Source organism: Bartonella massiliensis (assembly GCF_902150025.1).
Classification (GTDB): domain Bacteria; phylum Pseudomonadota; class Alphaproteobacteria; order Rhizobiales; family Rhizobiaceae; genus Bartonella; species Bartonella massiliensis.
The window spans coordinates 1-57,671 of the sequence record NZ_CABFVS010000011.1 but is presented as its reverse complement, the minus strand read 5'-3'; the positions used below and the strand labels follow the sequence as shown (position 1 = coordinate 57,671).

Here is a 57,671-nt window from a genome sequence, read left to right as displayed (position 1 = left end):
CGCAAGAATCATAGAACCATCATTATAATTGGCATTATCAAGATCAAAGATTAAATCAGCCTCTAAATCATTAGAGATACGACCTGAAGCAGAAATTCTCCCTCCTTCAGACGAAGAAGCTAAAGCTTTCTCTATAAAGATCTGATCGCCATTTAATTTGCCTTCAAGCGTTATATTATTCAATCCTACATTGGTTTTTGAATCAAAAAAGCTCCCATCACCGATAGAAATATTTCCAATAAATTGTGGCTTTGATAACGTACCATTAAGAACTGTATCAACTCTTGCTGTACCCGTTATATGGGCACCCCGCTTCGCTAATAAGAGATTAACAAAATCAAGAGGTATTATCCCTTTAGCGTTTAAATTTGCCTCTGAACCGTTAAGAGAAACAGGCCCATAGATGGAAAGATCTAATCCTTTATCTCCTGTCGCTATCATATTTTCAATATGAAATGTCGACTTTTTATAAGAACCACGCGTATTTATATTAATTGACATCGGTCCTTTATGCGTCATAGCGGTTAAACTTTGGCTAGAAAGCTCAAAATGAGCAGAAGGATCCTTCATTGTTCCACTAATATCAACTTTACCTATCACCGTTCCATCAAGTGCTTGTCCTGCAATAAAGCTATTCGCCAAACGTGCCGATAAACTTTGTAAATTAATATGAAGATCAAGTTTGTCTTTCTCTAGAGATACAAGCCCCTGAGCTTGGGCTTGTATGCCTTCTCCTGTGAAATTTGCATTCACAGTAAGGTTTTTATCTAAAGTTTTCCCCGTAGCAGAAAGCGAAAAAGGCATAATTTGTTTATCTTGAAGAGAAACAGTTGTCAGTCCTTCACCTTTTATATCGTAGGTTATATCTGGTTTTTTAAAATGACCACGAATCATAACCTGTCCTGTTACACTCCCTGCTGCTCCAAGATCAGATTTCCACAGATTGGCTAAAGTCGCAGGAAGAGCATCTACGCTAAGGTGCAAATTAAGGCTATCGTGAATATTCCCTGCAAGAGTAACTTTACCGCCATTTATTGCAATTCCTAATTCATTGATTGTCATTCCATCTTCATCAAAAACAATGCTTGACGGTTTTGGCAATGTTGCATGAAAATGGTGTTGTTTTAAATCTATGGCTTCAATTTGCACTTCTCGTTTTATGCCTTTTGGAAGTTCTACACCCATTACACGACCAGAAAGTTGAGCATTAAGAGCATCATGCAACATCGCTTTAACAGAAAAAACCGTTTGGCCATTATCTCTATTGGCATGCGCATTTAAACGATTAACCATTATCAAAGGCGTTTGGATATGCTCTGCATTCATAACACCTTCAAACTGTGTCGTACCAAAAGGATCGAATATGTCGGCATCTATTGCCAGTTTTTTTATTTTATTCTTAGCAAAATCCAAATGGTTAACATGTGCCTTCACATGGGCTTTTTGTCTGCCATCTTGTTCATCAAAAATAAAATCTCCTTTTACTTTTCCACTACCATCCTGCAAAAACAACGCTGAAAGTACTGAAATATCATCGGCATCAATATGCAGTGCTCCTTTAAAAAAACCACCAAGTTGTTGAGAAAGATCACCCGTTATTTTTGCACTCCCTCCCTTAATATCGATATTTTCAAGTTTTCGAATTTTATGAGAATCTTTAAAAGAAGCAGATATATGCAAAGGTTTTTTAGCAAAAATCCCTTCACCTTTTACAACCCCCGTTAAAGAAGTAACGGGTGCTGTATTATCTACAAATGCCTTTATGTTAAGTGTTGTGTTTTGAAGTTTTTTCCCCACAACTAACGCTTCAGCAATATAAGCACGTGTATTGAGCTTTATATGACTATTGCGCCCTCTTGCTGTGCCTTGAACTGTAAGCGCACCATTTATCTTCGGATCTAATTTGGTTAGATCAGATATTTTAGCAGATAAGTCCATTTTAGCGCTTTCACCCGAAAAATAACCATTAGCCTTTATGTCTGTATATTGGTTTTTCAAATTAAAATGATTCAAAACAAAACCCGTTCTATTTCGAGAAACTCCCCCTGAAAGAGTGATATTTCCTTTGAGTAAACGATCAAAAGGCTGCACACCTATTTTCATATTGTCAGCCATTCCTGATAATCTCAGATCAAAAATACCACTCAATAAACCGATCGTTCCTTTTGCTTTAATATCTGCGCTACCAGAGAGGGGTTGTTTACTAAATACTTCCAAAGGAGCTAATGTTTGCGCTTTTAAACCGAGATCGCCTTTAAAAACAAAATGCTCCATTGTTCCTTTTAACCAAGAAGAAAAACCCTGAGACGTAACACTAAGATCATGAATCAAAATTGGTTTATTTGAAACAATATCCGTATCTAAATGCATATGAACCGCTTGGCTTAAATCTTCTACCAATGCTTCCTTAATCTTTTTAACCCCTTGAAGCGTTCCATTAACCTGAACACCAACGTGCCGAGAAGCCGCATTATCAAGATTTTCACTTACCCCCCCCATATCAAAAACAGCATCGTTAATATAAATATTTTTATTGCTAAAATGATGGACAACAAGCCGCCCATTCCAAGATTGTTGCCCTTCACGACCATAGTCAATGTTCAAAGCAATATTATTGGCAGGTTTTGGCACTTCTGATAGGGGTAAATGAACAGACTCCTTTTCGTTATCAAAAGCCATTTTACCATCGACAAAAAGCCGACGTAAAAATCCATCGGCGGTTATTTCAGCATTGGCGATAATATTCATTGCTTGACTCTGAAGTACCATCTGATCAAGGTGAGTCACCCCCTCTCTTGTCCTTCTTGCCTCTGCTTTTAATGTTATATCAGATGCGAAGAAACGACGATATTGAGAAGATATTAAAGGACTTAATGTTCCCTCTAGTTTCGTAGAAAAACTGTGTCCTTCTGAAGTACTTGCAAGAACAACATGACCATCTAAAATAGAGCGATGATCGGCTTCTAAAGAAAGTCTGACAACCAAATCATCAAAAGTACCATCGCCTTTAATGGCGAGATTTAATGCTGGACGCCTTTCAATGTTAAAAATATTCGCCAAAATACCATTTTCTGGTTCATCAGAAGAAATATCAATTTGAGCTGTGCGATTGTTTTCAGATATCTTGGTAAGAACAGAAAAAGAACCCTGCGCATCTAAACGATGTGCTGTGATATTCACATCAAAATCACCACTCGCCAAAGTGAAATTACCTTCTAAGGACATATCAGTAGAAAAACCCAAAAGATTCTGTTCAAATATCACATGTTGAGCTGTAAACGTATTGATCGAAAGAGCAAGCGGCAATTTTGGTAGCGAAAACTTACTCGTCTCAAGAGAAGAAACAAAAGAAGAATTGCCTTGCGGTTTGCGTAAAAACGTAACCTGTTCTGCCGAAAGCTGGTTAATATCCATGCGCCCTCTCAGCAACGCTAGACGATTCCAATCCATTTTTGCATTGGTAATTTTAAGCCAAACCCCTTTTTTATCACTGATCGTAATCGTATCAATTGATGCTTGAGAAGATAGTGCTCCTTGCATATTGTGTAAGCGAACTTGACGATTAGGTGCTGAAAGCTTGCGTTCAATTAAAGAAACAAACCATGAACGATCATCTGCTGTCTCTTCACTAGAAGAAAGAAGGTCTTCTCCTTGTGCAAACACAAAACCACCGACCAAAAAAAATACAAGTCCAAAGAAGAACGCTAATAAACGTACACTTTTTTTCATTAAAATGCTTGTCCTATACCCACATAAAAACCAATACGAGGATCACCCTGCTCTCTCTTTAAGGGAAAGGCTAAATCAACGCGTAAAGGACCAAGACCTGTCATATAGCGACCTCCTATACCGGCTCCCCATTTAATTTTTTGAGAAAAATCAAAATCCGCTTTTTTCCCTACGAGACCTCCATCAAGAAAACTGACAAATCCTATTTTATCATTGAAAGAAAAACGCAATTCTGCAGATCCCTCAATAAGTGCCCGTCCGCCAACAACTGCATCATTTTCTGTTTTGATACCAATATTACGATAAGCATAACCACGAACAGAGCCCCCACCACCAGCAAAAAAAAGCGTATCCGAAGGGACATGTGCTGTATCATTCCCAAGAATTGTACCAAGCTTTGCCCGCGCTGCCAAAACAAAATGTTCCCCTTCATCCAATGACCAATAAGAACGACCTTCTGCCGTTACTTTTGCAACAAAGTTGCTAAAACGCATTTCATAAAAAGGTTCAACAATTACCTCACCATACAAACCTTTTGTCGCATTAAACTTATTATTACGACTATCGTAAATCAAACCGCTAGGAAAACCAATTGTTGTAAAATTACGACTTCCAAAATAGATATCACGTGAGTAGCCATTTGAAACTTCTACAGCAGTATGTCCCGATAGATTACTATTGAAAATATGCGTAATACCTACCTTTCCTTTAATGGCCTTTGTTGTATAATTTTCCAGAACATCTTGCTGTATTTTTAATTCTGATCTGAGATCTGTATCAGGCGTGAGTACACCGGACTTTATAAACGTGCCTCCGAAAAGGTAATCAAAATTTTTAAAATTGTATGATTGTTTTTTGTTGTTACCAACACCGTTTATTTTTGTCTCAATTTTAAGAACCTCTGCATGACCAAAAAGATTATTATGCATCCAATAAGCTTCAAAACCAGCACCATCTAATGTTGAGTAACCACCCCCTACACCAAAACGACGCGGTTTACGTTCTTGTACAATAAGCATAAGCGGTAAACTGCCATCTGGATTAATGGTATCAGCCTCACGTATATTGATAGCACGAAAAACACCAAGGCGTGCAAGACGTTCATTTGCCTTAGCTAACGCATCGGAATCGTATTTCTGGCCTGGTTTTAATCCGGTCATCCATGCGATATAAGCTGAATCGACACGTGGTTTCTTACTGATATTACGGATAGTTAAAGGACCATAATAAGCCTTTTGTCCAGGGTCAACAACAATTCGTCCTTCAACATGTAACGCAGCATGGTCAGCCACGACCTCACTCTTCACAATTTTCGCTTTAGCATAACCTTGTTGACGCCATCTTTCTACAGCCCATTTTTCTGTTTTCAAAATGGCTTCAGATTTGGCAATAGCCCCAACTTTATAGCCCAATTCTTCAATTGTGGGCATTTTATGCACTTTACGTTTTTCAAGAGGTGCTACTTTATCAATATTTGCAATACTAAAAACATATTGTGGACCGGCATTAACCGTAATAACGATATTGGAATGTGCTGGAAGTTGCGTTATCGGACTCAAATCAGCAGCTTCTAAACCATTAATTTTGATACTAATAACACCACCATAGCGTCCATCAGCATAAAGAGCAGAAAGAATAGCCCGATAATCTGAACGTGCTTTGGCTAATAAACCAGAAGAACTAGCAGATGCTTTCCCTTTATCTGCAACAAGAGAAGAGACAGATTTAACTATTTTTATACCTTCTAATGGCGCCCCTGGCGGTGTAACAACATCAACTTTATAAAATCTCTCTGTACTTTTAACAGAATGTGAAGAAGAATTTGTTTTCTTTTGACCAAAAAAAGGGATGCCGAAAAAATCAAATGCGGCAAGTGGCTGCGGAAAAGCAAAAGAAAAACACAAGCCTATAAATACACAGCGCATGGTTCCTGATTTTAACAAAATTCTCGTCTGGTATACCATAAATCAGATACCTTTAATACACTCTGCATCTACTACACTTTAAATAATATAAAATAAGAAAGGTAAATATAACTACTTCGCATATCTTATACGTTTTATCACATCAAATAAATCTGCAATACATAACGTCACCCTCCCCTTCATATTTTCACAAAATTCCTCTCTGTTGTGTCATATAAACAACCTTATTTGTTTTTCTTAACATATTCACTTAGCTTATTATAAATGTTTTATTGTGCTCCATATTATCATGGTTAAATTTGTACAAATAACTTGCCATGAGAACGCTACAAAAAACTGCGTATGTATATAGATCTCTCTACTAAAAAAACCATAGAGATGCTTCTTGATTTTTATGCATAGATATGATTGTCTCTCTCAAGTCTAAAGGGGGATAAATGATCGCACGTATTACAACTGTTGCTTTTCGTGGTCTAGAGGCAGTCCCTGTCGATGTACAGGTTATGATTGCGTCCGGTAAAATGGGAATGGCTATTGTTGGATTAGCCGATAAAGCAGTTGCAGAAAGCCGTGAACGTGTACAAGCAGCTCTTCATGCGTGTGGGCTTTCTATGCCGACCAAACGAATTACGATTAATCTTGCACCAGCTGATTTGCCTAAAGAGGGATCACATTATGATTTGCCAATTGCTGTAGGCTTAATGGTTGCTATGGGTATCCTCCCTCCCGAAGTAGCGCAAGACTATGTCATTTTAGGCGAATTGTCACTGGATGGTTCACTGACTAGCGTCAATGGCGTTTTACCAGCGGCTATGACAGCTGTATCACTCGATAAAGGACTGATTTGTCCCTTTCAATGTGGACCTGAAGCAGCATGGGCAAATGCAGAAATAAATATTCTTGCCCCAGAAACTCTTCTCACGATAGTCAATCATTTTAAAGGAACCCAAATTCAAAAACGTCCACAACCACGTCAATATGCTATCGAAACTGAACTTCCAGATCTTTGCGAAATCAAAGGACAGAAAACTGCCAAGCGCGCCTTAGAAGTTTGTGCTGCTGGACGCCATAACCTTTTGTTTGTGGGGCCTCCTGGTGCTGGAAAATCTATGTTGGCGCAACGCTTACCTTCTATTTTACCCCCTCTTGATAGTCGTGAGCTTTTAGATGTCTCTCTGATTGCTTCTATTACAGGAGAAACAGTTCATCATACCATTTCACTTCATTGCCCCTTTCGTTCCCCCCATCATTCTGCTTCCATGGCTGCAATGATTGGTGGAGGGCTTAAAGGACGACCGGGAGAAGTTTCTCTTGCCCATAATGGCGTCTTATTTCTTGATGAATTGCCTGAATTTTCTCCACAAGTTCTTGATTCTCTTCGTCAACCTTTAGAGAGTGGAGAATCGGTTATCGCTAGAGCTAATCATCATATAAGCTATCCTGCTCGCTTCCAACTCATTGCCGCAATGAATCCTTGCCGATGTGGTATGGCAGGTGAAAAAGGCCATGTGTGTGCTAAAGGAATACGCTGTCAAATCGACTATCAATCCCGTATTTCTGGTCCGCTGCTCGATCGAATTGATTTACGGATTGATGTTCCTGCTTTGACAGCAATGGACCTTATGCAACCAGAGCAATCAGAAAAAAGCTGTGATGTTGCAAAACGCGTCGCACAGTGCCGTACCATTCAAGCCAAACGTTTTGCAACATTAGGGCTTGATCAGATTCGAACTAATGGCGATTGCCCTGCCAAAATTATAGAACAAATTGCTATTCCTGATAAAAATGCCGCCATACTTTTACGAGATGTGAGTGAAAAAATGCACCTTTCTGCACGCGCTTATCATCGCATTCTCAAAGTTGCGCGTACAATTGCTGATCTTGATGGATCCGATAACCTTTTACGCCATCATCTCGCAGAAGCCATCTCCTATCGACTTGGTACGGAAAGATTAACGGCTCTTAATTAAAAAACTGTTCATTAGTAAAAACTTATTGGAAAATAACGTAAATAAAGTTCTGTCAGTTTACCATCTTCTTCTAAAGATTTTAGTGCATAATTAAGGATATCAATCAATTTGTCGTTCTTTTTTGCAACAGCAAGCTGCATTCCCTGCCCCAATAACTGTGGTGCCATATATACTCCCCCAACAAAATGGCAGCAATCAACAAATTTTTGATTTTTGAACCATAACGATAAAGCAAATCCATCATCAAAAATAAGGTCAATTTTATGTTCCTGTAAGGCTTTATAGAGCTCTTCCCTCTCTTTAAATCCTTGCCATTTTGCTTTAGGAAAATAATCATGAAAGAGCTTTTCATGAACACTTTTTGATAAAATACCACTGGTTAAATGGACCAATTGATCACTTATTGGCTCATCGAAATTTAAAAGTCGCGAAGCAACAAATCGCGCCGGAAAACGTAAATATGACTTTGTAAAAATAAGATCTTGCTGGGTTTTACTTGTTTCTTTTAAACCCGCAATAATGACTTCTGCACCACCATTTTTAACATGCTCTACGAGTTCTTTCCAAGGAACCACTTCTACTTCACAAACTTTCTCTAATTTTAATTTTGTGCAAATAGCCCGCAATAAATCAACATTATAGCCTGCAAGATGCCCCGTTTTATCAAGAAAATTAAAAGGTGGAAAATCAAAAGTTGTGACAAAACGCAAGCGAGTGATATCCGTTGTATCAGGTTGTAGCAAATGTTCATGGGAATCAAAAAAAGAAGGCAACCTTCCAGCTATTTCAGCTCCTAAGTCAGAGGAAAATAGAAATCCCCCTGTGATAAATAAAATGCGAATAAAAATAGTGTATAACTTATTGAATAAAAAGCCCCAAAAACGCCATTGAAGCTGTTTTACATGTATAAGCTTTCTTATTTTCAAAATCTCTCCCCCCTTGTTTCAAAACTCAAATACAACTCCGCTTAGTTATTATCTAGCGCACTTCACCAGAATATCTGCCGATTAATCAATAAAATTTTTATTATTTTCTAAAGCTGTTAAAAATTTTAACAATTTTCATATATTTTTTCGAAATACGTTTTAAGATGTTTTAATTTTTAGTCTCAAATTTTCTCAAATAAGTCTATAAAAAGAAATGAACCTTATAGCATTCACAAGGTATTTGACATTATACTCTTCAAATGTTGTCGCAAAATAAATCTGCAAACATTGCGAGATACTTCTTTAAAAAGTGCGTGAATAAGCAATTTTGATTTTTTTAATATTTAATATAAGAAATAAGCTTTACATACCTTTAAGAGCACACCCCATTTTATCAAAATATCTCGTACACTTTAAAGTATTAATATACTGATTTTAATGATCTTTTATTATTTGTGTGTTAAATAAAAGAACAAAATACTGTAAGATTCCCCCATTTCAAATCTATTATTGAATAGCATCAAAAACATTTCCCTGCCTATCACAACCGGAGAGAGATAAATATTATTGAAGTAAAGAGTAAAAATATCTCTCAAATGCCAAGAATCTTCTCAGCATTTAAAAGCTGGAAAATAAAATGATAATGCTGACTTGCACCTTAAGCCAAGATAGAAACAATGAATTTTATAGCATTCAAACATCATCGTAAAACGAGTCTTTGAACATTGAGAGAGGCTTCTTTTAAAAAAATGCGTAAATAAGCAACACAATGGCGTCTTTGTGAATGAATGACTGTAGCCTCCATTACAGGAATGAGAAAAACAAAAATGTAAGAAATGCATCATCAGCCCCATTCTTAAAAAACATGACCATCAATGCTTTTAAAAGCTGTAAAGTTGAATAAAAGGATGACAATAAAAACGGCTTTTAAAATTTACCTTTTTGCCTACCTTTTTCCTTAAATGAAGCTGTTTTCCCCATTTTAAATTAAAGAGGATATAAACCAATATACACAATATTCTCGTCTCAATCTAACATACAACAAACTTGAGCGGCTTAGAAAACGCGTCATCTTTGTTTTAAATATATAACTTCATTAGAATTGAAGATTGATTGATAGGTAAACAAAGTAAAAGCTTTGTTCGTGTAATACAAAGATACACAACTCGTTTTGAAATATTACGTATGTGCAAAAATGAGCGATAATATCACTCTTGGCACAATTTTAGAATTTATATTTAAAACTTAATTGACCTCGTCCCAAAATCTTAAAGGAAAAGAATTTGTACCAACGTTGGCTTATAAACAGTTCGGTTATCTCGATAAATTACGCTTTTAATTTCTTTAGTCTTTCCATTCATGCGATTTACTTAACACAAGGCTTTCAAGCCCTACCCTGAATATTCACCACGCACTGTAAAAATACTTAAATATATCAAAGAAGTGCTTACTTATCTTATATCACCACCCTCAATGACGATGTTTTACTGTAGAATAGTGCAATATCATTGCATCATTTGCTCCATTATATATCGACAGATATTGAATCTAGAGTTGATATACGGTAAATGTTTAATGTGGTTATTCCATAAATAACTGATCAGAAAATTGAACTTTAAAAAAGCAGATAGAATATTGTAAATTGAACACAGAAATGGACTAACTTTATGAGTGATGAAATAACCTCACCGGAACAAAATAATGACTATGGTGCCGCCTCTATTAAAGTTCTCAAAGGTCTTGATGCTGTACGCAAACGTCCTGGTATGTACATCGGTGATACTGATGATGGATCAGGTTTACACCATATGGTCTATGAGGTTGTCGACAATGCTATCGATGAAGCTTTAGCGGGTCATGCTACTCTTGTAAATGTTACACTCCATGCTGATGGTTCTTGTTCTGTTCGTGATAATGGACGTGGAATTCCGACAGATATTCATCCAACAGAAGGTATTTCTGCTGCTGAAGTTATTATGACACAGCTTCATGCCGGTGGAAAGTTTGATCAAAACTCTTATAAAGTTTCAGGTGGATTGCACGGTGTTGGTGTCTCTGTTGTGAATGCACTCTCCGTTTGGCTTAAATTGAAAATAAAGCGAAATGGTAAAATGCATGAGATATCATTTACCCATGGAGTGGCTGATGCTCCCTTAAAAATTGTTGGCAATTGTGATCAAGAGAGTGGAACAGAAATCAGATTTTTACCAAGTTCTGAAACCTTTACGATGGTTGAGTTTGATTTTGAAACTTTAGAGCGCCGTTTGCGAGAATTGGCCTTTCTCAATTCTGGGGTTCATATTCTTCTTGTTGACGAGCGTCATGCTGATATTCAATCCGTTGAATTACATTATGAAGGTGGGTTAATAGAATTTGTCAAATATATTGATCAATCAAAAAAACCGCTGCTTGATGCTCCTATCTACATTGCAAGTGAAAAAGATGGTATGGGCGTTGATGTTGCTCTATGGTGGAATGATTCCTACCATGAAAAAGTTTTATGTTTTACAAATAATATTCCTCAGCGGGATGGTGGAACACATTTGATTGGTTTTCGAAGTGCTCTTACGCGTCAAATTAATGGTTATGCTGAATCTTTAGGGATTGCCAAAAAAGAAAAAGTGAATTTAACCGGTGATGATTGCCGTGAAGGATTAACGGCTATTCTTTCTGTCAAAGTTCCGGATCCCAAATTTTCTTCACAAACAAAAGACAAATTGGTTTCTTCTGAAGTGCGCCCTATCGTTGAAAATTTGGTTAATGAAGGTCTTTCAATATGGCTGGAAGAACATCCGAATGAAGCCAAGCTGCTCATCAGTAAAGTGGTAGAAGCTGCAACAGCACGTGAAGCCGCACGCAAAGCACGTGAGCTTACAAGGCGAAAAGGAGCACTTGATATCACCTCTTTGCCTGGAAAACTTGCCGATTGCCAAGAACGTGATCCTGTAAAATCAGAAATCTTTATTGTTGAGGGAGATTCGGCGGGTGGTTCAGCAAAAAGTGGACGCTCACGTCAAAATCAGGCAATTTTACCTCTCCGTGGTAAAATTCTCAATGTTGAACGAGCACGCTTCGACCGCATGCTCTCATCTGATATGATCGGAACACTTATTACAGCTCTTGGAACGTCTATTGGTAAGGATGAATTTTCACCCGATAAATTACGGTATCATAAAATTATTATCATGACAGATGCGGACGTTGATGGAGCCCATATCCGCACTCTGCTGCTTACTTTCTTTTTTAGACAAATGCCTGAGTTGATTGAACGTGGACATCTTTATATTGCTCAACCACCTCTTTATAAAGTATCGCGTGGAAAATCTTCTCAATATATTAAAAATGAGGCAGCTTTTGAAGAATTCTTACTCGATACGGGACTAGAAGAAACAACGCTTGAACTTGCAACGGGAGAAGTTCGTGCAGAAGCTGATTTGTATCAACTCGCTAAAGATGCCCGTATTTTACGTCAGCTTTTAAACGGTCTTCATACCCGTTATGATCGTAATATTGTTGAGCAAGCTGCTATTGTTGGCGCTTTTAACCCTGAGGCCTTTGCAACACAAGAAGAAGCGCAAAAAATAGCAGATGCGGTCGCGCATCGTCTTAATCTGATTGCCGATGATATGGAACAAGGGTGGAGTGGACAATATACAGAAGATGGAAGTTTGTGTTTTGAGCGTGTTTTGCGTGGCGTTAAAGATGTTATCACACTTGATGCAGGACTTATAAACTCAACGGATGCCCGTCAAATTGATCGTATTTCCAAAAATTTTATCGACATATATCATCCCCCTGTTCTGTTACGCCGCAAAGAAAAAACAGAGCAAATTTTTGGCCCTATGAGCCTTTTAGAGAGTATTTTTACAAACGGTAAAAAGGGTATTACTCTTCAACGTTATAAAGGTCTTGGAGAAATGAATGCTGAACAGCTTTGGGAAACAACGCTTGATCCCAATGCACGTTCTCTTTTACAAGTAAAAATTAATGATGCAACCGATGCGGATTCACTCTTTTCTCGTCTCATGGGGGATGAAGTTGAACCCAGACGTATTTTTATTCAAGACAATGCCTTAAGCGTTGCCAATCTTGATATCTAAAGGTGATCTTCTGTTTTTGGCTCTATAACCGTTGCAGTTTTATACGTTGTTTTTTCGTATTTGAACATTCCCTCTCTCTTTCATTTACGATAAAAGAAAAAATAAGGAAGGTCATATACATGGCAACTGAAACAAAACGTGTAGGAATCGAAGGTGGCATGGAGCACTCTTTTGGTTTCACAAGAGTTGATGAAACACAAAAACAATCCATGGTGGATGGTGTGTTTCATTCTGTTGCTGAAAATTATGACAAGATGAATGATATCTTATCCTTAGGGCTGCACCGTGTGTGGAAAAATTCCATGATTGCGTGGCTTTCTCCACCAGCGCTTTCTCATTGGAAAGTTCTTGATGTTGCTGGCGGTACAGGTGATATTGCTTTTCGTATCCTTAATGCTTCATGCCAAAAAGCCCATGCGACAGTGCTTGATATTAATGGCTCAATGCTCAGCGTTGGAAAAAAGCGTGCACAAAAAAATGGTCTTGCCCCTCTGATTGATTTTGTTGAAGCCAATGCAGAACATCTTCCCTTTGAAGATCAAAGCTTTGATGCTTACACGATTGCTTTTGGAATTCGCAATGTTCCTCATATTGATCAAGCCCTTAGAGAAGCTTTTCGTGTTTTAAAGCCCGGTGGACGTTTCTTATGTTTAGAATTTTCAAATGTCGAAATGCCCTTGCTTGATAAAGTTTATGATCTTTGGTCTTTCCATGCTATCCCTAAGCTGGGTCAGTTTATTGCAAATGATGGCGATGCCTATCGTTATTTGGTTGAATCTATTCGTAAATTTCCTAAGCAAGATGATTTTGCCCATATGATCAAGCAGGCGGAATTTTCACGCGTATCGTACCGTAATCTCACCGGTGCAATTGCAGCACTGCATTCAGGTTGGAAAATTTAAAAATGGTGCAAATTTCTCCCTACTTTCAATTGATGCGTGCAGGATGGGTTTTAGCGCGTGAAGGTGTTCTAAGTGCTCTCCCCCATGATGATCTTCGAGGATTTCCTGCATTATGTCATCGCATAGCGGGTGCATTAGCGCGACGTAAAACGAAAAAGAAACAACGATCTGAAAATATTTCGCATGCCATCAATAAACTTGGCCCCTCTTACATAAAACTTGGTCAATTTCTTGCCACAAGACCTGATATTGTCGGACGAGATGTTGCAGAGGATTTGTCCCAACTACAAGATCGCGTCCAAACATTTTCTTGTCCCGCCGCTATTGCTCAAATTGAAAGTTCTCTTGGTCGCTCTATTGATGATTTATTCGTCAATTTTTATCCCCCCATTGCCGCTGCTTCTATCGCTCAAGTTCATCCGGCTGAATATAATGATGCAAGCGGTCATAAGAAAAAATGTGCCGTAAAAGTCATTCGTCCCAATATCAGAGCGCGTTTTTCTAAAGATCTTAGAGGATTCTATCTCATTGCGCATTTACAAGAACGCTATATCCCTGCTTCTCGAAGGTTACGCCCTGTTCGTGTGGTCGATACTTTAGCACAGACAACACGTCTTGAAATGGATCTACGCTTAGAAGCAGCTGCTATATCTGAAATGACTGAAAATATTCAACAGGATATAGGCTTTCGGGTGCCAAAAATTGATTGGGAACGAACAGGACGTAATGTTCTCACCATGGAATGGATTGATGGTATAAGAATATCTGAAACTTCCAAACTCAAAGAAGCAGGATTTGATCTACAGGCACTTGCCATTACGCTTATTCAATCTTTTCTACGCCACACATTACGTGACGGTTTTTTTCATGCCGATATGCATCCTGGTAATTTATTTGTAGACTCGCAAGGATGTATTGTTGCTGTTGATCTAGGCATTACCGGAAGGCTTGGCAAAAAAGAAAAGCATTTCCTTGCTGAAATTCTTTACGGCTTTATTACCCGCGATTACCATCGAGTAGCACGCGCCCACTTTGAAGCAGGCTATGTCCCTTCACACCATAATATTGAAAGCTTTGCACAAGCCAATCGCGCGATTGGTGAGCCAATTCACGGACAATCAGCACAAAGCATTTCCATGGCTAAGTTGCTCACCTTGTTGTTTGAAGTCACTGAATTGTTTGATATGCAAACACGACCCGAACTTCTATTACTGCAAAAAACAATGGTTGTCGTGGAAGGTGTTGCCCGCACATTAGACCCCAATTTTAATATGTGGAAAGCTTCTGAACCCGTTGTCAGAGAATGGATTAATAAAAATTTAGGACCCGTAGGCATTGCAAAAGACTTTAGTGAAGGCGCGCAAGCTCTCCTTTCGCTGGCACGCAAAACACCACAATTGGTACAAAATTTCCAACGTATAGAAGAAGATTTTAATCAAATGAGAAAAACAGGTTTTAATCTTTCTCCTGCGACCCTCAAACAACTGGCGAGCGAACAAAGTCGTCAAAACCGTTATGGTCGTTATAGCCTTTTCATCATTGCACTTTGTTGCGTTTTTTTCACTTTTTACTTTTTTCATCTTTTCTAATCTTCCTAATATGCTAAAAATATCAACAATGAAATCATTGCAATCATTTTATTTCTTGGAGATATCTTATGGCTAGTCTTACCATTCGGAACCTCTCTTCTGAAACCAAAGAAGCTTTGCGTATACGTGCCGCGCAAAATGGCGTTTCTATGGAAGAAGAAGCGCGCCGCCTTCTAAGCAATCCTATCATCCCAACGATACCCTCTTCTCAAGCAAGTGCCGTTGAATTGCAATCATTGCAGTCAAAATCACTCCTTCTTATTATTGGGGGTAGTATTGCTGCCTATAAAGCACTTGATCTCATTCGTCGTTTAAAAGAACGTGGAGCACACTTAAACGTCATCATGACAAAAGCAGCGCAAAAATTTATTACACCTTTAGCCGCTGAAGCTCTCAACGGTGGTAGGGTATATACGGATTTATTTTCACGCGAAGAAGAACATGATATTGGACATATCCGACTAGCCCGTGATGCTGACCTTATTATTTTAGCCCCTGCTACAGCCAATCGCATCGCAAAAATAGCCCATGGTATAGGAGATGATCTCGCCGATTGCGTCCTTTTAGCAGCACGCTGTCCACTCTTAATTGCCCCCGCTATGAATCCAGCCATGTGGGCACATCCAGCCACTGTTCGCAATGTTGCACAATTACGCGCAGATGGCGTTCATATTATTGGACCAGAAAGCGGAAATATGGCTGAACATGACGAGACAGGCTATGGGCGTATGAGTGAACCCTTAAACATTATCGCTGCCATAGAGGCTCTTTTGAATGGGCATGAAAAACCTCTCTCTGGCCGTCATTTCATCATTACCTCTGGGCCTACCCATGAACCAATTGATCCCGTGCGCTATATTGCTAATCGGTCTTCCGGTAAACAAGGTCATGCCATTGCAACCACTCTTGCGCATTTGGGGGCAAAAGTAACCCTTATTTGTGGACCTGTTAATCTTGCAGACCCACAAGAAGTAAAAACCATTCATGTTGAAACAGCACAACAGATGCTACAGGCGGTTCAAGAAGCATTGCCTGCTGATGGCGCTATCTTCGTTGCTGCTGTTTGTGACTGGCGCACTCAAACACAATCTTTACACAAAATTAAAAAGAATGCTCATAAAACACCGCCATCTCTGCCTATGGTTGAAAATCCTGATATTTTAGCAACGATTGGACACGCTCCAAACCGCCCCCTTCTGGTCATTGGTTTTGCTGCTGAAACATGTGACATCATTGCCAATGCGCAAAAAAAATGTAGCGAAAAAGGAGCTGATTTTATTCTTGCTAATGATATTTCTCTTCAACCAGATGGCACAAGTGTCATGGGTTCTGATACAAATCAAATTTATCTCGTAAGTAAAGAAAAAGTCGAACAATGGCCCCCTATGCGTAAACAACACGTAGCGCAAAAATTAGCACACATGATCGTATCATTTTTTGCCTCCCAGACGCCTAATCTTCATGAAGAAAAGAGTCCCCATTTCAAATAATAACCCTTCAAACATCTTATTAAAACGTCTCATAAAATAATAACTGAACTTTTGAATATACGAAAATGCCTATTAATCTCGATTAGATTAGCTAACACATTAATTTATAAGGATAATCTAGCGTTCTTCAGCTTTAATGAGAATCCTAAATATCGTAAGATTCTCTCATTTCAAATCCGTGTATATTGAATCAATCAAAATCATTTGTTTTCATGTTAGCAAGAACAACCGTATGAATACAAACCATTTAAGAAAAAACTAAAAAGCCTATAATGAAACGTCTCAAGAACTATCACAACATTGAGAATAAATATATGAGGACAGCAAGCGTGCTCTTTTGTTAAGTGTAAAGATAATAGTGCCCTATAAGTTTATAGTATTCATGGAAACTTTACCTTTATCCCGTTCACGGGCGCTGTTGCGAAATGGGTATGGCGCGCATTGAGAGATGTTTCTTTTTAAAATCTCATCTTAATTCTAGCCTTCATAAAGAAGAGAAGCTTTTGCACCACTGGCTCTCAAGCTTATAAAAATACAAGCTGGAACGTTCATTTGCCACCCTTCAATTTTACGAAAGCTCTTGTACTGAAGAAAATTTATAAAAACATTTCCTTTCTTAAGTGTTTTTATCCTCACATAAGTTCTATTTGTGTGGTTTTAATTATTTCATGATAAAAGCAACTGGAGAAAATATAACAGCCTTTTTTGGCACTCTTATTATACTTTGTGAAATATAAAATAATATATTATAACATATCAATGTAATCTTCATCATATCTCATAATAACGCTCATAAAAAGCGTACACACAATTCATTGCATTACTATCTATAAAACTTATGAAACAAACAGTACCATTCTCTCAGTAATAAGCCTTTAAGATTAACTGTATAACCCCTCCGATGTATCAGAGCCTCCAAAACTCATGATGTCCTGATGCTATAACAATTCATGAGACGCACTTTTAGTTTTTTATAAGAAAAGCTTTGTATCTGCACACGAGTCACTTCGATAATGTACAAATAAATGATTTTTTGATTGTAACGATGAAAATTTGAGAGAATATTTTTATATTTGGGATTCTTATTCCTGTTGAATGAAGATCAATTCTCTTTATAAATCAATGGTGTAATGATCTAAAAAATTATCCGCTCCAATACATCATTTGTATGAAAAATGCTGTAATGAACTCTTACTTTATTGCACTTATAACTCTTAAAATTCAAAATATTAGGGATCGTGCAAAACAAATAAGGATATCCATAAATAAAATTAAGCAGCTACACTGGATAAAAAATGGCCGTAAAAACGCCTAGTCAATATCTCTTACGACCTTAATTTATGTATATCATGTAAACGCAATAAGCTAAAATCTGTACAAAAATATTTAAAAAAATTCTTCTACAATAGCTGCTTCTTAAATTCTGCTCGTTTTTTTAAAACAAAATTTTTATCTATTTTATCCATTATATAAGAAAAATTTAGCCTTATTTTAATAATATATAAAGGTAAAAATCCTCTATTTTTACAAAGCAATATCAATGTATTTCTTTAATGTTATTAAAAATAGAGCTTGTAATTCAAACGATAAAAATTAAACATTACATTCTTTAAATATCTTTCTTGTTTTTTTTACTTCTTTCCTTAGTTTATTAACCTATGATTTTTACAGCTGCCTATCGTGCTTTACAACGCCTTGTGACCTCGCAATATAGCATTATGATACTAAAAGCATTGGGGGTTACGTTTTTCGTGCTCGCCATTTTATGGTTATGTGTGCACCAACTTTTTGTGTCTTACTTTTGGCCTTGGATTGCTCAGTTTCTTCCTGGGCTCCCGAGCTGGGCTGGGTGGCTGGGATTTAGCATGCTTATCATCTTCAATCTTGGTTTGGCTCTTTTGTTGGCTTTTTTGATTGCTCCCATCACAGCTATGATTGGTAGTTTTTTCATTGACTCTGCTGCTGAAATCATCGAAAGGCAAGATTATCCAAATGAGCCACTTGGACAAGCTATGCCATTTGCACGTTCTCTTGTTCTCTCCTTTAAATTTGTTATTTTAAGCCTTCTTGGTAATGGAATTGCTTTTATTTTATTCTTCATACCAGGTGTTAATTTGATTGCTTTTTATGTTATTAATGGCTATTTGCTTGGGCATGAATATTTCTTGTTTGCGGCTTATCGTTTTCGGACAGAACAAGATGCGCGTGCTTTTTTACATACCCATTACGCAGCAGTTTTTGGTGCTGGATTGTTGATCGCGGTTTTTGTTTCGATTCCCATTCTTAATTTGGCTACACCGCTTTTTGCAGCCGCCTTTATGACACATTTACATAAAATGCTTTCCCAAAAAACCATAGCACGTATCACACAAAAATAATGTTCTTTGAACTTAACAGAACTTTCCCGTCAAAAAGGCATACTATAAATCCTATGTTTTATATCAATCAATATATTGACTGATAATGATCATTTATCAGTTCATAACATGAGTAAAAAACTAAATATCAATAAGGCTTTCTCATTTCACCCCTATTCATATTGAATCAATTAAAATCATTTGTTGAAAGGTCATCAGCGGAACAGTATGTGGATAAAAGCACTTTTAAAAAAGTATAAAATATCACTTATGAATGTTCTCAAATGCAAGAATTATTATCACATTGGAAACTGACAAAGAATACGAGGATATCGGTTTGTACTTTCTATTTCAGTAAAAGTAGGAGAGCCTATAAATTTTATGCCTTTCATAAAAGGAGTGTAGACTCTTTATAGGCACTATCATGAGAAAGTTTTGAGAATACGTGATGTTAAATCTAATAACGCGTGCATACACAATAAAAATGATATTTTTTTTGGGGTGCTTTATTTTATGCGAAACGTACGCGCTTTAAGAAAACCGTTTGAAAAAAATCTTGCTCTGGTGTTCGCGTTTCGCTAACATAATGTTATTATATCCCTTATCTTTAATGGATGTGTATAGCCTTGTTAAGGTTTTATATTATAAGGTTTCTTTGCTTGAGGACTGTTGATATTAGTGATTAATTGGAGAGGCATTTTTATTAAAAGGAAATAAGCCGTTTGTTAACCAACGCAAGAGGTGAGTTTTAATACCAAAGTCAAAAAATAAAAACATGTAAGTTATTAAAAATTATGAGAAATTTTTTATAGGGAATACTCTTCGTGTATGTAATTTTTATGGTATTGGAAATATTAAAAATAAACAAACAATGCAGTTAGAGCTATACGTGCACGGATAAAAATATTAAATAGACTCGTTTGTTCAGCCGGAAAAGCAAATGTAACTGCTTAAGTTTTATATTTTTTCAAATCATGCAAAAGATGTATAATATTTAAAGGAAGGCTATAAAGATGAACTGGATTACAAATTATGTTCGTCCTAAAATTAACTCTATATTGGGACGCCGCGAAATTCCAGAAAATCTATGGATTAAAGATCCTACGAGTGGTGAAATGATCTTTCATAAAGATCTGGAAGCCAATCAATTTGTGGCTCCCAATTCTGGACATCATATGCGCATCAGTGCCAAAAATCGTCTCATGCATTTTTTTGATGATGGTGTCTATACAGCTCTTGAAAATCCAAAAGTTGTCACAGATCCTTTAAAGTTTCGCGATGAAAAACGCTATATTGACCGCTTAAAAGATTATCGTTCTAAACTTGGTGTTGATGACAATATTTTAAGTGCACGCGGTACGATTGAAGGCTTACCCATTATTGCAACTGTTCAAGATTTCGCCTTTATGGGGGGGTCTCTCGGTATGGCTTCAGGAGAAGCGATTATCAAAGCTTTTGATACTGCCATTGCGGAAAAACGTCCTTTGGTTCTTTTTGCTGCTTCTGGTGGTGCACGCATGCAAGAAGGAACACTCTCATTGATGCAAATGCCCCGTACAACCGTAGCGATTGAAATGCTAAAAGAAGCAAAACTTCCCTATATTGTTGTTCTGACCAATCCAACCACCGGTGGTGTTACTGCTTCTTACGCCATGCTCGGCGATATTCACATTGCTGAACCTGGCGCTATGATTGGTTTTGCTGGTCCACGTGTGATTCAACAAACTATACGCGAAACTCTACCAGAAGGGTTTCAAAGTAGTGAATATCTGCTCGAACATGGTATGATTGACATAGTTGTATCGCGCCTAGAAATGAAAACAACCATTGCACGTCTTTTACGTTTAATGATGAAACATCCTACTGTTGTTAACCCTTCTACTCCATCCCCCACAGACTCTCAAACATCGCTTTCGACAACAAAAGCAGCTTAAATTTATGCAAAAAAGTCAAGTGCAAAGGGTGGTGGATGATTTACTAAAGAATTATCCAAAAAAGTTTGATTTTTCTTTAGGCCGTGTTGTTCGGCTTTTAGAACGTCTTGGTAATCCACATTTAAAACTTGGCCCCATTATTCACATTGCTGGAACAAATGGCAAAGGATCTGCCTCAGCAATTTGCCGTGCTCTTTTAGAAAGTGCTGGCTACTGTGTTCATATGTACAGCTCACCTCATCTTGTCAACTGGAACGAACGCTGTCGGTTAGGTCAAAAAGGAGGGGGTCAACTTGTTACAGAAAGCCTATTGGCTGAAACAATCCGTGAAATTATAAAAATAAATCATCAAGAGCCAATTACTATTTTTGAAATTTTTACAGCCGCTGCCTTTATGCTGTTTAGGTTACATCCAGCTGATGTTGTCATTTTAGAAGTTGGGTTGGGAGGACGTTTTGATGCAACCAATGTCATTAACAAACCAGCTGTATCGCTTATTATGCCCATTGATTATGATCATGAAAACTTTCTTGGTGATACAATTTCTCAAATTGCTTTTCAAAAAGGGGGAATTATAAAACCAAATGTTCCCGTGGTTATCGGTAAGCAAAATTATGAGGAAACGCTTTCTACTTTAATATCCCTTGCCGATAAAAATAAGGCACCTTATTCTCTCTTTGATCAAGATTATCAAAGCTATAAAGAACATGGACGTATGGTTTTTCAAAACAATCAAGGCCTCCTAGATCTTTCCCTTCCTAACCTCATTGGAGATCACCAAGTTGCCAATGCTGGTGCTTCTCTTGAAGCAGTCTATCAAGCAGGTTTTCAACTTTCAGAACAAGTCATCAATGAAGCTTTAAAAAATATTTATTGGCCCGCACGGATGCAACATTTAACCCATGGATATTTGGTTGATCAATTATCCCCTAATATCGATTTATGGCTCGATGGTGGTCACAATCCTGCTGCTGGAAAAGTTATTGCGACTGAACTTAGGCAATGGAGAAAAAAAACAAATCGTCCCATTATTATGATTGCTGGCATGCTTAATACTAAAGATGCTGTCGGTTATTTTCGTCCTTTAGCAAACCTTGTCGATAAAGTGTATACGATACCACTTATTAACAATAACGCCAGTATCTGTCCCATAAACTTAGCTGAATCGGCGCAGAAAGCAGGAATCTGTGCATCCTCTCAAACGCACTTACAAGGTGCTTTGCATAAAATTAAAGTGGAATATAAAGAGGCTATTGTCCTGATCGGAGGATCTCTTTATCTTGCAGGCGATATTTTGCGTGACAATAAAACACCACCGTGCTAGAAATTAGCTATTTTTAAAGCTTTGAAAGATAGACTTTTTAATCATGCAATTTGATTGTGCACTTTATCAACATCCTAAACTTATTACTGTTTTCGGCGGATCTGGTTTTGTAGGGCGCCATGTCGTTGAAACTTTGACTAAGCGGGGATATCGCGTTCGTATCGCTGTTCGTTGTCCACAAAAGGCTTATTACATGCTCCAAATAGGAGAAGTAGGACAAACGCAAATGCTGAAAACAGATATCAAGCATCGTGCCTCTGTTGCACGCGCATTACTTGGAGCTGATGCTGCAGTGTTTTTGCCTGGTAGTTTAAAACAAGCAAATCAATCGAATTTTAAAAAAACACAAATTGATGGTACTCACAATGTTGCTGAATTAACAGCAGAAGCTGGTATCCCACTCATTTATATGTCAACACTTGTAGCCAATGAGAACGCTTCATGCCTTTATGCACGTGTTAAGTTTATGGGTGAGCAAATTATTCATAACAAGCATCCTCAAGCAATTGTTATCCGTCCATCCGTTATCTTTGGACCAGAAGATTGTTTTTTTAACACCTTAGCAGATTTTTCACGTTTTTTACCCATTATGCCTCTTTTTGGAGGAGGACAAAGTAAGTTGCAACCCGTCTATGTTGGTGATGTTGCCGAGTTTATTGCGCACGCTTTAGATGGACAGGTTGCTTGGGGAAAAAATTATGATCTTGGTGGTCCGCAAATTATCACCTTCCAAAATGCTCTTGAAACGATACTCAAAATTATTCACCGTAAAAAAACAATCCTATCCATGCCTCTTTCTGCTGGTCTATTGATTGGAGGAATTTTGGGAACCATCGGTAAATTACCTTTTATACCAACACTTGTAACAGCCAATCAGATACGCTTTTTGCAAATGGATAACATTGTTTCTCAAGAAGCTATTGAAAATGGATATACTTTAGAAGGTGTGGGAATTACGCCTAAAGCAATAGCTGCCTTCTTGCCAAATTATCTCTGGAGATTTCGTCCACATGGTCAATTTTCCAAAAACTTACTCGTTTAAAATAAATTCTCTCAAACTGAGTTAATTATTTGATTTGTAATTCAGGGCTTGTTGTTGGCTACTTTAAAATTAGAGTGTTCAATAGATTGATGTTTTTGCGTTTTTAATACTCCATTCAGCATTGAAACACGTATTTCCGCGTATATGACGTCCTTTTGATAAAAATCATTGAAAATAGGAAAAAAACATCTCTTATAAATTATCTTCAGGCAAGAACAGATGTAACATGGGAATCCAGAAGAACTGGATCTGGACTTGTCTATTCATGAAGATGATAGCTTATGGCTTTGCATTAATATTATTTTGCTAAAAAGCTTAATAATGAAATGAAATAAGGTAATGATACCTTTTCTAAACAACCGTATGAGTGAGCAGAATAAGAGTATGCTATCATTGATTATTCCATAAAAAAATCAATATAAAAATTGTGACGCAATGCATCATTTTTATTATAAAAAATATTGCTTTGAAGACTTTTAAAAAACTTTAAAGTTACGTAAAAAGGATAAAATTTTGTTTTCTTTTTATGCCTCTTTTTTTTCAAATTAAATTATGTTTCATTTTAGAAATTATTAAAAATAATACTCATCTTGCCCCACTCTGACATATGAAAAGTTGGGATTGCGTATAGGATGCTTTTAGCCCTCTCAACATTTGTTTTAACCATGCGATGGCATGAGAGTGAGATGTCAATTTACAAGTGACTGCAAAAGTTTTATGAGGAAAAGTGCCAGATTTTTTCCCTTTGCAAAATATGGCAATCACACATTTGAATTTATATTTTTTCATCTTTACAGGTAATCGCATGACTTTTTCTGCGTTATACTCGTAAAAACCAAGTTGAAAATGATTTCATCATAACATCATAGATTTTATTAAATAAATAACCCCATAAAAATGAAAATATCTCTGCTATAGCTCTGGCATGTTTTTTTATAAATACTTTGAAAAGGACATTAGAAACACCTCTCACTTCCCATTAATACATTTTATGCGTATTTGTAGGTGTCCCCTATGTCGTATTCATAAAAATCAAACTGAGGATAATATATCAAAACGCCTTGTCTAGAGGATATCTCTAAGGACATGATAGCGTTATCGTTGTTTTTTTGTGTACCTTGGCTATTAAAAGCATGCAAAGTTATTGAGACAATTCATTATCTCTCTGCAAAGTGATTATCTTTTTTCTTACCTATCATAGTCCTCTTCATGAAAAAAGTATGATCCTTTATATAAGAAAAACAGAATTTAAAGCCTATTTACATAGGTTTTTCATCTCGTTGATACTATGGTCAGCATTTTTCATATTCTGAAATATCAGTGCATATTTGTTGCACAAATTTATAGAAATTCTAAAAGAGCCTTTTCACATCAAAGAAGTCTTCTTCTTGCCTTGCATTTTTTTTTAATTTCTCCTACCGTCTTCAAAAACTGATTTAAAAGGAATGAAGAATGACAGCTCAAGATTTTGTTGTCAAAGATATTGCCCTTGCCGCTTATGGTCGTAAAGAACTTGATATTGCTGAAACTGAAATGCCTGGCTTGATGGCTTGTCGCAAGGAATTTTTCTCCAGTCAACCTTTGCGCGGTGCGCGTATTTCTGGTTCATTGCATATGACAATTCAAACAGCTGTTTTAATTGAAACATTAAAAGCGATTGGCGCCGATATACGGTGGAGCTCTAGCAATATTTTTTCTACGCAAGATCACGCAGCAGCAGCTATTGCCGCAGCTGGTATTCCTGTATTCGCTGTTAAAGGTGAAACATTGGAAGAATATTGGACTTATATAGATGCAATTTTCCAATGGCCTGATGGTAATCCTTCCAATATGATCTTAGATGATGGCGCTGATGCCACAAACTATATTTTAATGGGAAGTCGTGCCGAACAAAATAAAGATATCCTCTCGCATCCCAAAACAGAAGAAGAAGAATTTTTTTTCAAACAAATCCAAAAGCGTATGGATGCAACGCCAGGTTTTTTTACACGACAGTGCGCAGCAATTAAAGGTGTCAGCGAAGAAACTACAACAGGTGTAAACCGTCTTTATCAATTACAAAAACAAGGGCTTCTACCTTTTCCTGCTATTAATGTTAATGATAGTGTCACGAAATCAAAGTTTGATAATAAATATGGATGTAAAGAGTCATTGGTCGATGGCATTCGACGTGGAACAGACGTGATGATTGCTGGAAAAACAGCCATTGTCTGTGGTTATGGCGACGTAGGAAAAGGTTCAGCAGCATCTCTTTCGGGTGCTGGGGCGCGTGTTAAAATAACAGAAATTGATCCTATTTGTGCTCTCCAAGCAGCTATGGATGGCTATGAAGTTGTTAATTTGGATGATGCTGCCTCCAATGCTGATATTATCATCACAACAACAGGTAATAAAGATGTTGTCCGTTTAGACCATATGCGACAAGTCAAGGATATGTGTATTCTTGGAAATATTGGTCATTTTGATAATGAAATCCAAGTTGCAGCTCTTAGAAATTTGCCATGGATCAATATTAAACCTCAAGTTGACATGATCACCTTTCCCGATGGAAAACGCATCATTTTGCTCTCTGAAGGGCGTTTGTTAAACCTCGGTAATGCGACGGGACATCCTTCTTTTGTCATGTCGGCTTCGTTTACCAATCAAGTTTTAGCGCAAGTTGAACTTTTTACCCGTGCAGAACACTATACAAATGAAGTCACTGTTTTGCCTAAACATCTTGATGAAAAAGTTGCACGTCTTCATCTTGATCGGTTAGGAATAAAATTAACTGTTTTATCAGAAGAACAAGCCGCTTATATTGGAGTTACACCGCAAGGACCTTATAAACCAAACCATTACCGTTACTAAAATGCTTCCTTGGGTTTTAAAAAGGGAAAGATGTCGTGCTCAGCTTTGGTGACCATACCCCCAAAGAAAAAGCTCAAAAAATGATTCGAATCTATACATATATATTTTGCCTTTTTTTCTTTTTCTTCCCCACACGCGCTATTGCTCAGCCGTTGCAAGATTATTTACCATTTTCCTTCACTTTGCCAAATGGTCCATGGCTGCTTTTAGCGCTGTGTGGAGGAATTTCTTGTGCTTCATTTCTCGCGTGCATGGCTGTTATTATGCATGCAAAAAGAGCAGCACAGAAACCTTTGAAGATAATTCAAGCAGATTTTTCTGAAAAACTTAAATATTATGAATGGCTTTTGGAGGAAACCAATCAACTCCTTCTTATTTGGGAAAATCCAACAACCTTACCTCGTGTCGTTGGTGGCCTTTCGACATTGCAAAAAATAGGCATTGATCAGCAAAATTTTCAGCGCTTTGAACTCTGGGTTGAAGAAAATTCTCTGCGAGAACTTGATTATGCATTGACTCAACTGCGTTCTCAATGTCACCCTTTTGAACTTTCTATTACCACCACAAATAATGTGCTGCTACACGTTACAGGGGTTGTTGCCGGAACAGTCGCCGTTGCTCGTTTTCAAGATATTTCAAAACAGCAGAGCGAAAATGCTCGTTTACAGAAAGATATTGCCCGTCTTCTCACTGAACTGAGAATGCAGCGTAATCTTCTTGATCTTATTCAAGAGCCCGTATGGATAAAAGATTGTGAAGGAAAAATTTGTTTTATCAATCGCGCCTTTAGAGAAATGACAAACTTTCGTGAAGGCAGTGATGAAGTGGAAGATCTTTTCAATGAAAACACACAACGCAAAACAGATGAAACAGAAACAATCTTTCAAGAACATGTTCATACCGTCATTGATGGAGAACGGCGTCGTTTTCATCTCACACGTCTCACAACAGCTGAAGGGATGGCTGCTTTTGCACGTGATGACAGCGCCTATGAAAATCTTGCTCATGAATTAAAATATGTTCTTCAAAGCCATTGTGAAACCCTTGACCAAATTTCAACAGCTGTAGCCATTTTTGATAAAAATCAAAAATTAAAATTCTGCAATCATGCTTTTAAAATTTTATGGCCCTTGGAGAGTTCCTTTTTAGAAAGTGAACCAAGTCATACGCTGTTTCTTGAGCGTTTACGTGAAAAAGGGCTCATTGCTGAACACCCTGATTGGCGCGCGTGGAAAGAAGAGCTTTTTAAAGCCTATCGACAAACAGAATCAAACCAACAGATTTGGAATCTTCCAGATGGCCGTACGGTGCGTGTTATCTCAACCCCTCATCCACAAGGAGGGGTCACGTGGCTTTACGAAAATCTTACAGAAAAAATTGATCTTGAACGTCGTTATAATACACTCATTAAAATACAAGGTGAAACACTTGATAAGCTTTCTGAAGGTGTCGTTGTTTTTGGTACTGATGGACGTCTTCGTTTATCGAATCCTTCCCTGTCGAAATTGTGGTCTCTGCCTTATAATTTACTGGTAGAAGGGACTCATATTACACAGTTACAAAACCATTGTTCAGCCTTAACCCTGGGACAAGAATGGGATCAATTTACTAAATTCATTACTGGTTTTGCTGAAAAACGTGAAGCATATTCGGGTCGTATCGATCTTAAAAATGATATGATTTTTGACTATACCTTGGTTCCTCTGCCTGATGGACAAACGATGCTCACCTTTGTGAATGTTACAGATACTGTCCATGTTGCACGTGCTCTTCAAGAGAAAAATGAAGCCCTAGAAAGTGCTGATCGTTTGCGGAATGAATTTGTCCAACATGTTTCCTATGAATTGCGTACACCTCTCACCAATATTATTGGATTTTCCGATATTTTACGGGATCAAATTTTTGGCTCTATCAATGAACGTCAACAAGAATACCTTGGGCATATTCATTCAGAATCAGGGACTCTTTTAAATATTGTTAATGATATTCTTGATCTTGCTACCCTTGATGCAGGTATTATGGAGTTAGACATAAAATCGGTGAATATTGCCGATGCGATGATCCAAGCAGTAACCCGTGTAGAAGATCGCCTTAATGGACGCCATATTACGCTTTTACAACAAATTTCTCCTTCCTTAAATTCTATTTCTGCTGATGAAAAACGCTTACATCAAATTTTTGTGAATGTCTTAAGTAATGCACTTAATTTTGCAACAGAGGCAAGCACTATTGAATTTTGTGTTGATGAACAAGACGATAACATTGTCTTTAGTGTGCACAATGAGGGCTCTGACATCCCTGAAGATATCCTTGATCGTATTTTTAAACGTTTTTCTTCCCATTCACACCATGGTGGGCGTGCAGGGGCTGGGCTTGGTCTTTCGTTAGTGAAAAGTTTTGTTGAACTACACGGTGGACATGTTGAAATTCTTACTGGTTCTGGAAAAGGAACAACCGTTAAGTGTTTTTTTCCACTCCTAAAGGAAGAGAGGATTTTTTAATTTTGACCTTCATTATAACAAAAATTTTTCACCCATTTCATGGAACGCTTAATGGATTTTAATTTTTTTCTTGAAAATGAAGAGGCAACAAGGCTTTTTGCACAAAATTTAGCCTTTTCTTTAAAGGGGGGAGATCTTGTAACGCTGCAAGGAGATCTTGGAACTGGAAAATCAACCATTGCACGGACAATCATCCAAACACTTGCAAACGATAACACTATGGATGTTCCAAGCCCGACCTTCACTCTTGTGCAAAGCTATCAACTTCAACAGTTTGAAATTATTCATGCTGATCTTTATCGCCTGTCTATGGCAGAAGAAATTGATGAATTAGGGCTTCATGAAGCACGTGAAGAAAGCATTTTACTTGTTGAATGGCCAGAAAGAAGTTCAGATCTTTTGGAGCTTGCTACTTTTGCACTCACCTTACAATATAAAGCACAGGGACGTCATGTGACGCTGAGATCAGCACCACATTCTATTGAACGTTTGCAACGCTCTTTTGCAATTCATCCATAAAAAATATCGACATGATCATGTGCATTATCATTTTTTAGTTGGTAATGCCTTAACAAACCGATGAAATTTGAAATGATGCACACCATAAAGATGAAACAAAATGCTGACTCTTTTATAAAAGGGGCATAACTTGCAAAGGATATTCGTTAATTGGTAGGAATGAATACGTTTTTCTTAGAGAATGGGTTTTCCATATTTTTTTTGAAGATTTTGAAAAAACTCTTTTGATATGAGAGAAACATAGAAGAGAATTTTAGATCAAAGTGTTAACCTTCTCAGAAGAGTATTAACTCACCTATAATGAATTTTTTGCTTTTTTCTACTTAAAAAATGCAAATTTTAGAAAAGAAATTTATAAAACCTTTGCTTAAAATTTCCTTCTGGGCTTACCAAGAACTCTCCCTAAACCTCCTTATTTCTAGATTGATCTTTGTTTTTATGGGTTGGCTCCCTATCTTGATAGCCTTATCCAAGAAGAAAGTATCATTCACCTAACATTTTGGAACGCATATAAAGAAGGGATTGTCTACATTATTTATATAGGATAGTTTTTTTAAATGATCCATTGAATATTGAATCATGCATAACAATGCGGATTCTTAAAAGCATTAAAATAAATGCTTTAACTTTTTGATTTAATTGAAGTGCTATTGCAATATACTGCAGAAAAAAATGTTTAAAAAGTCAAAAGGAGAGATAAAACTTCCCTCCTTTATTGTTACTGTATGTGGCATTAACTAAGCCCATCTTTTATCCACTCAGAAAGACGTCCTTTAGAGGTAGCACCAACCATATTTGATGAAACATTTCCATTTTTAAACATTAATAATGTAGGGATAGAACGCACGCCATATTGGGTAGCCAGTTCCGGATTTTCGTCAATATTTACTTTGGCAATTTTAACTTGGTTTTGCATTTCCGTTGAAATTTCATCCAAAATTGGAGCAATCATTTTGCAAGGACCACACCATTCTGCCCAAAAATCAACCACAACAGGAATGGAAGAGGTTAAAACTTCACTTTCGAAACTATCCTTATCAACTTTTATACACGTCATTAATTTATCCTTTATCGTTATTTTTTATAGATTGGTATGATAACAATTCATATCAAGTTATTGCAAAGATAAACTATTAAAGAGCTTTTTTGCACCACAAATTGGGGAACGTGTTTATTTGAGCAATTTTATGAAAATAAAAAAGCATAAAGATACTTTGACGAAAAGAAATAACTTATAAGGCAATTTCATCAAGAAATGCCTCGAGTTTTTCCGGAGGAAGTTTAAAAATTTTAGCTTCTTTACTGTAGATAAGCAGAGCTTGAACATCTTTATTAGGATGAATAGCTTGCAACAATTTTCTATAAAGAGCCATTTGCAACCAATGATGAGGCGCAATAGCAGCTTCATTTTCTGGTGGAATTCCCGTTTTAAAATCAGCAAAGATAATGCTGTTTTGTGTGATGTAAAGACGGTCAATTTGACCAGAAATTGCTTGTTCTTTTCCACGAATTTTTACAATACCCATTAAGGGAACCTCAGAACGTGAATGCTCAGAGAAAAGAGGCTTGAGATAAACATGATCTAATATTTTCCAAATATGACGAAGAGCATCTTCTCTTTGGCTCTCCTCCCAATGAGAAGCCTTTATATTGAGATAGTTTCGAGCATACTCTTGACGTTTTTGTGGAGGGCAGTCGGGTAAATATTGCAACAATCGGTGAATGAGATGACCATATTCGATAAAAAAAGCTCTGTTAGTGTTTGTTTCTCCTAAAACAGGTGACGTAAAAAGCTGTTTTGAGCTGGAGGAAATTTCTGTATCAGCTTCAATGGAAAGGCTTGCGACTGAAGGTTTTAACGGTTTTGGGAGAGCTGGTTCGGCTGGTACTTTATGAAAGAAAAAAGCAGGCAAAGGTGCTAAGTCTTGACTTTCAGAAAAAGGGATTTCTTGGTTTATAGAAGCAGTAGAAGAAGGGGTAATGCAATAACGCCAAGCTACGATATCTTCCGCAGAACCTTTTATAGCAACTGCATGGGGTTCAAGGGCTTTTTTTACCAATTGTAGCCATGTATCAGAGGAACTTTTCTGGCTTTTATATCCACAAACAAATAAACGATCTTCAGCGCGTGTCATTCCTACATAAAGAAGGCGTCTATATTCTTCTTCTGCACGCTCTTTTAAATGTGAAATTGCTTGTTTAGAGAGTTTTGTATCAAACTTTTTATTGGGACACCAAATAAAAGCGTGTTGTTCGTTCCCTTGTGCATTGTTTAAAGGAACTTTAAGCAAATGAGGTGCATGCTGAGGATGCCAAATCGCACTACCAGGATCAACTAAAAACACAACAGCAGCCTCTAGTCCTTTTGCGGCATGAACAGTCATGATGCGAATTTCTTCATGGTTTTGCTCAAATTCACGTTTAATTTCTGGTTCGCTTGCACTTAATGTTTCTAAAAAAGCTTGTAGTCCTGGTAAGCCTGTTTTTTGAATGGTGAGCGTATAGTCCATAAAAGCATCGAGCACATCATTGGCTTCAGATCCTAAACGAGACAGAATTTTTTGTCTTCCCTTATCATTATTTAGAATATGGCTATAAAACTCGAAAACCGGTATTTGATCCACTAAAGCATGATAATGGCTCAGCTTTTCAAAAGCATCTTTAAAAGACGCTTTCGATGATGCATGCTCACATAAACTTTGCCAAAGAGAGCCGGTTCGGTGTGCGGCAAGTTGATAGAGTTCCTCTTCACTCAAAGCAAAAAGAGGGCTTTTTAATATGCAAGCAAGAGAAAGGTCATCTTGTGGCTGCAAAATAAAACGCGCAAGCGCCATTAAATCACGGATACTAATATGTTTGGTGAGTTGTAAACGATCAGCCCCTGCTACGGGAATATTACGGTGTTTAAGAGCACGGAAAAGAGCTGAAACAAATTTATCACGCTTACGGACTAAGATCATAATATCACTTGCCCGTATTAAGCGTCCCTTTGCTGGAAGCATTTCGCCTTTTTGTAACCAACCAGCAATCGTTTCAGCAATTTTTTCTGCTAAACGAACTTCAGGGGTATCTAAATGATCAACACTTAAATGCCAATCATGCGGAAATTCGCTCGTTTCTTTGGAAATGGCATCCCATATAACAACTTCGCCCGGACTATGCACACGGATAGCTTCATGCACCGTCTTTGTATTTTCTGCCGAAAGTCCTTTATAGTTTTCTGGTGTTTCAAAAACCAAATCAACACTTTTAAGAACATCTGCTGTAGAGCGAAAAGAGTAATGTAGTTGTATTTTTTCAAATTGCTGTTTTGTTTGCTGCACTTTTTTTTGAATAATTCTTCCATTTGCAGCAAAATTTTCTGGAGCAGCACCTTGAAAAGAATAAATAGATTGCTTTTCATCTCCAACAGCAAAAAGAGTTCGTATATTTGTTCGTTGGCTATATCCTGAGAAAAATTCTTGTGCCAACAATTGAATAATTTGCCATTGCTCAGGGTTGGTATCTTGTGCTTCATCAAGTAGAATATGATCAAGGCCTTGATCAAGTTTATAATGCACCCATTGGCTTGCACCTTTGCGCTGTAACAAATGAACTGTGCGCTCAATAAGATCATCAAAATCTAAAAAACCATTGGCTTTTTTTAGATTGGTATAGATTTCGAGATAAACAGCACACAGCTGAAAAGCAGCCATATTGAGTGTGGCAATTTTTGCGCATTGGTATTTTTCTAAAAGAACAGAAAGCTTGCTTTGTTTATCTTCAAGCATTTGTTGAATAAAAGGCCAAATTTCATCTGACTTTTTACGAAATAAATGTGAAAAATTACGCGGTTCACCTTTTGTGTTAAAATAAATATCAGAAATAATCTCGAGAATATTGGTCTCATCACGCGCTTTTTCTAATTGGGAAAATTTTGCCACCATCTCTTTCAGACTTTGACTGCCGTTGGTTTCACAATGCTTAAGCGCATAAAGAGGAAGAGGAGCAGTTTGTTGAATTTGTTCCAGCAAGAATTGGTTTGTTTCATCGGGTGCTAAGTTAAAAAGCGCACGCAATTTTTCTTCTCCATTTTCAGACAAAAGAGAAGATAAGAAGTTAGAAATTTTATGTTGCTTTTCAACGGCTTCATAGAGCAGTTGGTTAAAAGTATGTTCGCTAATAACTTGAAGTAACTGTTGCAAAGCAGGTTGTGCATCACGACGTGCTAAAAGTTGGCGACGGGATTCTTGTTGTAGCTTCTTGCGACTGATATCATCGGGAAGTTCGAAATGCCCTGCAATATTGGCTTCTAACATAAATTGATGCAAAAGAGATTCACAAAAAGCATGAATCGTTTGAATTTTTAAGCCACCAGGTGTTTCAAGAGCACGCGCGAAGAGCTGTCGTGCATAAATTAATTTTTGCGCATTGACGGGCTTATTTTCAAACCGTGTCAAGGTTTCTTGCAGCTGTGCATCATCCAGTTCATTCCAACTGGAAAGCGTACGAAAAATTCGTGATTGCATAACAGCAGCAGCAGCTCTTGTATAAGTAAGGCATAAAATACGTGCTGGAGGCGTACCGTTTAAAAGCAAACGAATAACACGTTCACTTAAAACATGCGTTTTTCCAGATCCTGCATTTGCAGAAACCCACACGTTTTTTTGGGGATGTGTTGCCGTTGCCTGTGCATCAAGAGCGGCTTGAGGAATAGAAAAAAAAGTCATGATTACTCTTCTTTATGAAAACCAATTGACCATTCCCACAACCGTGCTAAATGGTCGTAGTCACCTTCATATCGTTTTTCCATGGGAACAGCATGTGAGAGATAGCCTTGTTGTGGATTTTGATAATACGTTATCAGTGCAATAAGATTTTTCCAGGCAATTTCACCAAGATTAACAGCACTGAAGTACGTTTTTCCTTCTTTTTTCGTTAAAAGAATAGATTGGGATTTAATTTCACCTTTTCCGCTTAAGGGAATGTAAAATAAATTTGAGGGAACAAAATCTTGAAAATCTGGAAATGCCCCTTCTATCAGCAAAGCTGTTTCTAAAGCCAATTGCGGAAATAATAATTCACGAACCTGTTTTGATGAAGGGGGAGTTCCGGTTTTAAAATCTAGAATTTCAACCGTTTTGTCTGGCAAAACATCAAGACGATCAGCCCGTCCTGAAAGGGTTACCCCTGTTGTGCCTATAGGGATTTTTTGTGAAACTACTTCAGCATATCGCTTTCGCGGTCCTAAACTTTGTTCCCATTGAATAAGACGTGGAGCAAGATTTTCAAAACTGTTCCACCAAACTGTTTCAATATCAGGTGGAAAATTGAATTTATTAAATTCTTTACGTCCAATAGCAAGCAGGACATCTAATGCATTCGCAGCCTTTGGATTTTCTATTTGTGTACAAAAAGCAGCAAGAATAGCGTGATAAAGTATTCCACGCTCACTAGCGCCAGGGTCATGAACCAATGCTTTAAGAGGAGTGAGCCGTAAGATTTTTTTGGCATAAATAGCATAAGGATCATACCGCAATGTTTCTATTTCAGTGACTGAAAAATGACGCGGTCGCATCTCAAGGGGGGGGATAGGGCAAGGACGCTCAACATTAGAAGTCACGCTGGTATGATCCAGCATCTTGGTCCAGTGACGCAGTATTTCACCTCTTGCACGGATTTGTTTCCAAGCCTGTTTTCCTACAACGGTTTCTATGCGTTGTAACCAACGTGAAGGAATAGAAGGGGTATGATTAACCCGTAATGCGCGAGTCATCACCACTTTATCCATTCCCATAGCCCATTGAAAATCATGCGCAGAAAGACCAATACGTTGCTCTGGTGGTTCCAGCGTTAACATCATTTTCATCGGTCGTGATAAAAAAGCATCATTTTTGGTTGATATCGGCCATGATCCTTCATTAAGACCACCAATAACCACTGTATCAACCGTTTGCAAACGTGATTCCAAAGTACCCCAAATGAATAAACGTGGATGTCCTCCAGGTGAAGGTGTAACGGAACGCGTTGCAATCAATGCAGAAAACATAGCGGGCCATTCGCTAAGATGAAATGTTAATCCTGATTGATCGCTAACCAATTCACGCAAAAAATTTGATAGGGCTTGTCCTGCCTCATGTTGATAAAGATGAGCAAGAGAATTATCCTCATTGCGACCAAAATTTTCAAAAACCTCAACCATTGCTATCGCAGCTTCATTGATGGTGCATTCTTTCTCTTGTTTCAAAAGAGAGGCTAAAGGTTCAACAGCTTTCTTTAAAAGATGACAAAGGAAACGTGCTTCTTCAAACTTCTGCTGATCAAGGACATTAATTTCTGAACAATTACAGCAATATGTTTCAATCCATTTTTCAAGAAATTGATCACATTCACAAAGATTAATGCGTCCTGTATTCCCTCGAAGTACAAAAAGTTCAAAATTTTCTGCCATTTCGCGTAAGCGATGACGGTTCTGTTGGAGTGTTGTTAGTGGATGTTTAAGAAGGGAAAGAAAAGCAATGGGATCATCAGGTTGCAATATATTTTCTAAAATAAGCCGTAAGAGCGTTACAGGCAATGTTTGTGCAAGGGGTATCCCCCCTGAATCATTTGCTTCAATACCAAATCGCTGTAATTCCGCAGCAACACGGCGTGCCAAATTACGATCATTTGTAATAAGAGCAGCAGTTTTTGGGGGGTCTTCAATAGCTTTGCGTAAGGTAACCGCTATAGCGAGAGCTTCTTCACGTTCATTGATAGCTTCAATAAACGACCAATCTGCGCAAATCTCCTCATAATCATCACGAATAATTTGTACCCATTTATCGGTTGTAGAAGCGGGGCGGAGTGCTTCCGATAAAAGAGCCATTCGCTTTTTCTTTATTGTACTTTGTTGGCCAATTTCGCAAACATGGTTACGTTGACACTCCATGAGAGTGAGAAGTTTTTTTAAATGATATTGAGGGTGGCTAAAAACATTTTTTGCATGATCAAAAAAATCACAAGCTGTTTTTTCTTTATTAATTGTGCTGAGTGCATTCCATTGTTCTTCATCCATATGAAGATCAAGACCAGGAAGAACAACAGCTCCTTTTGGCAGAGAAGCTATAACCTTTAAAAGATGAGAAACGGCAGGAATAGAACCCGATACACCAGCCGCAATGATCGGTTTATCAGATTGTGCGCGTTGTAATGTCTCTGCGTGCATTGTGAGTGCTTTATTACGCCATTCAGCGGGATTACTTCGTTGTCTTTCTGTTAAGATTTGTGGCCAATTTTGTGTAACAATCGTTAGAAAATCGAGCGTTATTTGCCACCATTCAGCAACCATATCAGGCGCAATATCTTTAAGTTTTGACCAGTCTGCTGCTTCTGTTTCAATTTCATCCATCAAATGTGCTAAATCTTGAGCAAGCCAAATGGCATCGGCACTATGAGCCGGAATAAGCACATCTTCTGTCCCAAACATGGCACGCAGATGCACAGGCAATTTTTCACGCCATGGACGAATAAGGCGCGCTAAAAGCAGCAGACGTTCACTTTCTCCAATAGGCGGATTGAGAACGCTGGTATGATTTTCAACAAAAAGAAAACTGTCTTCGTCAACATCTCCTAGAGCACGAATGGTTGGCAAAAAGGTTGCCTGTGTATCGCTTCTTTCAACAAAAGCTAAACGCAAAGCGCGAGCCGCACGACGTGTCGGAACATAAATAAGGCTATCAGCAAGAGCAGTTTGAATATCTCCATTGGGCGCAAAATTATCAATAAGAGTACCAGAGAGCAGTGCATCAACAAAGTGAGGTAAAAAAGCCGTTCCAGAAGAAATAGAAAAGACACGCGGTTTATAGGTCATATGATCTCATATTTGCGATAACAAATTTCATCTTATTGATTATTTACATTATTTTGATTGTATACAATTTTTACTACAAGGAAAAACTGAAAAGCTATACTTATACAGGATATTTTTAGTTGAGATTTAAAAAAAACACTGAAAGACATTCCATGTCTTAAATCATCGTGAAAGACATATAAAATTTTCCTGATACCTTTCAACGAAGAATGAGCTGTAGTTTAGAAAAGCTATTGATTTATAATAATAACCTATCGCTATTCAACTTGAATTATAACCTTGAATACCATAAGATTCTTTTATTTAAAATCTATGTATATTGAAATAATCAAAACCATCCCCTTGCACATTACAAGCAAGATCAGTGTGTAGAGTGAAGCTGTACAAGAAAGGCGTGGCTTTTCATGAATCTTTGAGAAGTACCAAGAGTTGGTCCGTAACATTTTAGAACTGGTGTAAGTGTATGATGATGCTGGCTTGCTTTTTTTATGACGTGTAAAGACGGGCGTGCTCAATAGATTTATCGCTATACCCTTCACGAGCGCCGTCGCAAAATGAACTTGGGTACCTTGAGAAATATTTCTTTTTAAAAAAGCACGTGAATGTGCAATCCGATAGTGCTCTGTTTTATGTGAGAGGCATAATCCTATTAAAGAACGTGAGAAACAAAAACGTGAGACAATAAGCGATCTTCTATTTAAATAGAATGCTTAAAACAACATATTACTCTGTTGCGAAATTAAACGCTTTTTAAAGAGGCATCTCTTATGTACGCGAGCCCATTGCGTAAATACTACCTCGTAAATAATATAATGCATAGCAAACCGTAAAATCTTTCATGTATGAGACAAGATTCATCGCACCCCACCATTTTTTATTAGAAAGCTGCAAGCCGGCACTATTGTTTATTTAAAAAGCTCTTAGGCATAGAGAAGGGTTATAAGAGGCATTTTATTTCTTTTTTCAAGTGTTTTTTTACACACACCAATCCTATTCATCAGTATTGCCAACAAATGACTTTTATTGTTTTAATATAAAAACTTTGAAATGAAAAAATTTCACAATATTTAGATTCTTACATCCCATGTAAAGGTGATAAATTATCATTATAAATAAAAATTATTGTATAAAATATTTTTCTATTTTAAGAGCGTACTTGATAATCTTTAACAGCAGAAAATTTTATTTTAGGGGCTCTTTCTGCCTCATAATTCAATGAAAAATGGTTCTCCGCTAAAAAAACTGGATCACCTTCTAAATCATACGCAGTAGCAGAACGATGATTGCTTAGAAACTTTTGCAATTCATCTTTGCTCTGCGCTGAAATCCAACGGCATAAATTAAAGCGCGCCGATTCAAAATTCACCGGTAAAGAATACTCTATTTTTAATCGTTCTTTTAAAACATCAATTTGCAAAGCACCAATAACCCCAATGAGAGAAGGTGATCCATCATCAGGAACAAATAATTGTACAACCCCTTCTTCAGCCATTTGTTGCAAAGCTTCTTTGAGCTTTTTTGCTTTCATTGGATCGCCCAAACAAACACGACGCAAAATCTCTGGTGCAAAATTGGGTACGCCCTTGAAGAAGATGTCTTCTCCTTCTGTCAAAGTATCACCAATACGTAACGTTCCATGATTAGGGATTCCCACGATATCACCCGCATAAGCTTGATCAGCAATTTGGCGTGAACGCGCAAAGAAAAATTGCGGCGCCGAAAGTGTCATCGGTTTTCCTGTTCGAACCAACTTTGTTTTCATACCACGTTCAAGTGTTCCCGAACATACCCGAAAAAATGCAATACGGTCACGATGATTAGGATCCATATTGGCTTGAATTTTAAAAACAAATCCCGTCATTTTAGGTTCAGTTGCTATGATATCGCGCTGATCTGCACTTTGATCTCGAGGACTTTGACCAAAATCAATGAGTGCATTGATCAAATCACGAACACCAAAATTTCGTAAAGCCGAACCAAAATAAACTGGAGTCATATGACCTTCATGGAAAGCTTGAAGATCAAAGTTTTTGCAAGCATTTCGAGCGATTTCTACCCCTTCAATAAAAGTTGAATGTTGATACTCTGGAAGTAAATGGACAATTTCACTGGGGTCTGAAACAACCTGCTGTGTGATTTCATCATCTTTTTGGCGAAAGCGATTATGATGAAGATCATAGGTGCCAACAAAATCTTTACCCATCCCAATGGGCCATGTTATGGGCGCGGCATCAAGCGCTAGCTTTTCTTCAATTTCGTCTAAAAGCTCTAGTGGATCACGCGCCTCACGATCCATTTTATTGATAAAAGTAACAATAGGAATATCCCGCATCCGACATACTTCAAACAATTTTAGTGTTCTAGGCTCAATCCCGCGGGCCCCATCCAAGACCATAACAGCACTATCAACAGCTGTAAGCGTGCGATAGGTATCGTCTGCAAAATCTTCATGGCCTGGAGTATCTAGGAGATTAAAAATATGATTTTCATATTCAAACGTCATCACCGAAGTCACAACAGAAATACCACGATCACGCTCAATATTCATCCAATCAGAACGAGTTTGAATACGATCTTTTTTAGCTTTTACCTCTCCTGCAAGTTGAATAGCACCACCAAACAATAACAGCTTTTCTGTCAATGTTGTTTTTCCAGCATCTGGGTGAGCAATAATTGCAAATGTACGGCGTCGCTTTACTTCTTGCACTCTTCGTTCCATTATTCCTCCATATGCTGCCGTGCAAGCGCTTCAGCAATCAATGCACGCATTTCATCAATTCCATAAAGCGCTATAAATGATCCCCATCGAGGACCTCGCTCTTGTCCTAAAAGAACTTCATACAACATTTGGAAAAAGACATTGGAAACACCAGGTCCCCCTTCAGGACTTTTTTTGCTATGATCTTGATAGCGTTCCGTTAACCGTGCAACATCAAGAAGCGTATTTTGCAATATGTTGCCATCAAAAGTTTCAGGCAAATTAGCTAACTTTTCATCAATTTGTGCTAATGTTGCACGTTCGCTGTCATCCGGTAGACGAAATTTCTTGTTGGGTTTAACAAAGGCATCAAAATATTTAATGGCAAACTGCACCAATTGATCCAGTTCTGGATAAGTTCGTGCATTGGCTCCTTGAGCATAACGAGAAATAAACCCCCATAAAACCTCTGCATTCTCTGCATTTGAAGCACTTACCAAATTTAAAAGCATGGCAAAAGATACAGGTAAATCAACCTTCGGTGGAGAACCATTATGAATATGCCATACAGGATTATTAAGCCGCTCTTGCCAACTTTGACGACCATAGGCTGAAAGATGTGCATAATACTCATCCACGGCTTTGGGAATAACATCAAAATAAAGCCGTTTGGCTGTTTTAGGCTTTGAAAACATATAAAGCCCTAAACTCTCTGTCGGGGCATAAGTAAGCCATTCATCAATCGTTAAACCATTTCCCTTGGATTTGGAAATTTTCTGCCCCTTTTCATCTAAAAAGAGCTCATAGTTAAATCCTTCTGGAGGTTTCCCACCTAACACTTTACAAATTTTAGAAGAAAGATTTGTGGAATCAATAAGGTCTTTTCCTGCCATTTCATAATCAATGCCAAGCGCTGTCCAACGCATAGCCCAATCGACCTTCCACTGACATTTGACCTTGCCCCCTGTAACCTCTGTCTCTATGATTTCGCCTGTTTCAGGCTCGATATAAGTAACCGTTCCTTTTTCAACATTCCGCGCAATCATTGGTACCTGTAATACTTTTCCAGAAAAAGGAGAAATCGGTAAAAAGAGTGAATAGGTTGCTTGTCGTTCTTCACCCAATGTTGGTAAAACAATCGCCATAACCTTGTCATAACAGGCAAGGATTTTTAAAAGTGTTTCATCAAAACGACCGGAATTGTAATAATCCGTAGCACTTGCAAATTCATAATCAAAACCAAAACGATCAAGAAAAGTCCGTAAACGCACATTATTCGCCGCTCCAAAAGAAGGATAATCATCTCCAAAAGGATCAGGTACACGGCTCAACGGTTGACCAAGATAACGCTCCATCTTCTCACGATCAGGCACATTCTCAGGAACCTTGCGCAAACCATCCATATCGTCAGAAAAACAAAGCAATTTTGTTTTGACTTTATTTTCCGTGAGAACATGAAATGCATGACGCACCATGGTTGTGCGTGCAACCTCCCCAAAGGTGCCAATATGCGGTAAACCAGAAGGTCCATAACCGGTTTCAAATATTACATTTTCTGGATAACCCACCTTTTCATACCGTTTGATAATCTTACGAGCTTCTTCAAATGGCCAAGCTCTCGATTGAGCAGCCGTGTCTTTTAATTCAGACGTAAGGCTAAGGGTATCAAACGGATCATGCATGATTATTTATCCTAAAAATTATACTCTTTAAAAATAGGGTGTATGGTTCTTGAATTTATTCGTCAAGAATAGCAAGCAAAAAGATGAAAATTTCTTTATATTCTTAAGTCACAATATAAAAACTTTCCTTGCTGTAAACATATTTCATTCTGATAAAAATAAAAAAATATTCGATATTATAAAGCAAAAATTATCTCATTTTTGATTATAAAAGCCTTTATTGCTCTTATGACGAAAATCACTGATTATGTTATGTTGATCAGCAAGCCGGCATCATCACGCACTTTGCCAGCTCTAAAATGTTGCCCCCTTGGCACTTGAAATGTAGCACTTTTATTGGACAGTTTCCCCCTCCCTTCAACCCCGCTTGTGATGTATAAGCAAATGATTTTATTTGATTCAACATGAGAGACATTTGAAATGAAAAAATCTTACGGTATTCAAAGTTCTAATTCAATAGAATTAACGCTAAATAATCGTTATAAATCAATGTGATAAAGCATAAAAACGAAACCTCTAAGACTGAATGAAAAAACTGCAAAAAAACAGATAAAAATACTTAAAGGAAGCATTTTATACAAAAACACTGATCTATACTATACTTGTCAAAGTAACTTCCTATTTCTTTTCTTTATCACCTTTATGACGCATGGCTAATGTACGCAGACGCAGAGCATTTAATTTAATAAAACCCGTTGCATCTCTTTGATCATAAGCACCTTGATCATTCTCGAAAGTCACCAACTCACTCGAATAAAGTGACTTTTGACTTTGGCGCCCTTCCACAATCACATTCCCTTTATAGAGCTTTAATGTGACTTCACCTTCAACATGTTCTTGAGATAAATCAATCGCTGCCTGCAACATCTTGCGTTCAGGTGAAAACCAAAAACCATAATAAATGAGTTCTGCATAACGTGGCATCAATTCATCTTTCAAATGCGTTGCACCACGATCTAGCGTTAAAGATTCTATCGCTCTGTGAGCCGTTAAAAGGATGGTTCCTCCTGGTGTTTCATAAATACCCCGCGATTTCATACCTACAAAGCGATTTTCTACTAAATCTAATCGACCAATACCATTATTGCGTCCATAACTATTTAACTCTGCAAGTAAAGTTGCAGGAGATAAATTTTTCCCATTGATTGAAACCGCATCGCCTTTTTTAAAGCCAAGAGTGATTCTCGTTGCTTGATCAGGAGCATCTTCCGGTGAAAGAGTGCGCATATGGATATATTCCGGAGCAGGAAGTGCCGGATTTTCTAAAATCTTTCCTTCTGATGAAGAATGCAATAAATTTGCATCCACTGAAAAAGGTGGTTCGTCTTGCTTATCCTTTTCTATAGGAATTTGATGTGTACGAGCAAATTCAAACAGATCTGTCCGACTCTTAAAATCCCAATCACGCCATGGAGCAATAATCGTTATATCAGGATTAAGAGCATAAGCAGAAAGCTCAAAGCGTACTTGATCATTACCTTTACCCGTTGCTCCATGAGCAATTGCATCTGCCCCTGTTTCTTTAGCTATTTCAATCAAACGTTTTGAAATAAGTGGACGTGCAATTGATGTTCCTAAAAGATAAGCCCCCTCATAAACGGTATTGCCTCGAAACATCGGAAAGACAAAATCACGCACAAACTCTTCACGCAAATCTTCAATATAGATTTCCTTAACACCTAGCATTTCAGCTTTACGACGCGCACGTTCTAGTTCTTCCCCCTGTCCCAAATCTGCCGTAAAGGTCACAACTTCAACACCTAGTGTACTTTGCAACCATTTGAGAATAATTGACGTATCTAATCCCCCTGAATACGCCAAAACAACTTTTCTAATATTTTGCCATTTTTTCATTTTAAAGTTCTATATGAGCTGTTCTTTTTTATTTCTTCCAAAAAATCAAAACAACGTAAAAAGTATAAGAATAAATTTTCTTTAAGCAACATTAAAAAGACTCAAAAAGTGTCAATAAAGGCGCTTCGGACTGTAAATAGTGTGAACACTACTTAAAAATAAGAGGAGATTTACGTGTCATTTCTACCGGAGTGGTCTATTATTGCACAATTTGCTTTAGCATCGCTGATTTTAGCACTTATTCCAGGACCTGACATGATGCTTTCTGTCGGACGAACCATTACACAAGGCAAAAAAGCTGGAATTATGTGCACCTTGGGAAGTGCAACAGGTTTTGCCATTCAAGTTACCGCTGTAGCTCTTGGCTTATCAGCGCTTATTTTTGCAGCTCCACACACTTTTGTTCTTCTGAAAATTGTTGGCGCCTTTTATCTCTTATGGTTTTCCTTCCAAGCATTACGGAGAAAATCGACGTTTTTCTATGAACAAACAGCTTCTAAATCTCACAGTTTTAAACGTAACTATCTTGCTGGTATTGGAATTAATCTTCTCAATCCTAAAGTTATACTCTTTAACGCAACATTCTTACCACAATTTATCGATGCGAATGATCCTATGGCAACACAAAAGTTACTCTTTTTAGGACTCTCTTATATTCCTATTTCTTTCCCCATTACAATTTTAGTTGTTTTTACAGCGCATAAACTTACCAAAACCCTTAAACAAAATCCTCTTTATCTTCGCTTTCTCGATTGGCTTATTGCAGGTATTTTTACCAGCTTTGCCCTTCATCTTCTTATCGTTACAAGAAATTGATTTATAAGGTGTAATTCATAATCTTTAATTTAAATGAAAACTCTAAACATAGCGAAACTTTCTCATTTCAAATCTGTTTAGTTGAATTAAAACAAGTGTTTCCCCTTGTACATCACAAAAAACGCGTACATCATAAGAAGAAATGGAATTATCATATGGATAAAAACGACTAAAAAAGAATAGCTCTTATGAACCGTTTTAAACACCAAAAGCTGCTACAACATTCGTGTATAAAAAATAGAACGGCTCTAACAACTTAAATCTCTTTTAAATGTAAAGATGCAGAAGTACCCTACACTTCACAGAGGCTTTTTACACCTTATAGGCATTGTCACGAAATAAATATATTAAGAAATACTTTTAAAAAATATGTCAATGGACAGCACAATGGCATTTATATTTTAGACACCCTGTTTTATGGGGGAGTCGTTGTCTTATTAAAGAATGCAATAAACGAAAGCATGAGGCACAATGTACATTTCCACTCTTTAAAATATATGACCACAGATGTTTTTAAAAGTTATAAAAACGAAGTAAAGAGTGTAGCAGCGAAGTAGAAATGTGTCGCCCTTGAGACTTTCCTCTAAATTAGGCTCTTTTTTTTATTTCAGCAATTGCGAAAACAGACTTTATGTAATATTTTTTCCCCTATTGAACCTATAAAAGCTAGAACTATTCATCTTACTCTGATTCATTTTTATTTCACACATACTATCACATGAGATTTTGAATTGATTTATAGACAAAAGCACAGGCTTTATATCAGCTATAGCGCTAAAAATTACGTTCACGAATGACCAATGGCATTTTCAAGTTTCAAGCGTTCAGATTTCCGTAAACGCTCTGAAGCTGATTTAAGCTGTCCACATGCAGCTAAAATATCGCGCCCACGCGGCATACGAATAGGAGAAGCATAACCTGCTTGATTAACAATATCAGCAAAATGCTCGATTTGCTCCCAATCAGAACATTGATAATTACTCCCTGGCCACGGATTAAAAGGAATTAAATTGATCTTAGCAGGAATCCCTTTCAATAATTGAATCAATCGTTTAGCATCATCTAAACTATCATTGATATCCTTCAGCATCACATATTCAAAAGTGATTCGTTTTGCATTGGACAGACCAGGATAATTACGGCAAGCATCCATGAGCAGAGCCAGCGGATATTTTTTATTGATAGGAACAAGCATATCCCTCAGTGTATCGTGTACGGCGTGGAGTGAAATTGCTAACATCACACCAATTTCTTCCCCTGTTCGGATAATTCCAGGAACAACTCCACTGGTTGAAAGCGTAATTCGACGTTTTGATAAAGAAAGACCATCGCCATCAGAAGCAATCAACAAAGCTTTTTTGACTGCTTCAAAATTATAAAGAGGTTCTCCCATTCCCATCATAACAATATTGGTAATTTTGCGTCCTTCAACGGGAACAATTGCTCCATCAGGAGTATTTTTATCAGGAAAATCACCCAAACAATCACGCGCAACCAATAATTGTGCCAAAATTTCTTCCGCCGTCAGATTGCGAACAAGCATCTGCGTTCCTGTATGGCAAAAAGAACAGGTTAACGTACACCCCACTTGCGATGAAAGACATAAAGTACCACGTCCTTCTTCAGGGATATAAACCGTTTCAACTTCAACAGGCCTGCCAGCCCCACGCGCTGGAAAACGTAAAAGCCATTTACGTGTGCCATCCTTTGATATCTGTTCTCCAACAATTTCTGGACGTGCAATGGAAAAATGACGTTCAAGTGTTTCCCGCATTACTTTAGAAATATTCAGCATTTCATCAAAATTTGAAACGCCACGGACATAAAGCCAATGCCAAAGCTGACGTACACGCATACGCGTTTGACGTTCTGGTACACCAACTGTCTTTAAAGCTTGTACCATTTCATCTTGCGATAAGCCAATTAAAGAGAGCTTAGAACTCTCCTTTACCACCACATTATCTGTTTTTCGCGCAAAACATGAACCAACTGGTCTAAGGTCATAAGAAATGGCCATTGCTTTCCAATTCACATCACTATTTTAAAATTTATCAAAATCTTAATGGCACTTTTGAGCTGCATTTAAGGCAGCAGTAACCCCTTTTAAGGAATAAGTATAGGTGGTATGCGTTCCCCGTCTTGATATCGCTTTTACTGTCATATTGTTTCCAGCACGCATAGCAGAAACCAGCTGCTTTTCTAGCTCTGATGACGCTAACCAAGCTGAAGAATCCTTCGTGAAAAAATCAAAGTCCTTACCTCCAATGGTTACTGTCACTCTTGACCCCTCTTGAAGCGTATAACCAGCCATAAACTGAGGTTCAAACGAAATAGGCGATTGAGAACGCTTAGTAACTAAGAAAAAGTTATCACCATGATTAACTGTTGTTGGAAGAGATTTCAAAGGAACCGATAACACATAACAAATCGTATTTTTTGGCGATTTATAAGAATAGGCTCCCCACGCTTCAAATTGATTTAAACGGCTTGGCGCTTGTGCATATGCTGCCCCCGCTGTAATCAGAACCATTACAGACGCAGCAATAACAGTTTTCTCAAACATCTTCATTTAGCTCACTTCTTTAGTTTCTAACAAGATTCTCTTCATCGGAAAAGTCCAACAAAAACTCTTTGATACTATGTATAATTATCCTAATTCCCTCAATAAGCGAAATATTTTCACACCAATCAGAATAGTTTTTACGTTTCATTGTAACCTTTTAGTCGTTACAAAAATATGAACTTTTTATTCAATAATCACATTAAAAAATAGCAAGTTTGATTTCATACCACTCATTTCGTTTTTGTATAAAAAACGATTTCTTTAAGCAATAGGACCTCAAAACAAGATAAAGATATACCACCACTCTGTTAAGAAATAAACAATACTCTTTATATCACAAGCAATCTGCTGAAAAATATCGAAAATACACCTTGTACTCTCTCAAAAAATTTCACAGCCCTATACCCTATCGCTTCTCGACGTTATATATTCAATACATGTATTTTCGTAAAATAATCCACCTCTTATTGGTTATAGTGCATTCATACCTCATATTCAATATCGTCTCGACATCACTTTTTCACAGTTTTCAAACGATCTTGCAAAAAATAGTCAAGTATTATCAATATATTAATAACGAAATATAGAGACTTTAGATCTGTCTTAATAATGGCATGCAACTTTGTTTCTTATGATCCTATTTCCCCATATATCTCATCTCCAATTGTTAATTTCTAAAATTATTTTAACCACTCGTAAAAGCTTAACCATATTATGAGTGCATTAAAGAATATCTTCCTTCCTGTTACCAAAAACTTCTGAAGAATTCTTTTGTCTCGTTTCCTTATCTTATTTTTAGGTAATTTATAAATGAAAATATAAAACTTTTTTCTACAGTAGCCCCAAACTCTCCACCTTATCCTTTTTAAACAACATTTTAATTAATTTAAAGCGTCATTGAATGAGTCTTCTCATAACCTCCTTTCACCCAACCTAAAGTGATCATTTTCATGCGTACCGTACAAAATTGCTTTTTCGCATGAGCTTTATACACCTATAGATATATATATAACAATTTGATTTATAATAATAATTTACTGTTTTGTATGTTGAATGAGGGCCCCGAATATCGTAAGATTCTCTCATTTCAAATCTGTTTACGTGGCATCAGCCAAAATCCTTCGCTTGCCCATTAAAAGCGTGGATAAAAAACTATACAAGAAAGGACTAAAAATGATTTTTCGTAAATCGTCTTACAAGCCCAAGGAGTGGTCAACAAGCGGGCACCATCATTATATTTGCCAACCCCCAATGTTGCGACAGATCTTGCATTAAGACGATTCATAAGAGCCATTTTAGTCCTTTCTTATACAAATTTGATCCACACATTCATCCCGCTTTTGACGAGCAAGGGAATGATTTTGATTGATGCCACGTAAACAGATTTGAAATGATTAGAACCTTACGTTATTCGAGGGTCTAATTCAATATGAATAACGCTATATTATCATTATAAATCAATGTCTTGCAACAACACTCAACGGCTGGCACAAGTATATGATGGTTCTGGCTTGCTCTTTCATAAGCGTAAAAGTGTGGGGTGCAATAGGTTTTATATTATTTCTAAGGGAGCTTTATCGTGATATCATTCATGGTCGGTACCATAAAAGGAGCTTGGGTGCGCTTTGAGAGATGTCTCTTTAAAACAAGTCCGTGACATGGAACCAAATGTTGCATAAAAAAACAATAAAGTCAATATGTTGAGTGCAATTATTTTATATGAATCCACTTAAGAATCCACACTTTTATACGTGATTCATTTGATCATTTTTTATAAACAATTGCCACGTATGAATAGACCATAAAAAGTAAATCACGATTGAAATGAAAAGCAGCTATCATTCATAACAGTTCATAAATTTTATGATACGTTTTTATTACTCACAAATCGCATTGTTAAAAATTTAATCATTTGAAATTTTCAATACCATACGTTTAAAGATCACAGCTTGTTTTAAAGCTTGGATTCTTAATCGCATAACAAAGAACAAATTAACATTTACCAAAATTGAGAAGCGTAAAATCTAAAAATATTATATTAACATTAGATCATTCTATAAGAGGGTAATCATTTGAAACTTTTATAAGCTTATAGATTTTCATTTATTAAGGGGGCATAAAATATTTAAAGATAAGATCAGTTTTATAACCACGGTATTTTTTTACCGAGGTACGAAATAGCAGATATGAAATTCAAAACGTTATATCTTATGATAAGAGAAAGCCTTTTTATAACGGGTGCAAGCAAGCTATCAAAAGATGTTTTAAAAGTTATCGTTTAAAAATACAAAGTTAAATGGGGGCACCTATTAAGACAAAGATAAGCAAGCAAAATTCAAAACCATTGTAGCATCATAAAGGCATGGGATTTTACTTAATTTTTAGAAAAAACAATGCTGTTCAAAAATGCTCTATTTTAAAATTAACGCCTCCAAAATTGGATTGGTTAATTGAGTGCAAAATGAAAAGATGCTTATAAGAACCTTTTTAAGTGAACGTTTAAACGTTTGAAACATAAAATGAGATCTTTATAAAAAACGTTTAAAATCTCTTTTTATAACAGCTATATTTAGTTATCATTTGCTTTTAAAAAGGTTTCATTTACGAAAAAAAGAAGATCTAGATTTCACAGCAGAGCAAATCTTAAAAACTTATATTTTATAAAAGCATTTTGATTTGTTTGATAGGTTTTGATTTTAGAATGTCAGTTATTTGAATTCACTCAACTTAATTTTGAGCTTAGTAGTAATTGAAACGTTTTAAAGAAGCATTGTGATTATGTGCTTTATTTCAAATGAATCTCTTTAAAGAAAAGAGCATTTTATTAATACGTTTGATAGCCATAACAAGCGTTTATATTTTCTCTCATTCAAATGAATGCTATCAAGATGATACCCATATCATTTACGTTCCTTTTGATAAGTTTTCATAACGACAATAAAGCGCTTGCAATATGATACGTTTTGTATATAGGCATGCATTATTGATTTCGTTTGTATGAATCATTTTTATATACCTCCGTTAAAAAGCCGCGTCATATCAATTGGCACGGCTTTCTTTTTGAATTCTCTTTTTTATGATACGTTTTAAACAATGTATTTTATAATGCGTTTATAGCCATAAAGGCGCCCCCCATGCGCCGTTCTTTATTCTATTTCATCAACAATCTTTACAAGATTATCGCTTTCATAAACTTCATAATTTATAGGAACTTCCCTTACTTTGCTTTTCTTGGTTAATTTCGCATTGCCATAAGCGCGACCCCAGACCTTGGTATAGAATAAAACCTTGGCATTGCCAAAAACAGAGCCATAAATCTCAGCACAACCACCCACCAAAGCACCGCCATAGACCTTGCCATGTATTTTTGCACGACCATTAATAAGGGCATAATTATAAACCTCGGCATAGCTATGAATACGAGCCGAGCCAGCAACAATGGCACGACCATAGACCCTTGCATAATTAAAAACCGTAGCATCATAAGAAACATGAGCATGATCATGAATATGAGCATCAGCAAAAACGCAAGCACCCCCACTTACATGGGCATACCCATAAACATTGCCATAAACACGGGCATTGCCATAGACACAAGCATGGTCATAAACCCTTGCATATTGAGAAATGAAAGCCTTGCCATAGATTTCACAATTCCCATAGACTTGACCACATACTTGAGAAAAATGCCGTATTTTTGCATTGTTATAGACATGGGCATAGCCATAGACACAAGCATTATCATAAACCCAGCAATTGCCATCATGGGATAGATTAGCTTCCTTTTCAATAAAGCCGCCTAGAGAACCGGCTTTAACATCATCAAAATCTTTTAAAGCACGAATGCGATAAAGATTTATAATATTTCGAGTACGTGCGTGTTTGATTTTTTTAATTTCGCTGGTTAATTCATATTTTTTAGACATAAGAATACCCTCACAACCTAATGTGATAAACATTGGATAAAATTTGGAATGGAAAATTTAAAAGAGGGGCGCCCCCGCCGCGCCCGTGCTTTATTTAAGCAGCGTCATTTTCATATGCGCTGTCATCATCATAGCCATAATCATCATAATATTCATGACGATAATAATCATCTTTACTACCAAATCTTGGAATTGCCTCATCATGAATTTGATCATCAGAAGTTAAAGAGGCGGCGCTATGAATATAAGAATCGCCAGAGACAAGAGCACCACATACAACCGCATCATCATAAACTTGAGAATAATCACATATATAAGCACCATCACTTATTTTTGCATTGCCACCGACATGAGCATTATCACAAATGACAGTCTCATCAGAAATATGCGCATGCCCACTTACACGGGCGTTATCATAAATTTTAACATTACCTTCAATTATAACGGCATTTTCAATATGAGCATTGCCATAAATTTTAGCATTGCCATAAACATCGACAAAAAAGCTTTTTATTTTAGCATTCTCAAAAACCCTAGCATTTTGAAAGACGCGTGCTTTATCATAAACCCAGCAATTGCCATCATGAGAAAGGTTATCTTCACTTTCAATATACCCCCCGAGGTCGCCTTTTTTGACATCATCAAAATCTCTTAAAGCTCTAATTCGCTTTAAGAAATGACCATCTATATATTCACAATCATCAATAAATTCGTATTTTTTTGCAGGCTCTTGTTTATTAACAGAAGCGGTTTCATTTGAAATGGAAGAAATAACGGAGGTGTTTTTTGAGACATTTGTCATATTTAAAACCTTACGAAATTAGAGTTTTTAATTGACACCCTATAAGGGCATCGGGCGCTAAAAACACGGTCGTAAGTCCGTTGCTTATACTTTTCCCTCGCGAAGGGTATTGTATGGTATAAGCACACCCGACAGAGTCATTATATGCTAATTATAACATAAAAGACAGCCAGTATTTCTAAGAATGGGAAAAACCTTACGTGGTTTAACCGCTTACGATTTAGTGTTTTTAATCACTTGATTATTTATATAATCAAAATACGTATTTATTGTCAAATAATATTTTATCTTTTTTGATATTTTTTATGATTTTTTTAAATGCATTGTGTGCAAATATTTATAATATGATTATTAATTGCTTCTTTTTTATTATATGCTTTTAAAGCTATATTATGGGTTTTATTAAGCGATTGCGTTATTTTTTGAATCTATACATTTATAATATTTAGAAACGCTCTCATCATGCGTATTTTTAACTTTATAACCTATCATGTTTTTTACTAAATGGTTTTAAAGATTTCTGTTAATTTCTTTTAATAACACATTTGCAACTTAACAGCCTTTTATAGGAACTGTCTTTATAACCAATGCTTTCATTTGTATTTTGATTATGAAAGCCTGCGTTTTTCACGCGTGCTTTATAGCTGTTATAATTTTTATAGCCACCGCATTATTTTTCATTTTCATAAGAGAGATTATAAATAGGATAATTGTGATTTATAGCTTGTTATGAAAGCATCTAAAGAGAGATTGCTAATTATAGAGATGAGCAAAATCCCTTTTAATAGACTTTTGTCAGTCTTGTCAGTTTTGTCAGTTCTTTTTAGCCCCCCCTTTCTATATATTTTTTAATCAAAAATAAAAGTTATTATATTTCAATATGTTAGTATTTTAATGATACAACTTATATCGACAACACAACCTAAAAAACAACCCATAGTATATTTTTGAAGGTATTTTGAGAGTTTGAGAAACCTTCAAAATCTATAAGAAAAATGAATATACAAATCTCTCTTTAAACAAAACTTTTAAAAAGGATAAAGCTATCATTTGAGATTAGGACATAACCTCTTAAAGGTAATCAAAATAAATGTGTCTAAAAGTGCAAAGCTTCTTTTTTTAGAATAACACATATAAACACTTCTTTTAAGATTGTATCTAATCAACTTACAAAAGAGGTATAGATTATAATAGCTATATCCTATACCCCTTATGAGTTATAAGGTCTTATAAGTCTATTCAGTTTCTTTAAGTTCTAATTTTGGTAAGTTCTTAACGATTTTCATTGTCTCTAAACTTACGGTAATAACCCTTTGAAACAATTCTAGAGGGTATGCAGGGTTTCCAACGGTCTCAACAGCATAGCGATTGGCATCATTAACAATACCACTCTTTTTATCTGTTTTTACACATTGACGCCCCATAACCCATTCAAGAGCAGGCCTACCATTGACGATATAGTCATAAGCCTCTAGAGGGATATCTGTCATTGTGATGTTGCTGTTGTAAATAACCGTTGTTTTATCCTTTTCCTTACTATTCTTAATTTTTGCGAATTTCATTTCTGTAACATAGTAAAATTTCTCAAGATTAGAGATATCAGTTAATTTTGGATTGCCTTTTTTAAATGTGACTGGATAAGGTTCCACATCTTCATAATTCACGTGTAAATGACCTAATTCACGTCCTGCTGTAACAAATTTCCAAAAATCATCAGCAGTTTTTACACAAGGGATACGAGGTAATTCTTTGCATAAATTATGAGCATAACGGGCACGATAATCTTCTGAATGAAGTAAACCGTAAACATAATAGAATAGATCATCTTTCGTGATTTTTTCATTAGGATAAGCCGCTTTAAAATAATCTAGCCCTTCATCCGTAATGGCATCACGTCTCTGTAAACCAGCACTGTTCCTTTCCTCTGTAGAAATTAAAAATAAATGAGTTTGTTTTTTATTTTTTAAGGATTCAGTATCTTCATAAAAATATCTTGGGAAACATTGACCACCACCATCCATCATATTAAAATCGGGCAAATTCTTCGTCATAAGAACAGAAAAACCACTTCTTGCTCCTACAGAAGAAATTTGTATTATTCTATTTTCAACCGCTTGCTCCATAGGAAATATATGCGGTATTTTGGCAACCATTTCATTAAAGATTCTATCATAATAGAGCCATTGCTTTGTAAAGGGACGATAAAGACTTTGAATAAGGCATGCATTTTCAAACTCAAAAAACTTTCCTCTGACTAATTCTTGCTTAACATTATTGCTCCAACTGATTTTTTTTCTATCTGCATTGACAAAATCATTTACAGCATTTGCGCGTGTTTTACGGTCAGCATGTAGATAAGCATTATTAAAGCGTTCTACTTCGCTGTTATAAAAGGCAATCATATTCCTCATATTTTTTGCGAGAAATTCACAGCTTGAGTTATAAGCCCAAGCATCACGACTGGTTATAACACTAAGAGAAAAAGTGTCGAATAGCTTTTTATTATCAGCCTTTTTATCACCTATAGCTAAGAAAGCATTAAAACTGTCATCACGTTGACCAAGCCAATCACCATGCTTGTCTGGTGTAATCATTTGCCAACCTTGCTTACGTGTAATACCATCAATACTACCAAGGGTCTCGATTATCGTAAGCTTTTCTTCTCTTTTAAGGTAATCTCCAATATCACGGAAATATATTTTTCCACGCTGTTGAAATTCTGGATTTTTTACGAGAATAGAAATAGCGATAGGCGCCCGAGAACCTTCTCCAAAAATCTTACCACCTTCTTTTCGAGAAAGTTCTCCAGAAGTTCGTTGATTACCTCGTAAATGGAAAATATAAAGGCTGCTAAATTCCTCAACAAGGCATTTGCGTAAACCGTCCATAGAACTTCCATTGATAAAACCGGCATTTGTGACAAAACCAATTACCCCAGCATTATCAATCCGATCACTAGCCCAGCGAATAGCGCGGATATAACTATCATAAAAATTTCGCATATTCACTGCTTTTGATTGAGCAGCATAAGTTTCATTGATACGTTTATCTAAAATAGGATAAGGAGTATTCTTTGCATTATCATTAGCGTTTTTTTGTCCAACCGAATAAGGGGGGTTACCAAAGATAACTTCAATATTCAGTTTTTTCTGGTGTTCTAAATATTCACTGTTCTCTTTAAATAATTTTTGTAGCAGATTTCTCTCTTCCAACATCCGAAACGTATCGGTTAAACCAATATGCTTAAAGGGAATATACTCTCCTTTCATAAGACTATGATAAGTCGATTCAATGTTAATGGCGGCTATGTAATAAGCTAAGAGAACAATCTCATTAGCATGAATATCATGACGGAACTTATATTCCATATCTTCTGGTTTTATGAGATTGGATTGTAACAACCGTGTGATAAAGGTACCTGTACCCGTAAAAGGGTCAAGAATAGAGACACCCCGTGATCCTAGACTTTTGCCAAATTCATTGCGTAAGACATCATCAACAGAGTGAATAATAAAATCAACAATCTCAACGGGGGTATAAACAATCCCAAGCCTATCCGTGGTTTTCTTAAATGCCTTGGTAAAAAAATCTTCATAAAGTTTGATAATAAGGTTCTGTCTTGCTTGGGAGGTTGTAATTCCAGAGGCACGGAATTTTACGCTGTCATAAAACTCTTGTAATTCTTTAGAGACTTGCTTGATATTGGTTTTATCCAACTCAGCTAAAATCTTTTCCATGGCTTGTGAAATGGCATTGTTTTGCACAAATTCATTGCCGTCAAACAAAGCTTCAAACACGGGGCGCGTCACAAGATGTTGTCCTAACATCTCAAGCGCTTCCTCTTGTTTGATTTCACTGTTTAAGTTGTTTTTTAATTCCTTATGGAATGCATCAAAGGCATGATAGGCTTCACTGGTTTCATCGGATAGGACATCTTTAAGATGATTGATATGGTTTTGTGCAATCTCAGCAACATTGCTAGCCCATATGCCCCAATAATCCGCAAGAGTAAATTTCTTAGCCAAAAGGGTTTTAAGGGCATTGGGAAACTCTTTATAAAAAGGTAATCTTCCGGTTACGCTATGAATATAGCGTTGTGGTTCATAAGCTGCTTTTCCAATATCAAGACCCGTGCTTTCTGGTTTCTCATAAACATAGAGTTTATCTTCAACCGTCGTCATACTCTTTAAGGCAGCAATCTCTAAAGTATGACTAACATCTTGACCTAAAATCATCTGATTAAGGGTTACTTCAAAGTTCTCATCATGGGAAAGCAACGCATTGATCACTTGCCAGACAACACTGTATCTCTTGTTGTATTTTAAAACCTCTTCAGCAGAAACCCCAGCAGGTACCCCAACGGGTAAAATGATATAACCTCTCTTCTTGCCTTTGGAACGACGCATAATACGCCCCACCGCCTGTATCACATCCACTTGGCTTTTGCGCGGGTGTAAAAACATAATCGCATCAAGAGCAGGAACATCGACACCTTCAGATAGGCAGCGCACATTGGTCAACACACGACACGTATGCTCCCCCGCATCTTCCTTTAACCAATCAAGAGCTTCGTTACGTTTCTTGGCACTTTGTGTTCCATCAATATGCGCAAAGGTACATTGAAGAGGCGGCGTTTCTTTATAGAGCTTATGAAGATTTAATAGTTCTTTCTGTATGTCTTGAGAGTTAAATGTATCACGGATACGTTCAGAGGTCTGGATATCTTTACAAAAAGCCAAAGCCCGCCGCATAGGCTTGGGGTCATCACTCAAATCAACTTTCAGATCTATTTTACTCAGAGCTTGATAACAGCCTATAATCTTAGTCTTATCATCAAGGATAAGTTCATAATTCTCATCGGTCATCAGATGTTGAATGGATTCACTCACTTCCTCTTCATTAACACCCAAGATAATAATCTTATAAGGGACTAAGAGTTCATTCTGGACGGCTTTTGAGAATGTATAGGTGTAAAGCTCTTTTCCATAAAGCGCTTCATCATCCATAGACGCCAGAATGCCATTCATTTCATGAGCTTGTTTTTTAGCATTGTCAGCAAAGATCTTAGGCGTTGCTGTCATATATAGACGTTTTTTGCCGCCAATGATGCTGTTGTCATGAACCTTGATAAATTCAGATTCATGCTTGTCTGTTCCCAATACAACCCCCGTCGTCCTATGGGCTTCATCACAAATGATCAGATCAAACTCGGGTAATCCATGCTCTCTTTGCGCATCGGAAATCACTTGAATGGAATGGTAAGTCGAAAAGATGACGGTCATCACATCAAGAGAGGTTTTATTGGCTTTACGTGCAAGCTCTTGTGAATCCGTGGTAGCGGGCAAAACAAGATCAGAAGCATCAAGACCAGATTCATCATCATGTTTCCCTTTACGACGCTTGCCTACTTGTGTATCCGAACACACCGCAAAGGAACGCAAAGGGATTTCTGTATCAATGGTCCATTCACGGATTGTTTGTGACATCAAAGCAAGAGAAGGGACTAAAAACAACACACGCTTGCCTTTTCCGGCGAGAGTTTCTGCTATTTTAAGGCTAGTAAACGTTTTCCCCGTACCACATGCCATAATAAGCTTGCCACGGTCTGCTTCTTTTAAACCTTCACAAATAGCTTTCAGTGCTTCTTTCTGATGATCTAAAAGCTTTTTTTTCGGTTGCTCTTTAAGGACGGCTTGTCCTTTTTCTTTATAAGCCCCCCAATCAATTTGACTGTTTTCTAAATCAAACAGATTAATCTGTTGAATACGAACCTCTTGACCATCACATGTGTTGTTCGCATTATCACTCCAATTGCTTTCAGTGCTATCAACCAGTATGCGACGTGTGAAGATCTTTTTGCCAGAGGCAGCGATAAAACTATCAATATCTTCTTTTTTAATGATGTGAGAAGCATCATAGCATTTACATTGAATAGCCGCATAGCCGCCGTCATCACGGATTGTAGCGACCAGATCAATGCCAATATCACGCCCATCTTCATCATGCTCGTTAGCCCATTCCAAATAGGTTTGAACCTTTTCGTATTCTTGCTTTTGTAATGGGTCTTCAGACAGATAATCCTTCACAAGATTTTCAAACAGAGTTCCCAATTCACGGGGTGATTTTGCTCGTTGACGATAATAGTCCAACAGAGAGCGTAAAGAGACGTGTTCATGATTAGATTTGTGAGAGCGAAGCATAAAGAATAAACTCCATGACAAAATATTCTACGAATTAATTCTTTTCAAAAGAATCGAAATGAAGCTTATTAAATACGTTTTGAATGAAATGAGAAAAAATGCAGAAAAATGCTAAAAAAGCTGATAATTTTTTCAAAAGAG

28 protein-coding genes (1 of these 28 running past the window's edge) are annotated in these 57,671 nt (G+C 37.0%); 13 read left to right on the top strand and 15 right to left on the bottom strand.

Annotated features, from left to right (window positions below; translation table 11 throughout):
• Together FNZ60_RS02675 and FNZ60_RS02670 are read right to left on the bottom strand one after the other, a co-directional pair.
• On the bottom strand, positions 1–3,729 hold the 5' portion of the coding sequence (locus tag FNZ60_RS02675; protein WP_142416180.1) for a translocation/assembly module TamB domain-containing protein. The gene continues 924 nt to the left of window position 1, outside the view; only the first 3,729 of its 4,653 coding nucleotides appear in the window; its start codon is at positions 3,727–3,729; its stop codon lies off the left edge, out of view.
• Positions 3,729–5,693, bottom strand: a complete 1,965-nt coding sequence (locus tag FNZ60_RS02670) for an autotransporter assembly complex protein TamA (RefSeq protein WP_142416179.1) — start codon at positions 5,691–5,693, stop codon at positions 3,729–3,731. Before FNZ60_RS02670 ends, FNZ60_RS02675 begins: the two co-directional genes overlap by 1 nt.
• 398 nt (positions 5,694–6,091) lie before the next feature.
• On the opposite strand from FNZ60_RS02670, the gene FNZ60_RS02665 reads away from it, so the two are divergent.
• On the top strand, positions 6,092–7,624 hold the full coding sequence (locus tag FNZ60_RS02665; protein WP_142416178.1) for a YifB family Mg chelatase-like AAA ATPase: 1,533 nt from the start codon (positions 6,092–6,094) through the stop codon (positions 7,622–7,624).
• A gap of 11 nt (positions 7,625–7,635) precedes the next feature.
• Here FNZ60_RS02665 and FNZ60_RS02660 read toward each other — a convergent pair whose 3' ends face one another.
• A complete protein-coding gene (locus FNZ60_RS02660) occupies positions 7,636–8,550 on the bottom strand; it encodes an ABC transporter substrate-binding protein (protein WP_142416177.1) in 915 nt (304 codons plus the stop codon).
• Between the two features lie 1,667 nt (positions 8,551–10,217).
• On the opposite strand from FNZ60_RS02660, the gene gyrB reads away from it, so the two are divergent.
• The 11 genes from gyrB to tsaE all read left to right on the top strand — a co-directional run bounded on the left by gyrB (position 10,218) and on the right by tsaE (position 29,158).
• Positions 10,218–12,650, top strand: a complete 2,433-nt coding sequence (gene gyrB, locus FNZ60_RS02655; RefSeq protein ID WP_142416176.1) for a DNA topoisomerase (ATP-hydrolyzing) subunit B — start codon at positions 10,218–10,220, stop codon at positions 12,648–12,650.
• A 119-nt stretch (positions 12,651–12,769) separates the two neighbouring features.
• Positions 12,770–13,552 carry a bifunctional demethylmenaquinone methyltransferase/2-methoxy-6-polyprenyl-1,4-benzoquinol methylase UbiE gene (gene ubiE, locus FNZ60_RS02650; protein ID WP_142416175.1) on the top strand — a complete coding sequence of 261 codons (783 nt, stop codon included), beginning with the start codon at positions 12,770–12,772 and terminating at the stop codon, positions 13,550–13,552.
• Between the two features lie 2 nt (positions 13,553–13,554).
• A complete protein-coding gene (gene ubiB / locus FNZ60_RS02645) occupies positions 13,555–15,141 on the top strand; it encodes a 2-polyprenylphenol 6-hydroxylase (protein ID WP_142416174.1) in 1,587 nt (528 codons plus the stop codon).
• A 68-nt stretch (positions 15,142–15,209) separates the two neighbouring features.
• A complete protein-coding gene (coaBC, locus tag FNZ60_RS02640) occupies positions 15,210–16,631 on the top strand; it encodes a bifunctional phosphopantothenoylcysteine decarboxylase/phosphopantothenate--cysteine ligase CoaBC (RefSeq protein ID WP_142416173.1) in 1,422 nt (473 codons plus the stop codon).
• 1,658 nt (positions 16,632–18,289) lie between these two features.
• Entirely contained in the window at positions 18,290–19,009 is a 720-nt protein-coding gene (locus FNZ60_RS02635; protein WP_142416172.1) for a sulfate transporter family protein, read from the top strand.
• Between the two features lie 992 nt (positions 19,010–20,001).
• Positions 20,002–20,922, top strand: a complete 921-nt coding sequence (gene accD / locus FNZ60_RS02630; RefSeq protein WP_142416171.1) for an acetyl-CoA carboxylase, carboxyltransferase subunit beta — start codon at positions 20,002–20,004, stop codon at positions 20,920–20,922.
• A gap of 4 nt (positions 20,923–20,926) precedes the next feature.
• Positions 20,927–22,246: a bifunctional folylpolyglutamate synthase/dihydrofolate synthase gene (locus tag FNZ60_RS02625; protein ID WP_142416170.1), complete on the top strand. Its 1,320-nt coding sequence runs from the start codon at positions 20,927–20,929 to the stop codon at positions 22,244–22,246.
• 43 nt (positions 22,247–22,289) lie between these two features.
• On the top strand, positions 22,290–23,288 hold the full coding sequence (locus tag FNZ60_RS02620) for a complex I NDUFA9 subunit family protein (RefSeq protein ID WP_142416169.1): 999 nt from the start codon (positions 22,290–22,292) through the stop codon (positions 23,286–23,288).
• Positions 23,289–24,740: 1,452 nt separating this feature from the next.
• Positions 24,741–26,138: an adenosylhomocysteinase gene (ahcY, locus tag FNZ60_RS02615; RefSeq protein ID WP_142416168.1), complete on the top strand. Its 1,398-nt coding sequence runs from the start codon at positions 24,741–24,743 to the stop codon at positions 26,136–26,138.
• A 35-nt stretch (positions 26,139–26,173) separates the two neighbouring features.
• Positions 26,174–28,639: a sensor histidine kinase gene (locus tag FNZ60_RS02610; RefSeq protein WP_142416167.1), complete on the top strand. Its 2,466-nt coding sequence runs from the start codon at positions 26,174–26,176 to the stop codon at positions 28,637–28,639.
• A 51-nt stretch (positions 28,640–28,690) separates the two neighbouring features.
• Positions 28,691–29,158 (top strand): tRNA (adenosine(37)-N6)-threonylcarbamoyltransferase complex ATPase subunit type 1 TsaE, encoded by a 468-nt coding sequence (gene tsaE / locus FNZ60_RS02605; RefSeq protein ID WP_142416166.1) that lies wholly within the window; start codon positions 28,691–28,693, stop codon positions 29,156–29,158.
• 733 nt (positions 29,159–29,891) lie between these two features.
• Here the strand turns inward: tsaE and trxA are convergent.
• The 6 genes from trxA to FNZ60_RS02570 all read right to left on the bottom strand — a co-directional run bounded on the left by trxA (position 29,892) and on the right by FNZ60_RS02570 (position 43,223).
• Positions 29,892–30,215: a thioredoxin gene (trxA, locus tag FNZ60_RS02600; RefSeq protein ID WP_142416165.1), complete on the bottom strand. Its 324-nt coding sequence runs from the start codon at positions 30,213–30,215 to the stop codon at positions 29,892–29,894.
• A 175-nt stretch (positions 30,216–30,390) separates the two neighbouring features.
• Entirely contained in the window at positions 30,391–33,867 is a 3,477-nt protein-coding gene (gene addA / locus FNZ60_RS02595) for a double-strand break repair helicase AddA (protein WP_142416164.1), read from the bottom strand.
• A 2-nt stretch (positions 33,868–33,869) separates the two neighbouring features.
• The gene (gene addB / locus FNZ60_RS02590; protein ID WP_142416163.1) at positions 33,870–36,989 is read right to left on the bottom strand and encodes a double-strand break repair protein AddB; all 3,120 of its coding nucleotides are present in this window, start codon (positions 36,987–36,989) and stop codon (positions 33,870–33,872) included.
• Between the two features lie 1,144 nt (positions 36,990–38,133).
• Positions 38,134–39,708: a peptide chain release factor 3 gene (locus FNZ60_RS02580; RefSeq protein ID WP_142416162.1), complete on the bottom strand. Its 1,575-nt coding sequence runs from the start codon at positions 39,706–39,708 to the stop codon at positions 38,134–38,136.
• The gene (locus FNZ60_RS02575; protein WP_425456828.1) at positions 39,708–41,369 is read right to left on the bottom strand and encodes a lysine--tRNA ligase; all 1,662 of its coding nucleotides are present in this window, start codon (positions 41,367–41,369) and stop codon (positions 39,708–39,710) included. Before FNZ60_RS02575 ends, FNZ60_RS02580 begins: the two co-directional genes overlap by 1 nt.
• Positions 41,370–41,987: 618 nt before the next feature.
• On the bottom strand, positions 41,988–43,223 hold the full coding sequence (locus FNZ60_RS02570; protein WP_142416160.1) for an argininosuccinate synthase: 1,236 nt from the start codon (positions 43,221–43,223) through the stop codon (positions 41,988–41,990).
• Between the two features lie 174 nt (positions 43,224–43,397).
• Here FNZ60_RS02570 and FNZ60_RS02565 point away from each other — a divergent pair, with 174 nt between their 5' ends.
• Entirely contained in the window at positions 43,398–44,039 is a 642-nt protein-coding gene (locus tag FNZ60_RS02565; RefSeq protein WP_142416159.1) for a LysE family translocator, read from the top strand.
• Positions 44,040–44,826: 787 nt separating this feature from the next.
• On the opposite strand, the gene rlmN is transcribed toward FNZ60_RS02565, so the two are convergent.
• The 6 genes from rlmN to FNZ60_RS02540 form a co-directional block, all read right to left on the bottom strand.
• Complete coding sequence (rlmN, locus tag FNZ60_RS02560; protein ID WP_142416158.1) at positions 44,827–46,056, bottom strand: dual-specificity RNA methyltransferase RlmN; 1,230 nt, start codon at positions 46,054–46,056, stop codon at positions 44,827–44,829.
• Positions 46,057–46,098: 42 nt separating this feature from the next.
• Complete coding sequence (locus FNZ60_RS02555; protein ID WP_142416288.1) at positions 46,099–46,602, bottom strand: invasion associated locus B family protein; 504 nt, start codon at positions 46,600–46,602, stop codon at positions 46,099–46,101.
• Between the two features lie 1,132 nt (positions 46,603–47,734).
• A complete protein-coding gene (locus FNZ60_RS09655) occupies positions 47,735–47,896 on the bottom strand; it encodes a hypothetical protein (RefSeq protein ID WP_185913462.1) in 162 nt (53 codons plus the stop codon).
• Positions 47,897–49,748: 1,852 nt separating this feature from the next.
• Complete coding sequence (locus tag FNZ60_RS02550) at positions 49,749–50,528, bottom strand: hypothetical protein (protein WP_142416157.1); 780 nt, start codon at positions 50,526–50,528, stop codon at positions 49,749–49,751.
• Positions 50,529–50,622: 94 nt separating this feature from the next.
• Positions 50,623–51,330 (bottom strand): hypothetical protein, encoded by a 708-nt coding sequence (locus FNZ60_RS02545; protein WP_142416156.1) that lies wholly within the window; start codon positions 51,328–51,330, stop codon positions 50,623–50,625.
• Between the two features lie 1,235 nt (positions 51,331–52,565).
• Positions 52,566–57,530 carry a DEAD/DEAH box helicase gene (locus FNZ60_RS02540; protein WP_142416155.1) on the bottom strand — a complete coding sequence of 1,655 codons (4,965 nt, stop codon included), beginning with the start codon at positions 57,528–57,530 and terminating at the stop codon, positions 52,566–52,568.
• Between the last annotated feature and the right edge of the window lie 141 nt (positions 57,531–57,671).

Bases quoted from the DNA above. Each gene is read 5' to 3' on its own strand.
- FNZ60_RS02670 (WP_142416179.1), bottom strand. From the start codon at position 5,693: ATGGTATACCAGACGAGAATTTTGTTAAAATCAGGAACCATGCGCTGT.
- FNZ60_RS02665 (WP_142416178.1), top strand. From the start codon at position 6,092: ATGATCGCACGTATTACAACTGTTGCTTTTCGTGGTCTAGAGGCAGTC.
- gyrB (WP_142416176.1), top strand. From the start codon at position 10,218: ATGAGTGATGAAATAACCTCACCGGAACAAAATAATGACTATGGTGCC.
- ubiE (WP_142416175.1), top strand. From the start codon at position 12,770: ATGGCAACTGAAACAAAACGTGTAGGAATCGAAGGTGGCATGGAGCAC.
- ubiB (WP_142416174.1), top strand. From the start codon at position 13,555: ATGGTGCAAATTTCTCCCTACTTTCAATTGATGCGTGCAGGATGGGTT.
- coaBC (WP_142416173.1), top strand. From the start codon at position 15,210: ATGGCTAGTCTTACCATTCGGAACCTCTCTTCTGAAACCAAAGAAGCT.
- FNZ60_RS02635 (WP_142416172.1), top strand. From the start codon at position 18,290: ATGATTTTTACAGCTGCCTATCGTGCTTTACAACGCCTTGTGACCTCG.
- accD (WP_142416171.1), top strand. From the start codon at position 20,002: ATGAACTGGATTACAAATTATGTTCGTCCTAAAATTAACTCTATATTG.
- FNZ60_RS02625 (WP_142416170.1), top strand. From the start codon at position 20,927: ATGCAAAAAAGTCAAGTGCAAAGGGTGGTGGATGATTTACTAAAGAAT.
- FNZ60_RS02620 (WP_142416169.1), top strand. From the start codon at position 22,290: ATGCAATTTGATTGTGCACTTTATCAACATCCTAAACTTATTACTGTT.
- ahcY (WP_142416168.1), top strand. From the start codon at position 24,741: ATGACAGCTCAAGATTTTGTTGTCAAAGATATTGCCCTTGCCGCTTAT.
- tsaE (WP_142416166.1), top strand. From the start codon at position 28,691: ATGGATTTTAATTTTTTTCTTGAAAATGAAGAGGCAACAAGGCTTTTT.
- trxA (WP_142416165.1), bottom strand. From the start codon at position 30,215: ATGACGTGTATAAAAGTTGATAAGGATAGTTTCGAAAGTGAAGTTTTA.
- addA (WP_142416164.1), bottom strand. From the start codon at position 33,867: ATGACTTTTTTTTCTATTCCTCAAGCCGCTCTTGATGCACAGGCAACG.
- addB (WP_142416163.1), bottom strand. From the start codon at position 36,989: ATGACCTATAAACCGCGTGTCTTTTCTATTTCTTCTGGAACGGCTTTT.
- FNZ60_RS02580 (WP_142416162.1), bottom strand. From the start codon at position 39,708: ATGGAACGAAGAGTGCAAGAAGTAAAGCGACGCCGTACATTTGCAATT.
- FNZ60_RS02575 (WP_425456828.1), bottom strand. From the start codon at position 41,369: ATGCATGATCCGTTTGATACCCTTAGCCTTACGTCTGAATTAAAAGAC.
- FNZ60_RS02570 (WP_142416160.1), bottom strand. From the start codon at position 43,223: ATGAAAAAATGGCAAAATATTAGAAAAGTTGTTTTGGCGTATTCAGGG.
- rlmN (WP_142416158.1), bottom strand. From the start codon at position 46,056: ATGGCCATTTCTTATGACCTTAGACCAGTTGGTTCATGTTTTGCGCGA.
- FNZ60_RS02555 (WP_142416288.1), bottom strand. From the start codon at position 46,602: ATGTTTGAGAAAACTGTTATTGCTGCGTCTGTAATGGTTCTGATTACA.
- FNZ60_RS09655 (WP_185913462.1), bottom strand. From the start codon at position 47,896: ATGGCTCTTATGAATCGTCTTAATGCAAGATCTGTCGCAACATTGGGG.
- FNZ60_RS02550 (WP_142416157.1), bottom strand. From the start codon at position 50,528: ATGTCTAAAAAATATGAATTAACCAGCGAAATTAAAAAAATCAAACAC.
- FNZ60_RS02545 (WP_142416156.1), bottom strand. From the start codon at position 51,330: ATGACAAATGTCTCAAAAAACACCTCCGTTATTTCTTCCATTTCAAAT.
- FNZ60_RS02540 (WP_142416155.1), bottom strand. From the start codon at position 57,530: ATGCTTCGCTCTCACAAATCTAATCATGAACACGTCTCTTTACGCTCT.